Source organism: Phycicoccus sp. M110.8 (assembly GCF_032464895.1).
GTDB lineage: Bacteria > Actinomycetota > Actinomycetes > Actinomycetales > Dermatophilaceae > Pedococcus.
Map to the genome: position 1 here is coordinate 1,699,822 of NZ_JAWDIC010000001.1, position 57,671 is coordinate 1,757,492.

The 57,671-nt window shown below is 73.1% G+C and carries 49 protein-coding genes (2 of these 49 only partly in view); 21 read left to right on the forward strand and 28 right to left on the reverse strand.

The window, feature by feature from the left end; all coding sequences use genetic code 11:
* The 4 genes in view from RKE38_RS08110 to RKE38_RS08125 are tightly spaced (at most 30 nt apart) and all read left to right on the forward strand, a layout consistent with a single transcriptional unit that may run on beyond the window.
* Positions 1-934, forward strand: the 3' portion of a protein-coding gene (locus RKE38_RS08110; protein WP_316006933.1) for a four-carbon acid sugar kinase family protein. The gene continues 278 nt to the left of window position 1, outside the view; 934 of the gene's 1,212 nt are visible here — the last part of the coding sequence; its start codon lies beyond the left edge, outside the window; the stop codon is at positions 932-934.
* Positions 931-1,935, forward strand: a complete 1,005-nt coding sequence (pdxA, locus tag RKE38_RS08115) for a 4-hydroxythreonine-4-phosphate dehydrogenase PdxA (RefSeq protein WP_316006934.1) — start codon at positions 931-933, stop codon at positions 1,933-1,935. The genes RKE38_RS08110 and pdxA overlap by 4 nt, the downstream gene beginning before the upstream one ends.
* A 29-nt stretch (positions 1,936-1,964) precedes the next feature.
* Entirely contained in the window at positions 1,965-2,759 is a 795-nt protein-coding gene (locus tag RKE38_RS08120; RefSeq protein ID WP_316006935.1) for a DeoR/GlpR family DNA-binding transcription regulator, read from the forward strand.
* A gap of 30 nt (positions 2,760-2,789) precedes the next feature.
* The gene (locus tag RKE38_RS08125; RefSeq protein WP_410055436.1) at positions 2,790-4,187 is read left to right on the forward strand and encodes an MATE family efflux transporter; all 1,398 of its coding nucleotides are present in this window, start codon (positions 2,790-2,792) and stop codon (positions 4,185-4,187) included.
* 110 nt (positions 4,188-4,297) lie between these two features.
* Here the strand turns inward: RKE38_RS08125 and RKE38_RS08130 are convergent, their stop codons facing one another.
* The 8 genes from RKE38_RS08130 to RKE38_RS08165 all read right to left on the reverse strand — a co-directional run bounded on the left by RKE38_RS08130 (position 4,298) and on the right by RKE38_RS08165 (position 12,238).
* The gene (locus RKE38_RS08130; protein ID WP_316006936.1) at positions 4,298-5,824 is read right to left on the reverse strand and encodes a gamma-glutamyltransferase; all 1,527 of its coding nucleotides are present in this window, start codon (positions 5,822-5,824) and stop codon (positions 4,298-4,300) included.
* Between the two features lie 114 nt (positions 5,825-5,938).
* Positions 5,939-6,454: a nitroreductase family protein gene (locus RKE38_RS08135; RefSeq protein WP_316006937.1), complete on the reverse strand. Its 516-nt coding sequence runs from the start codon at positions 6,452-6,454 to the stop codon at positions 5,939-5,941.
* A gap of 175 nt (positions 6,455-6,629) precedes the next feature.
* Complete coding sequence (rplI, locus tag RKE38_RS08140; protein WP_316006938.1) at positions 6,630-7,076, reverse strand: 50S ribosomal protein L9; 447 nt, start codon at positions 7,074-7,076, stop codon at positions 6,630-6,632.
* A 25-nt stretch (positions 7,077-7,101) separates the two neighbouring features.
* On the reverse strand, positions 7,102-7,338 hold the full coding sequence (gene rpsR, locus RKE38_RS08145) for a 30S ribosomal protein S18 (protein ID WP_056884210.1): 237 nt from the start codon (positions 7,336-7,338) through the stop codon (positions 7,102-7,104).
* A 152-nt stretch (positions 7,339-7,490) separates the two neighbouring features.
* The gene (locus RKE38_RS08150) at positions 7,491-8,045 is read right to left on the reverse strand and encodes a single-stranded DNA-binding protein (protein WP_316006939.1); all 555 of its coding nucleotides are present in this window, start codon (positions 8,043-8,045) and stop codon (positions 7,491-7,493) included.
* A 72-nt stretch (positions 8,046-8,117) separates the two neighbouring features.
* Positions 8,118-8,405: a 30S ribosomal protein S6 gene (gene rpsF, locus RKE38_RS08155; protein ID WP_310152019.1), complete on the reverse strand. Its 288-nt coding sequence runs from the start codon at positions 8,403-8,405 to the stop codon at positions 8,118-8,120.
* 168 nt (positions 8,406-8,573) lie between these two features.
* A complete protein-coding gene (locus RKE38_RS08160) occupies positions 8,574-9,995 on the reverse strand; it encodes a glycosyltransferase 87 family protein (RefSeq protein WP_316006940.1) in 1,422 nt (473 codons plus the stop codon).
* Positions 9,992-12,238, reverse strand: a complete 2,247-nt coding sequence (locus tag RKE38_RS08165; RefSeq protein ID WP_316006941.1) for a transglycosylase domain-containing protein — start codon at positions 12,236-12,238, stop codon at positions 9,992-9,994. Before RKE38_RS08165 ends, RKE38_RS08160 begins: the two co-directional genes overlap by 4 nt.
* Positions 12,239-12,446: 208 nt before the next feature.
* Between RKE38_RS08165 and RKE38_RS08170 the strand changes: the two genes are divergently transcribed.
* Positions 12,447-13,067 (forward strand): PadR family transcriptional regulator, encoded by a 621-nt coding sequence (locus tag RKE38_RS08170; RefSeq protein WP_316006942.1) that lies wholly within the window; start codon positions 12,447-12,449, stop codon positions 13,065-13,067.
* Positions 13,068-13,071: 4 nt separating this feature from the next.
* Positions 13,072-14,163, forward strand: coding sequence for an inositol-3-phosphate synthase (locus RKE38_RS08175; RefSeq protein ID WP_316006943.1), 1,092 nt, complete (start codon positions 13,072-13,074; stop codon positions 14,161-14,163).
* Positions 14,164-14,331: 168 nt separating this feature from the next.
* On the opposite strand, the gene RKE38_RS08180 is transcribed toward RKE38_RS08175, so the two are convergent.
* Genes RKE38_RS08180 through RKE38_RS08190 form a run of 3 tightly spaced genes read right to left on the reverse strand, consistent with a single transcriptional unit; the run spans position 14,332 to position 19,338 of the window.
* Positions 14,332-16,818, reverse strand: coding sequence for a transglutaminaseTgpA domain-containing protein (locus tag RKE38_RS08180; protein ID WP_316006944.1), 2,487 nt, complete (start codon positions 16,816-16,818; stop codon positions 14,332-14,334).
* Complete coding sequence (locus RKE38_RS08185; RefSeq protein WP_316006945.1) at positions 16,815-18,368, reverse strand: DUF58 domain-containing protein; 1,554 nt, start codon at positions 18,366-18,368, stop codon at positions 16,815-16,817. Before RKE38_RS08185 ends, RKE38_RS08180 begins: the two co-directional genes overlap by 4 nt.
* 1 nt (position 18,369) lies before the next feature.
* Positions 18,370-19,338: an AAA family ATPase gene (locus RKE38_RS08190; RefSeq protein WP_316006946.1), complete on the reverse strand. Its 969-nt coding sequence runs from the start codon at positions 19,336-19,338 to the stop codon at positions 18,370-18,372.
* A 6-nt stretch (positions 19,339-19,344) separates the two neighbouring features.
* Here RKE38_RS08190 and RKE38_RS08195 point away from each other — a divergent pair, with 6 nt between their 5' ends.
* The gene (locus RKE38_RS08195; protein ID WP_316006947.1) at positions 19,345-19,509 is read left to right on the forward strand and encodes a hypothetical protein; all 165 of its coding nucleotides are present in this window, start codon (positions 19,345-19,347) and stop codon (positions 19,507-19,509) included.
* Here the strand turns inward: RKE38_RS08195 and RKE38_RS08200 are convergent.
* The 8 genes from RKE38_RS08200 to RKE38_RS08235 form a co-directional block, all read right to left on the reverse strand.
* Positions 19,499-25,834 carry an Ig-like domain-containing protein gene (locus RKE38_RS08200; RefSeq protein WP_316006948.1) on the reverse strand — a complete coding sequence of 2,112 codons (6,336 nt, stop codon included), beginning with the start codon at positions 25,832-25,834 and terminating at the stop codon, positions 19,499-19,501. The genes RKE38_RS08195 and RKE38_RS08200 overlap by 11 nt on opposite strands.
* A 2-nt stretch (positions 25,835-25,836) precedes the next feature.
* Positions 25,837-26,580: a hypothetical protein gene (locus tag RKE38_RS08205; RefSeq protein ID WP_316006949.1), complete on the reverse strand. Its 744-nt coding sequence runs from the start codon at positions 26,578-26,580 to the stop codon at positions 25,837-25,839.
* Complete coding sequence (locus RKE38_RS08210; protein ID WP_316006950.1) at positions 26,577-28,178, reverse strand: serine/threonine-protein kinase; 1,602 nt, start codon at positions 28,176-28,178, stop codon at positions 26,577-26,579. Before RKE38_RS08210 ends, RKE38_RS08205 begins: the two co-directional genes overlap by 4 nt.
* Positions 28,175-29,899 carry an FHA domain-containing protein gene (locus RKE38_RS08215; protein ID WP_316006951.1) on the reverse strand — a complete coding sequence of 575 codons (1,725 nt, stop codon included), beginning with the start codon at positions 29,897-29,899 and terminating at the stop codon, positions 28,175-28,177. The genes RKE38_RS08210 and RKE38_RS08215 overlap by 4 nt, the downstream gene beginning before the upstream one ends.
* Positions 29,896-30,714, reverse strand: a complete 819-nt coding sequence (locus tag RKE38_RS08220; protein WP_316006952.1) for a PP2C family protein-serine/threonine phosphatase — start codon at positions 30,712-30,714, stop codon at positions 29,896-29,898. The genes RKE38_RS08215 and RKE38_RS08220 overlap by 4 nt, the downstream gene beginning before the upstream one ends.
* The gene (locus tag RKE38_RS08225; protein ID WP_316006953.1) at positions 30,711-31,184 is read right to left on the reverse strand and encodes a hypothetical protein; all 474 of its coding nucleotides are present in this window, start codon (positions 31,182-31,184) and stop codon (positions 30,711-30,713) included. The genes RKE38_RS08220 and RKE38_RS08225 overlap by 4 nt, the downstream gene beginning before the upstream one ends.
* A 338-nt stretch (positions 31,185-31,522) precedes the next feature.
* The gene (locus RKE38_RS08230) at positions 31,523-32,284 is read right to left on the reverse strand and encodes a glycerophosphodiester phosphodiesterase (protein ID WP_316006954.1); all 762 of its coding nucleotides are present in this window, start codon (positions 32,282-32,284) and stop codon (positions 31,523-31,525) included.
* Complete coding sequence (locus RKE38_RS08235; protein WP_316006955.1) at positions 32,281-33,870, reverse strand: CCA tRNA nucleotidyltransferase; 1,590 nt, start codon at positions 33,868-33,870, stop codon at positions 32,281-32,283. The genes RKE38_RS08230 and RKE38_RS08235 overlap by 4 nt, the downstream gene beginning before the upstream one ends.
* Positions 33,871-33,935: 65 nt before the next feature.
* Here RKE38_RS08235 and RKE38_RS08240 point away from each other — a divergent pair, with 65 nt between their 5' ends.
* The 9 genes from RKE38_RS08240 (at position 33,936) to RKE38_RS08280 (ending at position 44,888) form a co-directional block, all read left to right on the forward strand.
* A complete protein-coding gene (locus RKE38_RS08240; RefSeq protein ID WP_316007616.1) occupies positions 33,936-34,391 on the forward strand; it encodes an NUDIX hydrolase in 456 nt (151 codons plus the stop codon).
* Positions 34,391-36,604: a DUF6049 family protein gene (locus RKE38_RS08245; protein WP_316006956.1), complete on the forward strand. Its 2,214-nt coding sequence runs from the start codon at positions 34,391-34,393 to the stop codon at positions 36,602-36,604. The genes RKE38_RS08240 and RKE38_RS08245 overlap by 1 nt, the downstream gene beginning before the upstream one ends.
* Positions 36,601-38,223, forward strand: a complete 1,623-nt coding sequence (gene murJ / locus RKE38_RS08250; RefSeq protein WP_316006957.1) for a murein biosynthesis integral membrane protein MurJ — start codon at positions 36,601-36,603, stop codon at positions 38,221-38,223. Before RKE38_RS08245 ends, murJ begins: the two co-directional genes overlap by 4 nt.
* Positions 38,224-38,277: 54 nt before the next feature.
* Positions 38,278-40,311: a hypothetical protein gene (locus tag RKE38_RS08255; protein ID WP_316006958.1), complete on the forward strand. Its 2,034-nt coding sequence runs from the start codon at positions 38,278-38,280 to the stop codon at positions 40,309-40,311.
* A 21-nt stretch (positions 40,312-40,332) separates the two neighbouring features.
* Positions 40,333-40,881 carry an RNA polymerase sigma factor SigM gene (gene sigM, locus RKE38_RS08260; RefSeq protein ID WP_316006959.1) on the forward strand — a complete coding sequence of 183 codons (549 nt, stop codon included), beginning with the start codon at positions 40,333-40,335 and terminating at the stop codon, positions 40,879-40,881.
* 124 nt (positions 40,882-41,005) lie between these two features.
* On the forward strand, positions 41,006-41,800 hold the full coding sequence (locus tag RKE38_RS08265) for a hypothetical protein (protein ID WP_316006960.1): 795 nt from the start codon (positions 41,006-41,008) through the stop codon (positions 41,798-41,800).
* A 159-nt stretch (positions 41,801-41,959) separates the two neighbouring features.
* Positions 41,960-42,997: a thioredoxin-disulfide reductase gene (gene trxB, locus RKE38_RS08270; RefSeq protein ID WP_316006961.1), complete on the forward strand. Its 1,038-nt coding sequence runs from the start codon at positions 41,960-41,962 to the stop codon at positions 42,995-42,997.
* A gap of 82 nt (positions 42,998-43,079) precedes the next feature.
* On the forward strand, positions 43,080-43,406 hold the full coding sequence (gene trxA / locus RKE38_RS08275; protein ID WP_310152078.1) for a thioredoxin: 327 nt from the start codon (positions 43,080-43,082) through the stop codon (positions 43,404-43,406).
* A gap of 306 nt (positions 43,407-43,712) precedes the next feature.
* Entirely contained in the window at positions 43,713-44,888 is a 1,176-nt protein-coding gene (locus RKE38_RS08280) for an N-acetylmuramoyl-L-alanine amidase (RefSeq protein WP_316006962.1), read from the forward strand.
* Positions 44,889-45,091: 203 nt separating this feature from the next.
* Here the strand turns inward: RKE38_RS08280 and RKE38_RS08285 are convergent, their stop codons facing one another.
* From RKE38_RS08285 to rpmH, 8 genes are all read right to left on the reverse strand, one after another.
* The gene (locus RKE38_RS08285; protein ID WP_316006963.1) at positions 45,092-46,246 is read right to left on the reverse strand and encodes a ParB/RepB/Spo0J family partition protein; all 1,155 of its coding nucleotides are present in this window, start codon (positions 46,244-46,246) and stop codon (positions 45,092-45,094) included.
* 14 nt (positions 46,247-46,260) lie between these two features.
* The gene (locus tag RKE38_RS08290; protein ID WP_316006964.1) at positions 46,261-47,289 is read right to left on the reverse strand and encodes a ParA family protein; all 1,029 of its coding nucleotides are present in this window, start codon (positions 47,287-47,289) and stop codon (positions 46,261-46,263) included.
* 380 nt (positions 47,290-47,669) lie between these two features.
* Entirely contained in the window at positions 47,670-48,296 is a 627-nt protein-coding gene (gene rsmG / locus RKE38_RS08295) for a 16S rRNA (guanine(527)-N(7))-methyltransferase RsmG (protein WP_316006965.1), read from the reverse strand.
* A gap of 255 nt (positions 48,297-48,551) precedes the next feature.
* Positions 48,552-49,193 (reverse strand): protein jag, encoded by a 642-nt coding sequence (locus tag RKE38_RS08300; protein ID WP_316006966.1) that lies wholly within the window; start codon positions 49,191-49,193, stop codon positions 48,552-48,554.
* Positions 49,194-49,203: 10 nt separating this feature from the next.
* Positions 49,204-50,262 carry a membrane protein insertase YidC gene (gene yidC / locus RKE38_RS08305; protein WP_316006967.1) on the reverse strand — a complete coding sequence of 353 codons (1,059 nt, stop codon included), beginning with the start codon at positions 50,260-50,262 and terminating at the stop codon, positions 49,204-49,206.
* A gap of 96 nt (positions 50,263-50,358) precedes the next feature.
* The gene (gene yidD, locus RKE38_RS08310) at positions 50,359-50,634 is read right to left on the reverse strand and encodes a membrane protein insertion efficiency factor YidD (RefSeq protein WP_316006968.1); all 276 of its coding nucleotides are present in this window, start codon (positions 50,632-50,634) and stop codon (positions 50,359-50,361) included.
* Complete coding sequence (gene rnpA, locus RKE38_RS08315; protein ID WP_316006969.1) at positions 50,631-50,999, reverse strand: ribonuclease P protein component; 369 nt, start codon at positions 50,997-50,999, stop codon at positions 50,631-50,633. The genes yidD and rnpA overlap by 4 nt, the downstream gene beginning before the upstream one ends.
* Positions 51,000-51,010: 11 nt before the next feature.
* Positions 51,011-51,148 (reverse strand): 50S ribosomal protein L34, encoded by a 138-nt coding sequence (rpmH, locus tag RKE38_RS08320; protein ID WP_106297453.1) that lies wholly within the window; start codon positions 51,146-51,148, stop codon positions 51,011-51,013.
* Between the two features lie 443 nt (positions 51,149-51,591).
* Between rpmH and dnaA the strand changes: the two genes are divergently transcribed.
* Positions 51,592-53,061 carry a chromosomal replication initiator protein DnaA gene (dnaA, locus tag RKE38_RS08325; RefSeq protein ID WP_316006970.1) on the forward strand — a complete coding sequence of 490 codons (1,470 nt, stop codon included), beginning with the start codon at positions 51,592-51,594 and terminating at the stop codon, positions 53,059-53,061.
* A 69-nt stretch (positions 53,062-53,130) separates the two neighbouring features.
* Here the strand turns inward: dnaA and RKE38_RS08330 are convergent, their stop codons facing one another.
* On the reverse strand, positions 53,131-53,637 hold the full coding sequence (locus tag RKE38_RS08330) for a nitroreductase/quinone reductase family protein (protein WP_316006971.1): 507 nt from the start codon (positions 53,635-53,637) through the stop codon (positions 53,131-53,133).
* Between the two features lie 124 nt (positions 53,638-53,761).
* On the opposite strand from RKE38_RS08330, the gene RKE38_RS08335 reads away from it, so the two are divergent.
* From RKE38_RS08335 to recF, 4 genes are all read left to right on the forward strand, one after another.
* Positions 53,762-54,478, forward strand: a complete 717-nt coding sequence (locus RKE38_RS08335; RefSeq protein ID WP_316006972.1) for a TetR/AcrR family transcriptional regulator — start codon at positions 53,762-53,764, stop codon at positions 54,476-54,478.
* 752 nt (positions 54,479-55,230) lie between these two features.
* Positions 55,231-56,364, forward strand: a complete 1,134-nt coding sequence (dnaN, locus tag RKE38_RS08340) for a DNA polymerase III subunit beta (protein WP_316007617.1) — start codon at positions 55,231-55,233, stop codon at positions 56,362-56,364.
* A gap of 154 nt (positions 56,365-56,518) precedes the next feature.
* Positions 56,519-57,613, forward strand: a complete 1,095-nt coding sequence (gnd, locus tag RKE38_RS08345) for a phosphogluconate dehydrogenase (NAD(+)-dependent, decarboxylating) (RefSeq protein ID WP_316006973.1) — start codon at positions 56,519-56,521, stop codon at positions 57,611-57,613.
* A gap of 35 nt (positions 57,614-57,648) precedes the next feature.
* Positions 57,649-57,671, forward strand: the 5' end (the start) of a protein-coding gene (gene recF / locus RKE38_RS08350) for a DNA replication/repair protein RecF (protein ID WP_316006974.1). The gene runs 1,177 nt beyond the window's last position; the window shows 23 of its 1,200 coding nt (coding positions 1-23); it begins with the start codon at positions 57,649-57,651; its stop codon lies off the right edge, out of view.

Sequence of the window (57,671 nt, forward strand, 5' to 3'; positions counted from 1 at the left end):
GCGCGCGGTCCGTGAGGCGCTCACCCCGCCCGGGTACCCGGCTCCCCCCGTGGTCATCTGTCCCGCGACCCCGACCGCAGGGCGCACCGTCGTCGGAGGTGTCGTGCACGTCGCCGGCCGCCCCCTGCACGAGACGGACCTCTGGCACGCCGAGCACCGGACTCCTCCGGGCAGGGCCGCCGAGGCGCTGCCCGGCCTGGACGTCCTGGCCGTGCCGCTGGACGTCGTGCGCGGTCCGCGCAGCCGGCTGGTCGCCGCCATGCTCGACGCGACCCGCACCGGCCGGACCTGCTTCTGCGACGCCGAGACGGATGCCGACCTCGACACGCTCGTGGCCGCGGCCGCGGAGCTCCCCGGCGCCGTGCTCGTCGGTGCGGGCGGCCTGGCCGCCGCCGCCGCCCGTGCCCTCCGCCCGGACGTGGAGGAGGGGGACGTATGCCGTGACGGTGCCGCACCCGCGTCCCGCGTCCTCGTCGTGGCCGGCTCCGCAGCACCGGGCCTCGCCCGCGAGGTCGCGGAGCTCGCGGCCGCCGGCGCCGACGTGGTGGAACCCACCGTCGCCGACCTGCTCGCCGGCACCGCCGTGCTGCCCGACCTCGGCGCCTCGGCGCCGGTCACCGTGGTCCGCCCGGCGGCCGCGCCCGTCGACCCGTCCGTCTCGACCCACCTGGTCGCCGCGCTGGCCGACGCCGTCGTGCCCGCAGTGCCGGCCACCGCCGCACTGGTCCTCACCGGCGGCGAGACGGCCCGCGCCGTCCTCGACCGGCTGGGCGTGCGCAGCCTGCGACCCGTCCGCGCGGACGCCGGCGCCGTCACCGCCCTGGCCGACGACGGCCGCACCGTCGTCACCCGCCCCGGAAGCTTCGGCCACGGCGCCGCCCTGGCCGACATCGTCACGACCCTCACCCACCGACCCCACCAGGAGCCGTCATGAGCACAACCCCCACCATCGCCGTCACCATGGGCGACGGCGCCGGCATCGGCCCCGAGATCGTGGTGCGCGCGCTGCTCGACCCGGAGGTCACCGGGGGTGCGCACTGCGTGGTGGTGGGTGACGCCCGGCGGCTGCGCACCGCGGCGGACATCGTCGGCCTGCAGGCCGACGTCGTCGCGGTCGACGGTGTCGCCGACGCCGAGTACACCCCCGGGCGCATCAACGTCATCGACCTCGGCCTGCTGCCCGAGGACCTGCCGTTCGGCCAGCTGTCGGCCGTCGCCGGCGACGCCGCCTACCACTACATCCGCGTGGCCAGCGAGCTCGCCATGTCCGGCGACGTCCAGGCCATCTGCACCGCGCCCCTCAACAAGGAGGCCCTGCACGCCGGTGGCCACGTCTTCCCCGGGCACACCGAGCTGCTGGCGAAGCTCACCGACACCCCCGAGGTGTCGATGATGCTGTCCACACCTCGCGTCAAGGTCATCCACGTGACCACCCACATCGGCCTCATCGACGCCGTGGCCAAGATCGAGCCGGGCCTCGTCGAGCGCACGATCCGTCGCGGTCACCGCGCCCTGGTCGACGCTGGCGTGAGCCACCCCCGCATCGGCGTCTGCGGCATCAACCCGCACGCCGGCGAGAACGGCCTGTTCGGCCACGGCGAGGAGGAGAGCAAGATCAACCCGGGCGTCGAGGCGTGCCGCGCCGACGGCATCGACGTCCACGGTGCCCTGCCCGCCGACACGCTGTTCTTCCTCGCGGGTCGCGGCGACTACGACCTCGTCGTCGCGATGTACCACGACCAGGGCCATGGCCCGGTGAAGGTGCTGGGGCTCGAGGCCGGCGTCAACGTCACGGTGGGGTTGCCCGTCATCCGCACCTCGGTCGACCACGGCACCGCCTTCGACATCGCGGGCAAGGGCATCGCGGACCACCGATCGATGGTCGAGGCCCTGCGGCTCGCCCGGGAGATGGCGCCCGAACCCGTCGCCTCGTGAGCGCCGCGTCGACTAGGGTGCGCCCAACCATGGACAGGCTTCGATCCGGACCCCGGCGCGACCGCATCGTGGAGATGGCCTCGTCGAACGGGCTGACCAGCGTCGAGGAGCTCTCGGCCACCTTCGGCGTCACCCCCTCCACGATCCGTCGCGACCTCGCCCTGCTCACGACGCAGGGCAAGCTGGCCCGCACCTACGGCGGTGCGCTCAGCCTCGAGCCGCACCCCGAGGCCTCCCTGCGCCAGCGGCTCGGGCAGGCCCACGCCGCCAAGCGCGCCATCGCGGCCTGGGCCGCCTCGCAGATCGTCCCGGGTGAGAGCGTGCTCCTGGACGGTGGGTCGACGACCGCGGCACTCGCCCAGGAGCTGACCGGGCTGCGCCACCTGTCGGTGTCGACCATCGGCCTGCCCGCGCTCGAGGTCCTCGTCGAGGCCGAACCCGCGGACCTCGAGATCGTGCTGCTCGGTGGCCGGCTGCGGCCGATGAGCCAGAGCTTCGTCGGGCCCGTCACCGAGCAGGCGCTCGAGCGGATGACCTTCGACCGGGCCTTCATGGGTGCCGACGGCGTCCGCGCCGACCGCGGCATCAACGAGAAGGACCTCGAGCAGACCCGGCTGAAGGAGCTCATGATGAGCCGCGCCGACCACGTCTACGTCCTCGCCGACGCCTCGAAGATCGGCCAGGCCCCGTTCCACGCCTGGGCCGTCATGCCGGCCCGCTGGACCCTGGTCACCGACTCCGGGGTCGACCCGGCCGCCCTCGAGCCGTTCCGCGCCAAGGGCATCGACGTCGAGGTGGCGCCCGACCTGCCGGGCACCGACTGACCGCCGCCCCCACGTCGGTACCGTGGCGCGGTGCGCACCGCAGGAGGGGACGTTCCGGAGCAGCCGGGCCCGGAGCAGGACGGCCCCGAGCAGGTCGGCTCGGGCCAGGCCGGCGACGTCCTGCGGCTGGCGGTCCCTGCCTTCCTCGCCCTCGTCGCCGAACCGCTCTTCCTGCTCGCCGACTCGGCGATCATCGGCCACCTCGGTACCGCCCAACTGGCCGGCCTCGGCGTCGCCAGCGCCACCCTCATCACCGCGGCGAACATCTTCGTCTTCCTCGCCTACGGCACCACCTCCATCGTGGCCCGGCAGGTCGGGGCGGGCAGCGAGCGCGGTGCCCTGACCGCAGGGGTGGACGGCACCTGGCTCGCGGTCGGGCTCGGGGCGCTGACCGCCGTCGCGGTGGGCCTGGCCGCCGAGCCGCTGTGCCGCCTCTTCGGGGCCTCGGACGCCGCCATCGACTACGCCGCGACCTACCTGCGGATCTCCGCGCTCGGCATCCCGGCCATGCTCGTCGCGCTCGCCGCGACCGGGGTCCTGCGCGGGCTGCAGGACACGCGCACCCCGCTCGTCGCCTCGGTCGTTGGTTTCACGTCGAACATCGCCCTCAACCTGCTCTTCGTCTACGGCTTCCACTGGGGCATCGCCGGCTCGGCCTGGGGCACCGTGATCGCCCAGACCGGCATGGCCGCCGGGCTCGCGGCCGTGCTCGTCGGCCACGCCCGCCGCGCCGGCGCGACCCTGCACCCCCACCCGGGGCGGGTCCTGCGGGCCGGGCTCACCGGCATACCGCTGCTCGTGCGGACCCTGGCGCTGCGGGCGATCCTCCTGCTCACCACGTGGGTCGCCGCCGGGCTCGGCGACGTGCCGCTCGCGTCGCACCAGGTCGCGACGACGGTGTGGAGCTTCCTGGCCTTCGCGCTCGACGCCCTCGCGATCGCCGCTCAGGCGCTCACCGGCAAGGCGCTCGGGGCCGGTGACGTGGTGGCTGCGCGCTCGGCCACGACCCTGATGCTGCGCTGGGGGGTCTGGGGCGGCGCCGTCCTGGGCCTGCTGCTGCTGGCGGTCCACCGCCTGCTGCCGGCGCTGTTCACCTCGGACCCGGCCGTCCGCTCGGCCCTCGCCGCGGCCCTGGTCGTCGTCGCCCTCGGCCAGCCGCTGGCCGGGTACGTCTTCGTGGTGGACGGCGTCCTCATCGGCGCCGGCGACGGCCGCTGGCTGGCGGGCGCGATGGCCGCGACGCTCGTGCTCTACGCGCCGCTGGCGGTGTGGGTCCACCTCGCCGGCGACGACCTGCTCGCCCACGGGGCGCCGTATGCCGTGACGGTGCTGTGGGTGGTGTTCACGGCGTTCATGGCGATCCGGGCCGCGTTCTTCTGGTGGCGGGTCCGCGGCGACGCCTGGGTCGTCACCGGCGCCTCCCGCTGAGGCTCCCTCCCGCAACCCCTCCGCGGCGACCTCTCGGCACTTGGGTGCCCAGACGGGCGGATTCCCGCCCGTCTGGGCACCCGATCCCGCAGCGGGGACAGGCGCGCAGGTCAGGCGGAGACGCGGGTGGCGGCCTCGCGGCGGGGGTCGCCGGCAGCGGCCAGGGTGCCGCCGGAGTCCCGCCACGCGGCACCGACCCCACCGAAGAACATCGAGCGCGGCCCGTGCGAGTACGCCGGGAGCCCGAGTGCCCCGATGGCGGCCACCAGCGCCTCGTCGTCCTCGTGGTCGACCTGCACGTCCCCGTCGAGCACCCGCACGTGCACCCGTGGGGCGTCGATCGCCTCCTGCACCGGGTCGCCGTGCAGGCAGTGCCGGGCCAGGACCTGCATCAGCGCCGTCGTGATCCGGTCGGCGCCGGGGCTGCCGACGGCGAGCACTGAGCCGTCGTGCGCCCGGGCCACCGAGGGCGCCATGTTCGAGGCGAGCCGGGTGCCGGGCTCGAGGGCGTGCAGGCCGAGCCGGTTGAGCTCGGGCTCGCCGAGGCAGTTGTTGAGCATCATCCCCGTGCCCGGCACGGTCGCCCCCGACCCGTACCCGCTCGAGGCCGTGATCGCGCACACCGTCCCGTCGCTGTCGGCCGCCGACACGTGCGCCGTCGACGAGGACGTGGGCAGGCCCGCGAGGCCGTGACGCTCGACCGCCTCGAGCAGCGCGTACCCGTCCTCCTCCAGGTCGGTCGACAGGTCGTGCACCCGGGTGCGGTAGGTCAGGACCCGCCGCTGCACCTCGACCACCCAGGCCCAGTCCCAGCCCTCGGCCGCTGCGAGCTCGCCCAGCATCACCGCGAGCATCGGGCCGCCCACCGACGGCGGCGGGTTCGTCGCGAGGTCCCAGTCGCCGAGCCGGATCCGCAGCGGGGTGCGCACCTGCGCCCGGTATGCCGTGAGGTCCGCGGCCGTGACCAGCCCGCCGCGCTCATGCATGTCGGCCGCGATCCGGGCGCCGAGGTCGCCGGTGTACAGGCTGCGCGCACCCTCGGCACCGATGTGCTCGAGGGTGGTCGCGAGGTCCGGGTTGCGGACGAGGTCGCCCGCCTGCACCGGGCTGCCGTCCGCCCGGCGCACGAGTGGCCGGGTGTGCGGGTCCCAGCCGAAGACGCTCTCCCCCGTCAGCGCGAGGTAGCTCGCGGCCGCCGCGCCCACGGCATACCCGTCCCGCGCAGCGGTGACGCCCGGGGCCAGGACCTCGCGCCACGGCGCGGTCCCGTGGCGGTCGTGGGCAACCCCCAGGGCCGCGAACGCGCCGGGGGTGGCGACGCTGCCGTGCCCGGCGTACAGGGTGAGCCCGCCGCCGTAGCTGGTGGTGACCTCGCGCAGTCCGGTCCCGAACCGTTCGCGCGGCAGGCCCCGGCCCGGCATCTCGACGTTGCCGTCGACCACCTCGGGTTCGCCGCCGGCAGGCCACACAGTGACGAACGCGCCGCCGAGCACCGACACGATCCCGGGCTCGGTCGTCATCGCCGCGACCATGGCCGCGATGGCTGCGTCCACCGCGTTCCCCCCGGCCGCGGCTGCCGCCATCCCCGCGTCGGCGGAGACCGGACCCGTCGCCGCCACCGCCACCCGCCTGCCCATGCGGACCATCCTGACCCGACCGGTCGGTCCGCGCCACGCCACGACCGCGGGACGGCACGGTCGGCACGGTCGGCAAGGGACGCGCGGGAGCTCAGGGCGTCGCCGCCCTGCCGGTCACCAGGTGCCGCGGTGCACGACCTCGTCGAAGGGTCGCCGGTCCAGCCGGGTGAGCACCGCGAGCGGCTTGTCCGCGGGGTAGCCGACCGACAGCACGTAGGCGAGGAACCGCCCGTCGGGGAAGCCGAGCACCGCCCGCGCCTGGCGCTGGTCCGTGGCCGCGGCGTGCCCCGTCCCGATGCCCAGGTCTGCCGCCGCGACGGTCATCGCGTCGGTGGCCTGGCCCAGGTCGTACTGGAGCAGCCCGGCCTGGCGCTCGTCCTCCGGCTGCGGGGCGACCAGCGCGATGGCGGCGGCCGCCCCCGCCACGTGGCCGGCGCCCTGCCAGACCTTGGCGAGCTCGGCCAGCTGCGCCCTGTCGGTCACGACCACGAAGTCCCACGGCTGCCAGTTGCCGGCCGAGGGCGCGCGCCTGCCCGCGTCGAGGATCCGGTCGAGCGCGTCATCGGGAACCGGCTGGCTGCTGAACCGCCTGACGTTGCGTCTCGCCCGCAGGGCGTCCCACGTCTCCATGGAGTCATGGTGCGCCCGGACGGCGGCAGACGAAAGGGCCCGACCCCCGTGAGGGGATCGGGCCCTTGTCGACCTGGTGTCGTCAGCCCTCGCTCAGCCGGCACTCACCCGGCTGACTCCTCGACCCTGCGGGCCTCCCTCGCCGGAGCTCGGTCGGGTCCTCGGGCCGTCGTCGTCAGCCCGCGACGACGTCGAGCTTGACCGTGGCCTGCACCTCGGGGTGCAGCCGGACGGTCGCCTGGTGCGAGCCCACCGACTTGATCGGGGTGGGGATCTCGATCCGGCGGCGGTCGAGCTCCGGGCCACCGGCAGCCTTGACGGCGTCGGCGACGTCGGCGGGCGAGACCGCACCGAACAGGCGGCCGGACTGGCCGGCGTGGGCGACGACCTTGACGGTGCCGTTCTCGAGGTTGCCCTTGATGGACTTGGCCTCCTCGAGGGTCTTCACCTCGCGGACCTCACGGCCCTTGGCGATGGCGTCGACCTGCTTCTGCCCGCCCTTGGTCCACGCGGTGGCCAGGCCACGGCGGAACAGGAAGTTGCGGGCGTAGCCGTCCTTGACGTCGACGACGTCACCGGCGGTGCCGAGGCTGCTCACCTCGTGCGTCAGGATGACCTTCATGTCAGTTCCTTCCTAGCGCCCGAGCTCAGCGGGACGAGCTGGAGTAGGGCAGCAGCGCCATCTCGCGGGCGTTCTTGACCGCGGTGGCGATGAGCCGCTGCTCCTGGACGGACACACCGGTCACCCGGCGAGCGCGGATCTTGCCGCGGTCGGAGATGAACTTGCGCAGCAGCGCAGTGTCCTTGTAGTCGATGTTCTCGACCTTCGCCGCCTTCAGCGGGTTGGCCTTCTTCTTGGGCTTGCGCACAACGGGCTTGGCCATCGTGGTGCTCTCCTTCGAGTTTCAGGATGAGCCCTGGTTCCCCAGGGATGGTGGTGGTGCTGTCTTGCTGGAGGTATGCCCCGTGCTCACCGCGAGCGGTGCGCCGCCGGCATACCGGGTGATCCGGACCGAGGGGTCAGGCGCCGGGTCGGTCAGAACGGGGGCTCGTCGTAGGACGGGGCCTGGCCCCATCCACCGCCCTGCTGGCCGCCACCCTGCTGCTGGCCGCCCTGGTTGCCACCGGAGGGACCGGTCGCCCAGGGGTCGTCCTGCTGCTGGCCGCCGCCGTAGCCGCCGCCCTGCTGGCCGCCACCGCCGAAGCCACCGCCGCCACCGCCGGAGCGCTGGGTCTTGTTGACCTTGGCCGTCGCGTACCGCAGCGAGGGGCCGACCTCGTCGACCTCCATCTCGATGACGGTGCGCTTCTCGCCCTCCTTGGTCTCGTACGAGCGAGACTTCAGGCGGCCGGTGACGATGACCCGGGTGCCACGCTGCAGCGACTCGGCGACGTTCTCCGCCGCGTCACGCCACACCGAGCAGCGCATGAACAGCGTCTCGCCGTCCTTCCACTCGTTGCTCTGCCGGTCGAACTGCCGCGGCGTCGAGGCCACGGTGAAGTTCGCGACGGCAGCGCCCGAGGGGGTGAAGCGCAGCTCGGGGTCGCCGGTGATGTTGCCGATGACGGTGATGACGGTGTCGCCAGCCATGGAGCGTGTCCCCTGTTCGTGTCAGGTGGTCCGGGTCGCGCGGTGCGGGACCTGGGTTCGGATCGGTGCTGCTCAGGCGCCGGGGCGCAGGAGCTTGGTGCGCATGACCGACTCGTTCAGGCCGAGCTGGCGGTCCAGCTCCTTGGCCGTGGCCGGCTCAGCGGTGAAGTTGACGACGGCGTAGATGCCCTCGGACTTCTTCTTGATGTCGTAGGCCAGGCGACGACGGCCCCAGACGTCGACGTTGTCGACGGTGCCCTTGTCCTTGGTCACGACGGTGAGGAACTTGTCGAGCGAGGGAGCGACCGTGCGGTCGTCCAGCTCGGGGTCGAGGATGACCATCAGTTCGTACTGACGCATGCTGGTAACCCGCCTCCTTTGGTCTGTGGCGGTCACGGTCCTTCCGTGACAGGAGGGTTGCAGTGCGATCCCCCGCCGGCTCGTGCCGTGGGGGAACCTGACAAGGGTACCGGCCCGCGACGACAACTCCGAATCGTTCTCCACAGGCCCGGCCGAGCCGGGCCCGCCTCAGGTGATCCGCACGAGCAGCCGGTCGGGTGCCCCCGCGAAGTCGCCGGCGAGCTCATCGTCGTCCTCCTCGTCGTCGACGTCGTCGACGGCCGCACTGGTGTCCTCACCGGGCGGGGCGTATGCCGTGGGCACGGGTTCACGTCGCGCCGGCACGGCCGCGTGGGTGCGCCAGACCCGGACGACCAGCCAGGCGACCCCGGCCACGCGGAGCAGCAGGAACACGGCATACCAGCCCGGCGGGAGGCCGCGGTTGGGCGTGGACAGTCCCGCGACGTACAGCCACACCATGGCGAAGTGCAGCGCCTCGGCGCCTGCCCACACCAGGTGGTCGCGCCAGCGCAGGCCGCACAGGGCGACCAGCGGCACCAGCCACAGCGACGCCTGGACCGGGAACGCCTTGCCGGTGAGCAGCACGAGGGCCACCAGCACCAGCGACACCTGCGCCAGCGTGGGGCGCGGGCCCGGGCGCAGGGCGAAGACGGTGCCCGCCAGCAGCGCGAGCACGCCGGTGGCGATCGAGAGCAGGGTGGCGAGGCCGGGGGGCAGCGGGTCCAGGCCGACCAGCTGCGGCAGCATCCACACCGAGCCGAGCCCGGGCGCGCTCTGCCACCACACGTCGATGCTGCGCAGGATCGCGCCGGGGTTGCCGAGCAGGAACGGGACCAGCACGACGGCGACGGCGACGACGGCCCCGAGCAGCGCGCGGCCCACCGCGGCGAACCGCCCGGTGCGGACGCCGAGCAGCAGCAGCGCGAGCAGGACGAGCAGCGGGTAGGTGCGGGCCGTGACGGCCAGGCCCAGCAGGACTCCCGCGGCCAGCGGTTGGCGTCGCGCCCACAGCCACAGCCCGGCGCTCACCAGCACCACCCCGAAGAGGTCGACCGACACCATCGCGGCGAGCAGCAGCACCGGGCTGAGGGCGACGTGCGCCGCCAGGGCCGCGTGCCGGGGGCGGGTGGCGGCCGTCAGCCAGACGATGCCGAGCGCGCAGGCCGTGGCCACGACCGCCCAGAGCAGGACGAACCAGCGGGTCTGGTCGAGGAACGCGCCGTCCGGGACCAGTCCGCCCAGCAGCGCGAGCAGGCTCCCGCTGAGCACCGGGTGGTCCGACGTGGTGCCCGATCCGGTGAGGTAGGAGCCGAGCCCGTCGTGCAGGCGGCCCAGCTGGTAGAGCGACGGCAGGTCGGAGAAGCAGCCGTGCCAGAACTGGTCCGACCCCGCCCAGCCCTTCTGGATGCAGTGCGACCGCTGGAGCACCGACAGCGCCATGGTGACCGCCGCCGCGACCAGCAGCGGCAGCACCGTGGCCGGCCACGACGCGGCCCGGGCGGACGCGTGCCGGCCGAGCGGGCCGCCCGCGAGGGCCAGCGCGTCGCCCGGCAGACCCTGGTCCTGCCGCTCCGGGGCCGCCGCCGTCACGGCGCCGCGGTGGTCTGCTGCGGTGTCGCCCCGCCCAGCGTCAGGGTCGTCGGTGGGGGCACCGTCACCGTCGGCTTGCCCGTGCCGTTCGTCTTGGTGGGCGTCGGCGTCGTGGTGGTCGTCGTCGGCGGGGTCGTGGTGGTCGTCGTCGTGGTGGTCGTGGTGGTCGTCGACGACGTGGTGGTGGGCGGCGGCGTGTAGACCTGGTCGTCGCCGAGGCCGGCGCGCTGCGGGAAGTCGATCACCTTCTGGCCCTTGAGCGCAGCGGTCATGAAGTCGGTCCAGATGCGCAGGGGCACCGTGTTGCCGGTGAGCTCCCCGCTCGTCCCCGGACCGAAGATCCCCGGCACGTTGTTCATCGACAGCTCCGTGCCGTTCTTGCCCGAGGAGTAGACGCCGACCGCGGTGGCCAGCTGGGGCGTGAACCCGTCGAACCAGGCGGCCTTGTTGTCGGTCGTGGTGCCGGTCTTGCCGGCGGCGGGACGGCCGAGGTTCTGGGCGTACGTGCCGGTGCCCTGCTTGACGACCTGCTCCATGGCGTCGGTCGCGTCGGCCGTCACGCTCTTGTCGAAGGCCGCCTTGCGGGCCGGCTTGGCCTTGTAGTTGAGGTCGCCGGGGCCGCCGGTGACGCTGCGGATGAAATAGGGACTGGTCCGCACACCCTGCGAGGCGATGGTGGCGTAGGCGTTCGCCATGTCGATGACCTTCACCGAGGAGGTGCCGAGCACGTTGGCGTAGTTGGTCCCGAGCCCCTTGCTCGGCAGGCCCGCGGCGACGGCGGCGTCCTTGGTCTTGTCCGGGCCGACCTTGATGTTGAGCTGGGCGTAGACCGTGTTGACCGAGTGGGCCGTCGCCGTGCGCAGGTCGATGTTCCCGAACTGCTCACCCGGGAAGGGCCCGAAGTTCCGGACCCCACCGCGCCGCAGGAAGTCGGTGGCCGCCGACTTGTCCGCGAACTCCGGGAAGTACTGCGGGCTGCGGCCGTCGAACCTGGTCTTGGTGGAGATCGGCTTGTCCTGGGACAGGGCCGCCAGCAGGGTGAAGGCCTTGAAGGTCGACCCCGCCTGCATCGTCGCGTCGGTCGCGGTGTTGAACTGCTCCTTGCGGTAGTCCGCGCCGCCGTACATCGCGACGACCGCGCCGTCGCCGGGCTTGATCGCCGTCAGCCCGACGCGCAGGCTCTCGGTCCCCTTGCCCTTCGGCATGCGGGCCTTGACCGCGTCGATGGCGGCCTTCTGGGCCCGGGCGTCGATGGTCGTGACGATCCGGAAGCCACCCCGGTCGATGTCCTGGTCGGTGAGCTTGAGCTTGGCCTTGAGCTCGTTCTTGACCAGGGCGGTGATGAAGCCGTTGGGCCCGGACTTGCTCTTGGCCGGCTCGTACTTCACCAGGCTCTTGGTCGGGAACTGGGCCTTGTCACGCTCGGCCTGGGTGATCCAGCCCTTGGTGACCATGCCGTCCATGACGTAGTTCCAGCGCGCCTCGGCGTTGGCCTTCTGCTTCTCCCCCAGGCCCGGGTCGAAGTAGGTCGGGCCCTTGACGACCGAGGCCAGCAGGGCGCCCTCGGAGACGGTCAGCTTGGAGACGTCCTTGCCGAAGTACGCCTTCGACGCGGTCTGGATGCCGTACGCACCGCGGCCGTAGTAGATCGTGTTGAGGTAGTTCTGCAGGATCGTGTCCTTGGACTCCTGCTTGGCGATCTTGATCGAGATGATGATCTCCTTCCCCTTGCGGGAAAGGGTCTGGTCCTGGGTGAGGAAGTAGTTCTTCACGTACTGCTGCGTGATCGTCGACCCCGACTGCACCTCGCCGCCGCGCAGCGTCGCCCAGGCACCGCGCAGGATGCCGGTCGGGCTGATGCCGGAGTTGCTGTAGAAGTCGCGGTCCTCCGCGGACAGGTGCGCCTCCTGGACGGGCTTGGGCACCTGGGACAGCTGGACGTCCTCGCGGTTGATCTCGCTGATCCGGTCGAGCTCGGTCTTGCCGTCGGCGAAGTAGATGATCGACGCCTGCCGGTCGGCGAGCTCGTTCGGCTGCGGCACCTTGACCATCGCGTAGGCGACGAAGAAGGCGATCACGCCGAGGAGGACGCCGGCCAGCGCCACGAGGCCGAGCCGCTTCGCCCAGACCTTCCCGCGGCCACCACGGCCGCGTTGGCCGGTGCTGCGTGGGCTGCTGGACTTCTCCCTGCGGGTGCGCGCCGCCTTGGCGCCGGCCCGCGTACTGGGACGTGAGGAGCTCATCTGACCTTCCCGATCGGCATACGTGCGTGGGGTCGCCCGGGGGCGACCCGGGTCAAGTATGGCCTGCTCTTCCTGTGAGGGCTCGCCCGGCGGAATCGCGCGCGGATATATCGCGCCGATATATCCAGTGCTACGCTTCCCGCCAACCGGTCACCGCGAGGTGGCCGCTGACCCCCCGTTCGTCCGCCGTCCCGTGGAAGGAGGCCCCGTGAGTCGCCGGTCCGAGCTGCTCGAGTTCGCCGTCCTGGGCCTGCTCCACGAGAGCCCGATGCACGGCTACGAGCTGCGCAAGCGGCTCAACGCGGCGCTCGGCGTCTTCCGGGCGCTGTCGTACGGGACGCTCTACCCCTGCCTGCGGGGGCTGCTCGACCGGGGCCTCATCACCGAGGTCGCCGACACCGCCGCGGCGGGGACGGTGGGGTCCAAGCGGGCCCGGATCGTCTACGAGCTCACCGCAGACGGCAAGGAGCACTTCCAGGACCTCGCCAAGGAGGCCGGGCCGACGGCGTGGGAAGACGACACGTTCGACGTCCACCTCGCGTTCTTCGCCCGCACCGAGGCCGAGGTCCGGCTGCGGATCCTGGAGGGCCGGCGCAGCCGGCTCGAGGAGCGGCTGGCGACCATCCGGTCGGCGTCCGCGAAGAACCGCGAGCGCCTCGACGCGTACACCACCGCGCTGCAGCAGCACGGTGAGGACGCCGCCGAGCGCGAGGTCCGCTGGCTCAACGAGCTCATCACCGCGGAGCGGAACATCCCCGCGTCCACCCCGCGGTCCACCCCGGCCGGCAGCCCCGCGGCCACCAACCCCATCACAGGAAACAAGGAGTAACCCCATGGGATCCGTGCGCGTCGCCATCGTCGGCGTCGGCAACTGTGCCAGCTCGCTGGTGCAGGGTGTCGAGTACTACAAGGACGCCGACCCGGCCGGCACCGTGCCTGGCCTCATGCACGTCCAGTTCGGTGAGTACCACGTCAAGGACGTCGAGTTCGTCGCCGCCTTCGACGTGGACGCCAAGAAGGTCGGCTTCGACCTGTCCGAGGCGATCAACAACTCCGAGAACAACACCATCAAGATCGCGGACGTCCCGCCGACCGGTGTCACCGTGCAGCGCGGCCACACCCTCGACGGCATCGGCAAGTACTACGCCATGACCATCGAGGAGTCCGACGCCGAGCCCGTGGACGTCGTCCAGGTGCTCAAGGACACCCAGGCCGACGTGCTCGTCTCCTACCTGCCGGTGGGCTCCGAGGACGCCGACAAGTTCTACGCCCAGTGCGCGATCGACGCGGGTGTCGCGTTCGTCAACGCGCTCCCGGTCTTCATCGCCTCCGACCCGGAGTGGGCGGCGAAGTTCGAGGCGGCCGGCGTGCCGATCATCGGCGACGACATCAAGAGCCAGGTCGGTGCCACCATCACCCACCGCGTCATGGCCAAGCTGTTCGAGGACCGCGGCGTCACGCTGGACCGCACCTACCAGCTCAACGTCGGCGGCAACATGGACTTCAAGAACATGCTCGAGCGCGAGCGCCTCGAGTCCAAGAAGGTCTCCAAGACCCAGGCCGTCACCTCCAACCTGACCGGCCCGCTGGCCGACAAGAAGGACGACCGCAACGTCCACATCGGCCCGTCGGACTACGTCGCGTGGCTCGACGACCGCAAGTGGGCGTACGTCCGCCTCGAGGGCCGCGCGTTCGGCGACGTGCCGCTGAACCTCGAGTACAAGCTCGAGGTCTGGGACTCCCCGAACTCGGCCGGCATCATCATCGACGCCATCCGTGCGGCGAAGATCGCCAAGGACCGCGGCATCGGCGGCGCGCTGCTCAGCGCCTCGTCCTACCTCATGAAGTCCCCGCCCGTGCAGCGCGAGGACACCGAGGGCCGCGCCAAGCTCGAGGCCTTCATCGCCGGCACCGAAGAGCGCTGACCGCGCTGCTCGGCTGAGCAGACCGCACACGCCGAAGGGCGCCTCCCGCACTGGTTGCGGGAGGCGCTCTCGCGTATGCCGGGTGCCCACCCCTCCCCGACTTCGGGCCACTGGACCCCCGACCAGACGGCCCGGACCGGGGTCGGGTGGCCCGAAGTGCGAAAGGGGTCAGGCGGGCTGGGGCTCGCGGTCGGTCGTACGCGCCGCCTCACCCGGGCCCGCCGGTCCGGGAGGTGCCCCCTTGGCCGTGCGCGCCGGACGGGCCGGGCCCTTGCTGAACAGGGGGCGCAGGTCGACGTCGGAGCGCAGGCGGCGCCAGAAGTCGGCGTTCGCGCGCAGGTCCGAGCGCGCCTCGTTCGTGGCCGCCCAGTACGCCGCGGCGTCGGCGTCCGAGGGCACGCCCGGTCCGAAGACGAGCGAGTTGGCCGACACCGCGAGCGGTCGCGTGTCGACCGGCCCGGAGATCGCCGCCGCCTGCTCCAGCCGGGTGGCCCGCCGGGGCGGGTGGTGGCCGTAGGAGCGCGCGCTGGCGACGAGGTCGCTCCACGCCCAGGCGACCCGGGCCGGTGTGGGACCGCGGGTCGCGTGCCGGCGTCGGCGCCACGCCTTGAGCCCGCGGACCAGCCAGTAGAGCACCGTGAGCACGAGCAGCGGCAGCAGCACGTAGAGCACGAGCACCCGCAGCCACCACGGCCAGGACGAGGGGTCGAGCAGCTTCTTCGGCGGCTTCTTGAGGTTGGTGGCGTTCTGCGCCTGGTCCGGCCCCTGCAGCACGCTCGGCGGGTTGCTGCCCGGCGGCGGCGGCACGAGCGCGCCGACCTTGCGGTCCTGGACCTTGGTCTGCAGCTCCTTGGGCTTGCGGTCGCGGTCGGGCAGGAAGTTGTCCTGCAGCACCGGCACCCACGTCCCGGTGGCGTCGCGGACCTCGACCCAGGCGTGCACGTCCTTGCCCTGCACCTGCCCGGAGGCCGGAACGATCGCGCCCATGACGACCCGGGTCGGGATGCCGAGGCGGTTCCCGACGAGGGCGAGGGTCGCGGCGTACTGCTCGTCGTCGCCGGCGAGCTGCGGGATGGAGGTGAACCGCGAGAGCCGGCCGATGCTGTGGCCCGGCAGGTAGAACCGCTCGACCGAGTTCTCCGTGCCGCCGTCGGTGTAGGCGCCCTCGGACTGCATCACCCGCGCGACGGAGCGGAACTGCGCCCAGGGGTCGGGCTCCTCACCGGTCCAGGCGTCGAGCTTGGCGTCGAGGAACGAGGTGTCGGTGCCCTCGGTGAGCGAGCCGGTCGAGGTCGACAGCGACTGCGGCATCCTCGCGACCGTCTGCGGGACGAGCGCGGTGAACGTGTAGGTGTCGCCCGCCTCGAGCCGGGCCGGGACCAGCGCGGTGTTGGTGTCGACGTTGAGCCACAGCTGGGAGGCCAGCGCGTCCTGCCGGGCGCCGGTGAACCGGAAGCCCGTCACGGTGCCGGCGGTCGGGAGCCACACGTCGCTGTACCCGCCGTCGGGCACGGTGACCGTCACCGTCGTGGGGCGGCCGGGGCCCTGCGCCGCGACGGTGCGGCCCACCTGCTGGAACGACGCCCCCGGCACCACCGACCCGCTGTTGGCCCGGCTCGCCGCGCCCCAGACGGAGCCGTCGTAGGAGTCGAGGGTGGCGAACCGCAGCGGGGTGCCGGCGGGCAGGCCGCGCACGTCGAGCACGGGCGTGTTGTAGAGGTCCGCCTTGTTGGGCTCGGTGTACTTGCGGAAGCCGGCCAGCGGGCTCGCGAACGCGGCGATGTCGATCGGCGGCGTCACGTGCGCTCGGGCCACCAGCCGGGGGTTGGCGTCGCCACCGGGCAGGTGCGGCCCGACGACGAGGCCGGCGACCGCCGCCAGGGCGACCAGGCCGGTGCCCACCCCGAGCCGCGTGGTGCGGCCGGCACCGTTCTGCAGCGGCGCGCGAGTGCGCGCGGAGCGCTCGACCATCCAGCCGATCGCCACGACGGCGAACCCGACACCCTGCACGGCGAGCGCCGCCGGCTCGAGGGTCCCGAGCACGATGACCAGGCCGAGCACGGCCAGCGGTGCCAGCACCACGGCATACGGCGAGCGCAGGCGGCGCGCGACGGCGTAGGTGACGGCCCCGCCGACCAGGCCCACGGCCCAGGGCAGCGCGTGCAGCTCGGCGGTCGCGTCGACGGGCGGCAGGAGCGTGACGAGCCGCTTCCAGCCGTGGACCGCCGTCTGCGCCAGGTCGGCGAACGTCCGCAGGCTCGGCACGACCCCACCGACGAGGTCGCCCCGGACGGCGAACGGGCCCCCGAGCAGGAAGTACGCCACGACGACCGCTGCCAGCGTGACGGCGGCGGGCAGCCGCAGGGCGGCGGTGACGTGCGCGAGGAGCAGCCCCACCACGAGTCCGCCGGCCGCGGCCAGCACCCAGGCGTACCCGGCGAAGTCGGTGCGGAAGCCCAGCAGGGCCAGGCCCACGAGGACGACGGTGAAGGCGGCGTCGACGAGCGCGTACCGGCCGGGCACCAGCCCGCGCCCCTCGGCGTCGGCGCGTGCCCGGGCGCGGGTGACCGTCCACGACCGGGCACGGGTCAGCCCCGGCGCCGTGCGGTCGCGGTGCGGGCCGGTGGGACCGCTGGGGTATGCCGTGTCGCTCACGTGAGTGCCCCGCTCGCGAGGACGGCGCGCAGGTCCTGGATGCGCCGGATGTTGAGGCGGACGACCCCGCCGATGTGCCGGACGCCGGTCTCCTGCATGGCGTCGATGGTCAGGACCACCTTGGTGACCTCCAGCTCGAACCGGTCGAGGGCGCGCTGGGCCTCGATGAACGGGCGGCGGGGGCCGGTCACGAGCACGGCGATGGAGGTGTCGGGCGCGAGGGCCAGGGCCTCGCCGCACTGGGCGTAGAGGTCGGAGCTGCCCAGGGTGACGCGCGCGAACGCGTCGAGGGTGAGGGAGGCGGTGGTCCGGGAGACCTTCTCGGCCCGGCAGACGACCGTCGTGTCCTTGTCGTCGAGGATCGAGCGGCGGGCGAGCGAGGCGGCGGCGGAGATGGCGGTCTCGACCTCGTCCTCGCCACCCTCGTAGTGCTCCGGGTCGGCGTCGACGACGAGGCACAGGTGCGAGCGCCGCGTGTCGAGGAACTGCCGGACGAGCAGCCGGCCCGCCTTGGCCGAGGAGCGCCAGTGGATGTAGCGCCGGTCGTCACCGGGCTGGTACTCGCGCAGGGCGTGGAAGGCCAGGTCCGACATCGACAGGTCCTGGGTGGTCTCGCCCTCGAGGTCGCGGAGCAGGCCGGCCCCGAGCGACTCCAGCGACACGGTCCGCGGGTGGACGTACAGGTCGGTGACGTCGGTCCACTGCTCGGTGCGGCGCACGAGCCCGAGCGGGTCGCCCTGGACGGTCGAGGCAGGACCCACCGGGATGACCCCACGGCGGTGGGTGGGCACGACGAAGAGCTCCTCGTGCTCCTTGCCGGCGGCCAGGGTGGGCAGGGTGAACCGGGCGGCGGAGACGCCGACCGGCAGCTCGACGACGACGGGCAGCATCGGGCGCTTGCTGGCGTTCGCGACGGTCACCCGCCCGGTCGCCGGCTCCCCGACGCTCACCCGCACGGGCTCGAGCTCGGTGGTGATCCGCACCCGGGTGCGACCGAGCGCGAGCAGCAGACAGGCCAGCCACAGGACGAGGCAGGCGGCGGCGAGCATCAGGAGCTCGGTCCAGCCGGTGCGCACGCCGACGACCCAGCCGACGACACCGAGGGCGAGCACGGCCCACCCGAGGGCCGCGACCCAGCGCGCCGTGTCGAGCACCGGGCTCCAGGCGCCACGGGTGCGGTCGCGCACGTCCGCCGCCCGCGTACCCACCTGGGCGCTGACCCGGTCCAGCCTCGCGCGGGCGGCCGGCGGGAGCACCACACCGGCCGTTCCGCCCGCCCTGCCGGTCGTGCCGAACGACGGCAGCGACACCGAGGGGCGCGGGATGGACCGCAGCGAGGGCACACGCCGCGCGCCCGAGGGCGCGGCACCGGCACCAGCACCGGCACCGCGCGCAGCCCTGCGAGGGGCACCGCCACCGCGGGCAGCCTTGCGGGCGGCACCGGCACCGCGCGCACCCGAGCGGGCGCGCAGCTCGGCACGGCTGACCGTCCGCTCCTCCGGAGCGGGGTCGGGCGGGGGTCCGGGAGCCGGACCGGTGGACTGGGACATGTCAGGCGACGCGCTCGACCGGCGGCTCGACCTCGCCGAGGACCTGGGTGATGACCTGATCCACGGTGACGTTCGCGAACTGCGCCTCGGCCGTCAGCAGCAGGCGGTGGCACAGCACCGGCTGGGCGAGGGCCTTGATGTCGTCGGGGATGACGTGCGTGCGACCCTGGCTGGCCGCCCACGTCTTGGCACAGCGGATGAAGGCGAGGCAGCCGCGGACCGAGAGGCCGAGCTTGACCGACACGTGCCGCCGGGAGGCCTCGGCGATCTGCGAGACGTAGGCGAGGATCGCGGGGTCGACGTGGATCTCGTCGGCGAGCGCGGCCATGTCGGTGACGACGCTGCTGGTGACCACGGCGGACAGCGACCCGGCGCGGTCACGCACCTTGGCGTCGCGCAGGACGGCGACGGTGGCCTCGACGTCGGGGTAGCCCAGGCTCGTCTTCATGAGGAACCGGTCGAGCTGCGCCTCGGGCAGCCGGTAGGTGCCGGCCTGCTCGATCGGGTTCTGGGTGGCGATGACCATGAACGGCCTGCCGGCCTCGTGCCGCACGCCGTCGACGGTGACGTGGGCCTCCTCCATGACCTCGAGCAGGGCCGACTGCGTCTTCGGCGAGGCGCGGTTGATCTCGTCGGCCAGCACGATGTTGGCGAAGATCGGGCCCGGGTGGAAGTCGAACGTCTGCCTGCTCGGGTCATAGATCGTCACGCCCGTGACGTCGCTCGGCAGCAGGTCGGGCGTGAACTGGATCCGGTTGTTGGTGCCCTGCACGGTGCTCGCGAGCGCCCGGGCCAGCTGCGTCTTGCCGGTGCCCGGGAAGTCCTCGAGCAGGATGTGCCCCTCGGACAGCATGCAGGTCACCGCGAGCCGGATGACGTGCTCCTTGCCGAGCACCGCCTTCTCGACGTTGCCCACCATCTGGCGGAAGGCCTGCTCGAACCACTGGGCCTGGTCCTGGGTGACGGTCATCGCTGCGTGTCTTCCTTCGGGGTCGTGGTGCGAGGGTTCGTGGTGCGAGGGGTCGTGCTGCGGGAGTTCGTGGCGGTCCCCGGGTTCGTGGCGGTGCCCGGGTTCGGGGCGGTGCGCGGGTGCGGGGCGGTGCGCGGGTGCGGGGCGGTGCGCGGGTGGATCACCATGTGATGCTGTCCCTCACTCCGCCCGTGCACGAGGCGGTGACGGTATGGCCTGAGTAGCCGTAGAAGTTGTTGCTCTCCTTGTAGTTGTTCGGCCCGAGCGTGAGGTCGTACCAGCCGCTGACCGACTGCCCGTCGGCGGTGAAGGAGCACGTCACGCGGGTGCCGCCGGGGTAGTTGGCGGTGCGCACCGCGATCCACCGGCAGGCCGAGGACGTGCAGGACCCGTTGCCGGTGTTGCACGAGCGCTGGCTGCAGGTCTGTCCCTTGAGGACCGTGACGCTCGGTTTCACCGGCGCCGCCTCGGCCTGCTGCGTCATGGTCAGCGCGTTGTCCGACCAGCCGGCCGCCGAGTATGCGAAGACCTTCACCGTCCAGCTCTGGGAGTAGTTGCCCGTGAAGGAGATCGACGTCTTCGCCGAGCCGTAGACCGTGCCGTTGATCTTGACCTGGGTGATCGCCCGCCCGTTGGTCGGCAGCGACCAGGAGAAGTTCACCGTCTTGCCCGAGGCCGAGTGCCGGCCGTTGTTCGGCGTCGGCGTCGGCCCGTACGGGCGGATGGTCACGGCGGTGGACCAGGGTCCGGCCCGGCCGGCGGTGTTGATGCCGCGGACCTTGAGCCCGTAGCCGGAGGCACTGACCGGGAGGTTCGCGTTCGTGGTGAGGTCGGGGGTACGGGCCCCCTCGGGGCACGCGCAGGAGACGATCCCGCTCTTGCCGCCGGCCGACCACTCGACTGCCTTGTAGCCGTTGGCGTTGGACTCGTTCAGCACGACGCTGAACTGCGCCTTGTAGTTCGGCGAGTCCGTCCTGGCCTTGAGCCCGGTCGGCGTCGTCGGGAACCCGGTGGGCTTGATCGTCGACACGTTCGCCTTGGCCGACTCGTTGGAGGCGCCGTTGGTGGCCGTGACGACGTAGCCGTAGGTCTCGCCCGAGTAGCTCACCCCGTCGTCGCGGAAGAACGTCGTCCCGGGTGAGGTCGTCCCCCGCTTGGTCCACGCGCCCGTGCCGGTGCGCCGGTAGACGGTGTAGCCCACCAGCGTCGGGCCGTTCGGGGCCACGGGGTTCCAGTTCACGTCGACCGAGCTGCTGGTGGCGCCCTGGGCGGGGGCCGGCGTCGTGAGGGTCGGGGCACCGACGGCCTGCGGCGTGCCGGCCGACTGCAGGTCGGCGGAGGGGCCGTAGGGGCCGGCGCCGAGCCGGTTCACCGCGCGCACCGAGACCCGCTGCACGTGGTCGTTGACGAGCCCGGCGATGCGGGCCTGCGTGCCCGGGGCCGTGACGCTGGTGCGCTTGGCCGAGCCGGTGGTCGTGTCGACCACCTGCACCTGGTAGCTGCTGACCGGGCTGCCCTTGCGGGGCGGCTCGGTCCAGCCGACCACGAGGTAGCCGTCGCCGCGGGACACCATGTGCACGCCCGTGACCGGGTTGGGCAGGGTGTCGGGCTCGACCGGGGCGGACGGGCCCGCCTTGGGTCCCTCGCCGACGCCGTTCGTGGCGCTGACCGAGAACGTGTACTGCTGCCCGTCGGTGAGGCCGGGGACGGTGCACGGTGACGCCGAGCACTGCTGGGGGCCCGGGGCGCCAGGACCCGTGGTGTAGACGGTGTAGGAGGTGATCGGCGACCCGCCGTCGAACGTCGGCGGGGTCCAGGACACGCGGGCCGTGCCGCCGTTGACCCGGTCGGCGGTCGCCGACACGCCGCCCGGCGCGAGCGGCCGGCCTAGCACGCTGATGGTCCCGCGGCCCACGGCGTTGCGGCCCGGACCGTCGGAGACCGACACCTCGACGACGCCCTTGCCCGAGGAGTCGGGCCCGGCAGTCACCGTGACCGAGCAGCCGGACGCGCTGGCCGTGAGCTGCTTGCCGCTGACGATGCGCGCGGCCCCGACGGTGCAGGACGGCTTGTCCAGCGGGGAGTCGAGGTAGCCGTGCAGGTCGACCGTCTGGGACGAGCCGGCCTTGAGCCCGTCGACCGCGAACGGCCGCACCCGCGGCGGTGGCGCCGTCTGCAGGGGGTTGCCCTGCTGGTCGACCGCGGCCTTGGCCGGGTCGGTGTCGAGCCCGAGGACGGTGACCCGGATGTAGGACGGCGAGCCGTTCTCGGGCTGCACCCGCACCCGGCCGCCGACGCTGCTCGGGGCGTCACGCCCGGCGCGCAGGACGACCTCCCGGCCGCCCGTGCCCGCCTGCTCCAGGTCGACGCCCTTGGACTCGGGGTCCCAGCCGGCCTGGTACTTCACCTGGTCCGCGGTGAGGCCCGGCGGCAGCCAGGCGTGGCACAGGGTCGGGATGTCGAGGGAGCGGGGTCGGCCGGCCGCGGTGAGGCTCACCGAGAAGTCCGGGCAGGTCAGCAGCGGCACCTTCGGCCCAATCTGGACCGGGATCGAGACGTATGCCGTGCGGGCGTCGGTCTGCTGCGCGTTCTCCTTGTCGGTCACCTCGAGCAGCACCGCGCCCGGGCCGACGTACCCGTTGGACGACGTCAGGGTCAGGGTGTTGCGGCCGTCGTTCTCCACCGCGAGGTTCCCGGCCGGGGACGCGCTGAGGGTGTCGGGGGTGGTGAGCGACACGACCCGCGCCCGCGGTGACTTCACGTAGTCGCCGATCGCGACCGTCTTGGTGGAGTCCTTGCCCATCTCGATGAGCGAGCCGTCGGCGACGAACGGTGCGCCGTTGCTGCCGGTCGGCACGTAGATCAGGGCCATCGCGGTCTCGCCGTCGGCGTCCTCGATGACGTAGGGGACGGTGTGCGGGTGGTCCAGGACGCGCACCCGGACCTTGTTGCCCTCGACGACCCCCTCGGGGGACAGGGTGCGCACGATCCGCAGCTCGCTGTGGTCGCCGTCGACGTCGCGGTCGTTGGCGAGTGCGTCGACCAGGGTGGTCTGCTCGTCCGCCTTGGGCTTGGCGACGTCGTCCACCGCCACCGGGCGGTTCTTCCAGCCCTTGACCGGGACGACCGCGATCGTCGACCGGGACGGGTCGAAGACGCCATTGTCGATGCCGTACGTCAGCCGGCGCGGGCCGTCCGCCACCGGCGGGACGGTCGTGCGGAAGGTGCTCGCCCCGGCGTCGATGCGCCACTTCGCCAGCTCGCCGGCGGGGTTGAGGTCCTTGTACGTCAGGTCGACGACGTCGCCGCGGGCGATGAGGTCGTTCTCGGTCGGGTCGATGGTGACGGTCTTGCCGGGGGCGGCACGGACCTCGTCCTCGACGGCGACGGGGGGCTGGGGGTCACCCGGCTGGACGACCCCGATCCGCACGAAGCCGGTGCTCTCCGCGCCGTAGCGGTCGGCGACGCGGTAGTGCAGCACCTCGGTGCCCGCCGCCCGCGGGTACGCCTCGTACTTGATCGTGGAGGCGCCGAACCCCGTGACCCGGCCCAGCGACAGCTCGACCGGCCCGCCGTCCTCGCCCTCGATGCCCTGCACCGTGACGCTGTCGCCGTCGGGGTCGACCCCGGACGTGGGCACGGTGATCGTCAGCGGCTCGCCGGCGACGACGCTGGCGGAGAAGCTGCGCGCGGTCGGCGCCTGGTTGGGGCTCGTCGGACCGGGCGGGGGCTTGACGGTGACGGTGACACGGGCCGACTGCTCCTTGCTCTTGTCGCCGATCGGGTACGCGCCGTACTCGATGGTGACGACCTTCTCCGCCGCGATCGGCTTGGTCGTGTCGGGCACGTAGCGCAGCACGTTCCCGGACGCGAACGCGTCCTGCGCCTCCCCGCCGAGGACCTTCACCGAGTCGGGGTCGAGCACGAGCGGGACGCCCTCGGCCATCGAGTCGTTGTCGAGGACCGGCACGGTCACGGTGTCCCCGTAACGCACGACCGCGGTGTCGTCCTGCACGATCGGCAGGGCGCTGTCGTCGGCCGGCCGCTGGGTCACGGTGAGCTCACCGGTGGAGAACTTGCGCCCGTCGCTGACGACGTAGCGCACCGTGCCGGTGCGGGGTGCGCTGCCGGTGTACGGCTCGAGCGCCTCGACCCGCACCCAGCGCCCCTGGTAGATCGACGGGCGCAGCCAGTCGCTGTCGGCGTCGGTGGAGACGCTGCGGGTCACCAGCACGTCGGCCCGCGGCGAGTAGTCGTTGGCGAGGACGTCGGCCATGACCGGCGTCTGCTCGCGCACGGTGGCCGAGTCCCCGTTGGCCACGGGCGGGGCGTCCGGGTCGGGGTTCTCGATGAGGTCGACGCGGATCCGGCCGGGCGCGACCCCCTGCCCCACCTGCGCGGCATACGTCAGCTGGTAGGTCCCCTTGGCGGAGCCGGTGATGGTCACGACACCGGTGTCGAGCTCGGTCTGCACGGTGAGCGAGCCCTGCGAGCGCACCTCGGTGGCCAGGCGCATCCGGGCGTCCGGCTCCTGCGGGTCGGCGCCGGCGATGTCGTTGCCGAGGGGCTCGATCTGCAGCGGCTTGCCGACCACGCCGCGCACGACGTCCGGCTGGGTGCCGGGGGCGCGGAACTTGGAGTCCTTGCCGAGCACGTTGAGCGTCACCTTGGCCTTGGTGCGGGCACCGTGGTCGTCCTCGACGGTGTAGTCGACCGCCTCGGACCCCGCCTTCTGGCCGGCGCGCACGACGAGCCGGCCGAGGCCGTCGACGAGGCTGCCGGAGTCGGTGGGGGCCACCGAGACCGGGTCGCACTCGGGGTCACGCCAGTCGCCGAGGACCTGCAGCGGCAGGCGCCCGCCCGCCACGACGGGGTATGCCGTGGTGGCGATCTTGGCCTGCCCGTCACGCAGCGTGGGGGGCGAGTTGACCGAGTCGTCGACCACGGTGACCGAGACGGTGGCCTGGGCGTGCGGCGCCGAGGTGCCGTTGTTGACCTTGTAGGAGAGGGAGAACGAGCGCGCCTGCGGCCTGGCCGGGACGGTGATGTCGATGCTCTGCCCGTCGCCGGCGACCGTCGTGACGACGCCGGGGACGTTGGGCGTCGTCACCTCGTCGGGCGCGATGGCCAGGATCGAGCCCGCGCTGTCGGTGTCGTTGTCGAGGACGTGCAGCTTGGAGGTGCGCCCCGCCCGGACCTTGTAGGTGTCCGGCTCCGCCTTGGGCGGCTGCGGGGTGCTCGTGTCGTCGACGACGTTCTTGTCCTTGTTCTTGGAGTTGTCGTCGGTCTGGCTCGGGGGGACGACCGAGTCCCAGTTGTCGACCTTGAGCGGCTTGGAGTCCAGGTCCCAGGCATCGCCGGTGTCGAGGTCGTTGAGCACCACGAGGCCGTGGTTGGTGCGCAGGGCCATGCCGTCGCGCAGCGGCACGTCGCCGGGCCGGGTCAGGGTGCCGGCCGAGGTCGCGTCGTCCTGGCCGCAGTTCACGCCGTAGTACGCCTCGGCCGTCCGGGCCCACGCGCCGTGGACGCACGACCCGAGCCGCAGGGGCCGGCTGACCATCGGCGACTCGGCCGCGCCGGTGGCGTTGGGCAGGCGGATACCGCCCTGGTCGGGCTGCCCGCCGAGGCCGATGACCCGCACCTCGGTGGCCGTCTCGAGCGCGACCGAATCCGAGGCCGGACCCGCCTGCTGGAGCGCGGCGTAGGCCAGCGACCCGGTGCGCCGGACGCCGCCGGCCACGGGCGCGTCGAGACCCTGCGCGAACAGCTGGTCGTCCACCGGGTCGTACACGACCCAGCGGGTGCCGACCGCGGTGATGTCCACGGCACTGGCCCGCAGCTTGATCCGCGAGGTGACCGGCTTGCCGAAGGAGTCGCCGGCCGCGGGGATCGTCACGACGGTGCCGGTGGCCGCGGAGACGGCGTGCACGCCGCCGGTGACGTCGACGGTCACGGCGGCGACGGCACCGACCTTGGCGACCGGGTCGGCGGTCGTCGACAGGTCGAGCCCCTGCAGCGGCCCCGAGGTGCCGACGCGCTGGGCCCAGACCTTGCCCGACGTCGGGTCGACCATGGCGACGGTGCCGCCGCGCAGGTCGACGGTCGGGGGGACGTACTCGTTCGCGACCCGCTTGGTGCGGGCCGGGTAGGTGACGGCCGCCGAGGAGTCGAGGCGGCCGGTCTGGGGGTCGATGGGCAGGAGCTGGTTCGTCGCGAGGCTGGCACCGAGGACGGCGGACCCGTCCTGCAGCACGTCCAGGCCCGAGCCGGGCGTGACGTTGGCCTGCACGCCCGCGTCGAACTGCTTGGCGGCCTTGTTCATCCGCGCGAACTGGGCGTGGTTGGTCGCCGAGACCCACACCCCGCCGTCGTTGAGGTCGGCCTCGTGGACCGTCTCGCCCTTGGACTGCACCGCGAAGAAGGTCAGGCTGGCAGCAGCCAGCGCGACCACGACCCCCGACGCGATGCCCGCCCTCCGGTGGAACACCGGGCTCATGACTACTTCCCCCCAGGTCCTTCACTGTCGATCGCGTCGAGGAGCACGAGGTCCGCCTCCGTCACCAGACGGGTCGACAGCGCGTGCTCGACCAGCCTGGACTTCCTGTTGCTCGCGAGCTTCCCCGGGCCCCCGTGCAGTCCACGAGTACCAGCATCCGCGAGCTTTTGACACACATTGTCCAGTTTTCGGTTGAACTTCGTGACCTTCCACCCCAGCCGCGCCGCCGCGTCCGCGGACGACGGGATCTGGCCGGGCCCGGCATACGACCGGCGCAGGAGCGGCTCCGCCAGGGCCACGATCAGCAGCTTCTGGTCGGGGGTGAAGGTCACCCGCCCCACCGTGGTCTCGCCGGTCGCGGCGTCCTCCTCGAGCGCCTCGGTGCCCGTCGAGGTGAAGGCCGGGCTCCCCACGACGACGTCGAAGTCGTAGGTCGTCGGGCCGGCCGTGAACCACACGGTGAACCGCTCGAGCGCCAGCGGGATCCGCGCGCCGGGGTTGAGCCACGCCTGGAACAGGCCCTTCTTGTCGGCGACCGTCGCGGTCAGGGTCGTGCCGACGTTGCTCAGCCACCACAGGCCGCCGTCGTGCACGACCTGCAGGAAGCTGCGGTGCAGGAACGGGTTGTCGTCGATCTCGACGTCGCCGGTGCGCCCGATGGTCAGCGGCGTGCCGGGGACCGCGACGAACTCCTCGCCGCAGAACTCGACCGTCACCGTGCCCGCGTCCACCGCTGCCGCGCTCACTTCGCCACCGCGCAGACCGGTGTCGAGTAGTCCGAGGCCGCGCCGTTGCGGTTGGTCCTGACCTGGGCACACACCTGGGTTCCCGCCTTCGCTGAGATGGTCGTCGTCGCCGTGTCGAGGGGTCCGCGGTCCTGGGCCTGGGCCAGGGCGGAGGTGTCCGCGCCGGAGCGGACGAAGAACCGGTCCTGCTTCTGGGGCGCGAGGTAGGTCCAGGTCAGCCGCACGCCCTTGGCCACCCCGGTCGCCTCCACGCGGGGGGCGTCGGGCACGTCGAGGGCCACGTCCCCGGTCTGGCTCGCCGCCGTGGTCGGCGAGTCGGTCGCCGTGTCGTCGCCGCCGCGACCCCCGAAGAGGAACGAGAAGAGGGCGACGAGGGCGACCGCGCCCACGGCGAGCGCCGCGAACGTGACCGCCGGGTTCCGCGCGGGCGCCGGGGCCGGCGCCTCGGGCGTGGCCACGGTGCTCGTGCCGAGCCGGTCGCGGCTCACCGTGCCCTCCGGGACGTCGCCGGGCACCGGCCTGCGCTCGTATGCCGCGTGGGTGCCGGGAGCGGTCGAGACCCCCTGCGCGCCGGTGACTGCGTGCGTGCCACCGACCGAGCGGGGCGGGCGCGGCGGGACGACGGGCGCCTGGCCCTGCACCGCCTGGGGGGCGCGGACCCGGGTGCGGTCGCCGTCGCCGCCCTCGGTGCCACCGGTCTGGTCGGCGAGGGTGGTCTGGCCCTGCTCGTCGAGGACGACGATGGCCGATCGGGCGAACCGCTGCTCCTGCTCGATCTCCTGCAGGGCGCGCGCGAAGGCCAGCGCCGACTGCGGCCGGGCGTCGGGGTCCTTGGCCATCGCCTGGGCCAGCAACCGCTCGAGCGAGACCGGCACGTCGGCACGCCCGGTCGCGGGCACGGGGCTGGTACGGATGCGAGGCATGAGCCCGTAGGCCGAGTTGTCACCGCCCGGGATCTCGAACGGCGAGCGCCCGACGAGCAGCTGCCAGAGGGTGGCGGCGAGCGAGTACACGTCGGAGCGGACGTCGCCGCTCGACTGGCCGAACAGGACCTCCGGCGGGGCCCACGGCACGCTGACGCCCACGTCGTCGTCATCGTCCTCGGCGGCGCCGTGGCCGAGCTGGCCGGCGATGCCGAAGTCGGTCAGGCCCGGCGCGCCGTACTGGCTGACCAGCACGTTCGCCGGCTTGATGTCGCGGTGGGTGATGCCCGCCCGGTGCGCCGTCTCCACCGCGCTGGCCAGCTGGATGCCGGTGCGCAGCACCTCCTCGACCGACAGCCGCTCGCTGCGCGAGCGCATCGCGAGGTTCGGCGGCGGGTAGTACTTCATGACGAGGTAGGGACGGCCGTCGGTCGAGGTGCCGGAGCGGAACACCTGGACGATGTAGGGGTGGTCGGCGAGCTGGGCCATGGTGTCGGCCTCGTCGCGGAACTGGCGGCGGATCGCGTCGGTGATGCCCTCGCCCTTGAGCACCTTCACCGCGACCCGCATCCGGGGAGCCTGCTGCTCGTAGAGGTACACGTCGGCATACCCACCCGAGCCGATGCGCTCGCGGTAGACCAGGCCCTCGAGCTCGGGCGGTGCGGCAGTGCTCACGGGCGCACCTCGTAGGTGAAGGTGACCTCGTCGGCCATGCCGACCACGGTGCCGGGTTCGATGACCTGGCTGTCGCTGGGGCGCAGCCGCACCGGCTGCTGCCCGGGCAGGGTGACGGTGGTGCCGTTGGTCGACCCGAGGTCGCGGACCAGGACGTGCCACCCCTCGAGGACGACCTCGACGTGGTTGCGCGAGATGTCGTTCTCGGCGCTGACGACCCGCACGAGGTGCGGCCGGTCGGCCGCGGGCAGGTCGGCGTTGAGCTTCGGGGCCCGGCCGAGGAGCACCCCGCGGTCGAGGGTGACGACGTCGCCGCCGGAGAGGCGGATCGTCCCCAGCGGGGGTCGCGGGGTCTGGAACGGCTGCTGCGGCGGGATCTCGCGGTCGCACACGCGGCAGGTGACGGCGTGCGGCGGGCTGGGGTGGCCGGCCGGGCACAGCACGGCCAGCACGATGGGGCCGCGCGGGATCGACCCGGTGGCGGTCACGGGCAGGCTGGCCCGGTCGACCGTGGCCTCCTCGGGCTCGACCGGTGCGGGAGCGGGGGCCGGCTGCTGCGGCGGCGCGTACGGCAGGGGTGCCGACGGCACCGGCGGCGCCGCTGGGGTGGGCGGCGCCGGACTGGCCGGCGCCGAGGTCGGCGCGGCCGGACGGTCGGGCTCGACCGGGATGACCGGCCTGGTGGGCGGCGCCGACGCAGGGGGGACCGGCCCCGGCACCGGGTCGGACGCCGACGGCAGGGGCGGCAGTGCGCCCCATCCGGCGGGCGCGGAAGGGTGCTGCCCGGCGGGACGCTCTCGCTCCGGCGTGGACGACTGAGGCGCCGGTGGCTGGGGCGCTGCTGGCTGGGTTGAAGGCGGGGGCGTCGCTGCTTGGCTTGAAGGCGCGGCGTCGGTCGCGGGCGGCTGCTCCGTCGACCGGTCGGCCGGCGGCACGTTGCTGCCCCCGCGGCGCCACGGGACCGAGTCGATCAGGCCGCTGCCCCGGCCCTCCTCCCGGGCAGGTGCGGGCGAAGTCGACGGGCGCCCCTGCTGGGTGTGCTGCGGAGGCGGCAAGGTGTGGGCCGAGGAGTCGTCGAGGCCGCCGGCCTCCTCCATCGGCGCCCGGCCGATGGGCGGCTCGGAGAGCGAGCCGGTGTCGTGGTTGCCCAGGAAGGGCGGCGTGCCGGTCGAGCCGGGTGCGCCGAACAGGTAGTCGTAGCCCGGCACGTCCTGCACCTCGGGCTGGTCGCGGCCGGGCGCCTGCTGCTCGCGCGGCGGGCCCCCACGGCGCAGCCGGGCCGGCAGCTGCCAGCCCTTGACCGCACCCGGGCGGTCGAGCTCGCCGTCCGGCAGCCCCTCGGGCTCCGGTTCGGGGAGCGGCTCGCCGGAGTGCAGCACCACCTCCGTGGCGCCGGCCGGGGCGTCCTCGTCGGTCCACGGTCCCCGACCCGCGCGGACCTCCACGTCGCCATCGGGGCCGGACACCACGGCATACGCGGTGCCACGGGCGACCACGCGCACGGGGTCGCCGTCGAGGACGGCCACGAAGTCCGGCGCCCGGCGCAGGCCCTCGGCCGACAGGGCGTCGAGGACGTCGTCGAGGTCGCCGGTGTGGACCGCCTCGGCGACCCGCTTGACCACGTCGTCGGACTCCACACCGCGCACGAGGGCGGACACGGCGCCAGCCGAGATGGCGGACCATCCCGGCTGGTCGGGGGCGGAGAACCGGACCTCGCTCATGCGGGGAACCCCGTCACCTCGCTGCGGGGAGCCGTGTCGGCGTCCGGGTCGTCGTCGCTGTCGGCCCGGCCGTCGAGGGCGACGACCACGACCGTGACGTTGTCGCGACCGCCGGCGTCGACCGCGGCGCGGACCAGCGCTTCGGCGGCGTCCTGGGGGTCCTCGTGCGTGGACAGCAGGTGGGAGATCTGGGCGTCGGACAGCTCGCCGTTCAGGCCGTCGGAGCAGACGAGGAAGCGCTCGCCCGGCTGCGGCGGGAACACCCAGAGGTCGACCGCCGGCATGGTGTCGGAGCCCAGCGAGCGGGTCACGACGTTGCGCAGGGGGTGCCGGGCGGCCTCGGCCTCGGTGATGAGGCCGGCGTCGACGAGCTCGCGCACCTCGGAGTGGTCGACGGTCACCGGCTCCATCCGGCCGTTCGCCAGCCGGTAGACGCGGGAGTCGCCCACGTTGAAGACGGCCCAGTGGCTCGACCCGCCCTGGGACACGATCGCCAGGCCCGCGGCGGTGGTGCCCATGCCGGTCTGGGCGGGGTGGCGGGCGACCGAGCGCAGGATGCGGTCGTTGGCCTCGGTGAGCGCGCGCACCACGTCGTCGCGCACGACGACCGCTCGCGAGGTCACCTCCTGCACGGTCTCGACGGCGATCCGGCTGGCGACCTCGCCCGCGGCGTGCCCGCCCATGCCGTCGGCGACGAGGTACAGGCCGCCCGTGGCGAGGTGGCAGTCCTCGTTGTGGTCGCGGACGCGGCCGACGTCGGTGGCCGCGCCGACGCGCAGCGTCAGCCCGTGCACCGTCGTCGGGGCGGCGCTCACCGGGTCACCCGGACGGTCTGCATGAGCTCCTGCACCGTGGCGTACTCGGACTCCACCTCGGGCCCGCCCACCGACCCCGTCACCTGGATGAGGTCGACGACCTGGCCGCGGCGCGCCCCCGCGAACAGGTGCGCCTGCACGACGTCCCCCACCTTCTCGTCGGTCCACGACACGTTGACGCCCACGAAGGGCACGTCGGCGATCTCGACCTCGAACGGGTCGTCCATCTCGCCGTCGGGCCGCTCCTGCACGAACGCCTTGAGCTCGGCCAGGGCCCGCCCGATGGTGAACTCGGCCGACCTGGTGAACCCGCGGACGACCAGGTTGGGCGCGAACGCGCCGCCCTTCTCGCCCCGCCGCGCGGCGAGCAGGGTGCCCGGGACGCGCACCGGCGACCAGCCGTCGGGGATGTCGACGGTGACCGAGGGCGGGCCGGGGAACTGCTCGCTCGGGTACTTCAGGGTGGGCATCGGGACCTTTCGGGGGGCCAGGCGGCAGCCGTCGCCGCACCGGCAAAGGCTAGGTGGCGTGGGGAGCCCTGCCGATGGGGAGGACTCCCCATCGCCGGCACCCCGCCGCGTCACCCCGCCGGCACAGACGTGGGCAAGGTTCCCACACCGGACGCGACACCGAAACCTCGCCCATTTCGGACCTGCCCGGACGCCCTCGCACCCGCGCGCTCACCCTCACCGCACCCGCTGCCCGGAGGTCTGCGCACAGACGAGCGTGCGAGTGCGCAGGGAGCGGATCCGTGCGCAGTGGGACGGAGGTGTGTGCGCAGACGCGCGTGCCCGGGGCGTATGCCGGGTCAGTCGGCGAGGTCGGCGAGCTGGGGCAGGGTGCGGGGCACGTCGTCGACGACCACCGCGTCGACCCCCGCCTCGAGCAGGGCGCGCGCCTCGGGCAGCTTCGGGCACCACGCCACCACCTCGAGGCCGGCCTCGTGCGCCAGCCCGACGGCATACTCCGGCGACCGGAAGGCGGGCGCGCGGTCCACCGGGTTGGGGCCGAACGAGGACCAGTGCGCGGCGACTGCCTCCACACCGAGGTGGGCCGCGGCGGGCAGCGCCTTGCGCAACGGGAAGCCGACCCAGGTGAGGAACGAGCGCGGCACGTCCGGCGCGAGCTCGCCGAGGATGAGCAGGGCCGAGGGGTCGAAGGACGACACGAGCAGCGGCCGGTGCAGTGCCGCAGCGGTGGCGACGGGCGCGAGCGCGGCGGCGGTGGTGCGGCCCCGGCGGCGGACGGCGTCCTCCATCGAGGTCTTGAGGTCGAGGTTGACGCCGACGTCCGCGGGCAGGGCGTCGAGCACCTCCTCGAGGGTCACCGCCCCGAGCTCGCGAGCGCGGGTGAGGGACAGGTCGGCGACGAACTCGGCGTCACCCACGGTCGGGTAGTGGCCGACGACGAGCTGGTCGTCGGCCGTGCGCCGCACGTCGAACTCGACCCAGCGCAGCCCGCAGCGCGCCGCCGCGACGATCGACCCGACCGAGTTCTCGACCAGGCCGTCGACCTCGTCGCGCCCCAGGCCGCGGTGGCCCAGGACCGTCGGCCTCCCGAAGACGCTCACCGTCCGGTCACTCCCCCCGCCGGGTCGGTCTGCCCGTCGGGCTCGCCGCCGGTCCCGGGCTCGCCGCCGCTCTCGCGCGGGGTTCCGGTCTCCGCGCCGGACTCCGGCTGCTGCGCCCACCAGGACCGCAGCTCGCCCTCGACCGCCTCACGTCCGATGACCCCGCGGTCCAGCCGGACCTCGAGCAGGTGCTTGTACGCGCGCCCCAGGACCGGGCCGGGGCGGATGCCCAGCACCTGCCCGATCTCGTTGCCGTCGAGCTCGGGGCGCACGGCCGCGAGCTCCTCCTGCTCCTGCAGCCGCTCGATCCGCCGCTCGAGCTCGTCGTACGTCGTCGACAGCCGCTGGGCCTTGCGGGCGTTGCGGGTCGTGGAGTCCGAGCGGGTCAGCCGGTGCAGCCGGGGCAGCAGCGGGCCCGCGTCGGTGACATAGCGGCGCACGGCCGAGTCGGTCCACTGCCCCTCGCCGTACCCGTGGAACCGCAGGTGCAGCTCGGTCAGCCGCGCGACGGCCTTGACCGTGTCCTTGTCGAACCGCAGCGCCTTGAGCCGCTTGGCCGCCAGCTTGGCGCCGACCACCTCGTGGTGGTGGAACGAGACGCCCCCACCGGACTCGAACCGCCGGGTCGCGGGCTTGCCGATGTCGTGGAGGAGCGCGGCGAGCCGCAGCACGAGGTCGGGGCCGGGCACCGACTCGGGCGGGCCGTCGGCCGGGCCCTCGAGCGCGATCGCCTGGTCCAGCACGGTCAGCGAGTGCTCGTAGACGTCCTTGTGCCGGTGGTGCTCGTCGATCTCGAGCCGCAGCGCGGGCACCTCGGGCAGCACGTGGTCGGCGAGCCCGGTGTCGACGAGCAGCCGCAGGCCGCCACGCGGGCGGGGGGCGAGGAGCAGCTTGGACAGCTCGTCGCGCACCCGCTCGGCCGAGACGATCCCGATCGAGCCGGCCATCTCGGTCATGGCCGCCCGCACCTCCGGCGCCACGTCGAACCCCAGCTGGGCCACGAACCGGCACGCGCGCATCATCCTCAGCGGGTCGTCGCCGAACGACACCTCCGGCGCCCCGGGGGTGCGCAGGCGACGGGCGGCGAGGTCGGCCAGCCCGGCATACGGGTCGACGAACTCCATGTCCGGCAGCCGCAGCGCCATGGCGTTGACGGTGAAGTCGCGCCGCACCAGGTCGTCGGAGAGGTTGTCGCCGAAGGCGACGACGGGCTTGCGGGTGAGGCCGTCGTAGGCGTCGGCACGGTAGGTCGTGACCTCGACGGTGGTGTCCCCGCGCCGGGCGCCGATGGTGCCGAACTCGCGCCCCACGTCCCAGTGCGCGTCGGCCCACGGCCGCAGGACCGCCAGGGTCTGGTCCGGTGAGGCACTCGTCGTGAAGTCGAGGTCGGGGCTGGTCCGCCCGAGGAAGGCGTCCCGGACGGGGCCGCCGACGAGGGCCAGCTCGTGCCCCGCCGCGGCGAACCGCTCGCCCAGCTCGGTCAGGAGCGGGACGACGGGCGCGAGGTGAGCGGTGGCGCGGCGCAGCAGCTCCAGCTGCGGCGCGGACCCGGCCGCGTGCGGCTCGCGGGGATCGGCGGAGGACACGGGGACCAAGCCTAGGCGCTCGTTAGAGTGACGGGGTGACCTCCCCCGCGCCCGAACCGGACCGCATGGCCCGCAGGCTGCCCGCGGTGGAGGAGCGCTCGGCCGGGGGGATCGTCGTCGACGTCGTGGACGGCGTCGCCCGGATCGCGGTCATCGCCCGCCGCAACCGGGCCGGTCGGATCGAGTGGTGCCTGCCCAAGGGCCACCGCGAGGACGGCGAGACGCTCATCGAGGCCGCGGCCCGCGAGGTGGCCGAGGAGACCGGCATCGAGGGGCGCGTGCTCACCGAGCTCGGCACCATCGACTACTGGTTCGCGACCGGCGAGCGCCGGGTCCACAAGTTCGTCCACCACTACCTGCTCGAGGCCACCGGCGGCGACCTCACCATCGAGAACGACCCCGACCACGAGGCCGTGGACGTCGCCTGGCTGCCGCTGCACGAGGCGCACGAGCACCTCACCTTCCCCAACGAGCGACGCATCGCCCGGCAGGCCTGGGCCCGCCTCTCCGGGGACGGCTGATGGTCGGCGGTCCCCGGCGCCGCGCGCTCGGCGCGGCGGCCCTGGTGCTGTCCGCCGTGCCCCTCCTGCTCGGCGCCGGTGCGCCGGCCGGGTATGCCGCGGGTGCGCCGGCTGAGCTGGCGACCTCCCCCGCCGCGGCCGCCGACCCCGCGGTGGCGGCCGATCCCGCGGTGGCGGCCGATCCCGCGCTGGCGGCCGACCCCGCGGTGGCGGCCGACCCGGGCGTCCCCGCGAGCGCCCCCGCCGCCGGCGCCGGGGGCACCGAGCTGACCCTGACGTCGGTGAGCCCCGCGGTCGTGCAGTCCGGCCAGGACCTCGTGGTCACCGGCTCGCTGCGCAACGGGACCGGCACGCCCCTCGCCAAGCCGACCGTGCGGGTGGTCCTGGGCGACACGCCGGTCGAGCGGTCCCGCGAGCGCGTGCAGGAGTGGGCGGGCGCCACCGGTCCGGCCCGCGGCGCCGTGGTGGGCCAGACGCGCCTGGGCGGGACTCTGGCGCCGGGAGCCAGCGGGGGCTTCCGGGTGGTGGTGACGAAGCTCGCGTCCCGCGCCACCGGGTCCACCTACGGAGCCCTGCCGATCAGCGTCGAGAGCGGCGGGACGAGCGTGCGGACCTTCGCCGGGTACCAGCGGGTCAAGCAGTACCAGCCGCTGTCGGTCGCGTGGGCCGTCCCGCTGACCCTGGACCCCGACCCCGACCTGTTCTCCGCCGAGGGCCAGCCCCGCGAGGACGCCTGGCAGCGGGCGCTCGGTGACGGCTCGCGGCTCAGCCGCGTCCTCGACGCCACCCAGGACACCACCGTCACCTGGGCCGTCGACCCGACGCTGACGCCGAGCCTGCTCCAGGGCCAGCACGACGTCGCCACGGGTGCGTCCGCGGCCGGCGAGCGGGCGCTGCGATCGGCCACCGAGGGCCGCATCACCAGCGGCGCCCAGCGGCACACCCCCTGGGTCCTGCCCGACACCGACGCCGACCTCGCCGCCGTGGTGGGCACCCCCGCCGGCGACTCGCTGATGCGCGGCTACGTCGGGCGCTCGACGCCGGTGGCCCAGGCCCTCGAGGGTCGCTCGGACGTGGCGTGGCCGGCGGACGGCGCGTACACGACCAGCCGCGAGACCGCCCTGCGCCGGGTCTTCCGGGTCCCGGCCCTCGCCGGCCAGGTCATCTCCTCCTCCGTGCTCGCGGCCACCACCACGACCAGCACCCCCGTGGCCGCGCAGCGCTCGCTGACCGGCCTGCCGCTGCTCGCCTACGACGACGAGCTCAGCAGCCTCCTCGCCCGCACCCGGTCGCCGCAGGAGGGGGTGCTCAGCGCCCAGCAGTTCGTCGCCGACACCGCCGCGCTGCTCAACGAGCTGCCCGGGACCGAGGGCCGGACGCTGTTCGTCGTGGCACCGCGCTCCTGGGGCCCCGACCCGGCCGCGGCCCGCGCCTTCTTCACGACCGCCGCCGCCATCCCCTGGCTCGTCCCCACCACGACCGACGCCGAGCTCGCACGGGCCCGGCGGGCCACGCCCTCCCCGGCCGCCCCGGTGACGCGGCCCACCACTCCGCTCCAGGGTGGCCGACCCGTGCTGACCGCGGGGCGGGTGGCCGAGCTGGAGAGCACCGTCCGCACGGTGCAGGGGGTGGCGACCATCCGCGACGACGGCGACCAGTTCGGCCGCACGTGGACCCGGGCGGCCGAGCAGCTCGCCTCGACCCGCTGGCGGGCAGCCCCGACCGCCTGGAACACCCTCGAGGGCCGGGTCGACCAGGCCGCCGCGCAGACCACGTCGGCCGTCAAGGTGCTCGCCGGCACCATCAACTTCCTCGCCGAGTCCGGGCGCCTGCAGATCACCGTCACCAACGACCTCACCGTTCCGGTGGAGAACGTGCGGCTGGCGGTCGAGGCCTCCAACCCGCGCCTGCGCATCGACAGCCAGCCGCCGATCCTGCGCATCGGGCCCCGCAGCCGGGCGACCGTCAGCGTCGGCGTCACCGCCCTGGCCGCAGGACCGGTCCCCCTGCGCACCACCCTGACGACGCCCGACGGCACCGTCATCGGGCAGGGGGCCGACGTGCAGGTCCGCGTCACCCCCACGGGAGACTGGGTCTACTGGGCCCTCGGCGGGCTCGCAGGGCTGATCCTGCTCGCCGGGCTCGTGCGCACCTTCCGCCGCCGTCCCCGCCGACGCCTGACCGCCCCCACCACCCTCGAGGTTCCCCGATGACCCAGTCCAGCCTGGCCCGCTCGTCCGCCGTGATGGCCGGCGGCACCGTGGTCTCGCGCGCGCTCGGCTTCGTCCGGGCGTCCATGCTGGCCGCGGTGATCGGGGCGACCGGCCTGGCGGCCGACGCCTTCGACGTCGCCAACACCCTGCCGAACCTGTTCTACCTCCTGCTCGCCGGTGGCGTGCTCAACGCCGTGCTGGTCCCGCAGATCACCAAGGCCGCCACCCACGACGACGGCGGCCACGAGTTCGTCAACCGCCTGCTCACGATCTCGATCGCGATCATCGCCGCCGGCACGGTCCTCGTCACTGCCGCTGCGCCGCTGCTCGTCCGGGCCTTCGCCGACTTCTCGGACCCGCGGGCGGTCGAGCTGGCCACCGCGTTCGCGTTCCTGTGCCTGCCCCAGATGTTCTTCTACGGGCTCTACACGGTCCTCGGCCAGGTCCTCAACGCGCGAGCCCAGTTCGGCGCCTACATGTGGGCGCCCGCGCTGGCCAACGTCGTGATGATCGCCGGTCTGCTCGTCCTGCTGACCGGCTTCCCGACGCAGGTCGGACCGGGGTCGTGGACGCCTGCGATGGTCTGGATCCTCAGCGGGACGACGACCCTGGGCATCGTCGCCCAGGCCCTCGTCCTCATCGTCCCGCTGCGCCGCGGGGGCTTCCGGTTCACCCCCGTCTGGGGCTTCCGCGGCACCGGGCTGGGATCGGCCTCGCGGGTGGCGCTGTGGACGTTCGCGGCGCTCGCGGTCAGCCAGCTCGGGTTCGTCGTCACCTCGCGGGTGCTGACCCGCGCGACCCAGGTCCTCGCCCACGACAACCAGGTCGGGGCCGGCAAGGCGGCCTACAGCAACGCCTTCCTGCTCTTCATGCTCCCGCACTCCCTGATCACCCTGTCGCTGGTGACCGCGCTCTTCACCCGGATGTCCACGGCAGCGAGTGCCGGACGGACCGCGGAGGTCGTGGCCGACCTCGGTCGAGGGGTGCGGATGCCGGCGGTGCTGCTGCTGCCGGGCATGGTCTTCGCGGTGCTCTTCGGGCAACCTGCCGTCCGGGTCCTGTTCCCCGGCAACTCCGTGGCCGAGACCCAGGCCATCGCCCACGTCATGATCGCGATGATCGTGGGGATCCTGCCCTTCGGCTGGCTCTACCTCGTCCAGCGGGTCTACTACGCCTACGAGGACGCGCGGACGCCGTTCCTGCTGCAGCTCGTCGTCACGGCGATCGCCACCGCGGTCAACCTCTTCGCCTTCACCGTCGACGCGCGCCAGGCCGGCGTGGTCGTCGGCGTCGGCCAGACCCTGAGCAACCTGGTCGCGGCGGGGCTCGGGTTCGCCCTCCTGCGCCGCCGCCTGGGGCCCCTCGCCCTGCGGTCGGCGGTGCGGCTGTACGCCCGCCTGGCCGTCGCCGCCCTCGTCGCCGGCGCGGTCGCCTGGCCGCTCGACCGCCTCCTCGCCACCCGGCTCCCCGACACGCACCTCGCCGCGCTGGTCGAGGTCGTGGTCGGCGGTGGTGTCTTCCTCGCCGTCGCCCTGGGCCTGGCCCACGTCATGCGGGTCGAGGAGGTCGGGCAGCTGCTCGAACCGGTGCTCCGGCGCCTGCGCCGGCGGCCGTCCTGACCTGCGCGCCCTTAGGATGAGGGACCACCGCACGAGGAGACCGAGGGAGGCAGCGTGCACGGGGTAGGCCCATCGACGGTGCTCGGCGGCCGGTACGCCGTGCAGCGGCGCCTGGAGCAGACGGCCCGCGGCGAGCGCTGGTCGGCCCACGACACCACCCTCGACCGCGACGTCGTCGTGGTCTGCTTCGCCGAGTACGAGTCGCACGCCGACGCGACCCTCGATGCCGCCCGCCGTGCTGCCGGCATCGACAACGCGCGCCTCGTCCGCGTGCTCGACGTGGGCCGCTCCGACGGGATCGCCTTCTTCGTCGAGGAGCTGCTCCGCGACGCGCACACCCTCACCCAGCTGCTCGAGCAGGGCGGCCTGCCCGCCGAGGAGGCGCGCCGGATCGCCGGCGAGGCCGCGACCGGGCTCGAGGCGGCCCGCGGCAGGGGCCTGCACCACCTCCGGCTCACGCCGAACGCCGTGCTCCGTGGACCCGACGGCACCGTCAAGGTGCGCGGGCTGGCCACCGCGGCCGCCATGGCCGAGGTCGAGGACGTCGAGCCCGACACCGCCGCCCGGACCGATGCCGTGGGCATCGTGGCCATCACGTATGCCGCGCTGACCAGCCGCTGGCCGCTGCCGGGCACGGTGGCGGGGCTGGAGGCCGCGCCGCACGTGATCAGCGGGGTGCCGGCACCGTCGGAGATCGCGGCCGGCGTCCCCGGGGACCTCGACGCCCTGTGCCGGCTCACCCTGAACGAGGACCAGGGACCGCTCACGCCGGGAGACTTCGCCAGCCAGATCGCCCCGTGGGCCACGTCCCAGGTGGCCGGGATCGCGGCGTCGGCCCGGGACGACGACTCGAGCCCGACCGTCGCCCTGCCGCTGGCCGACCTGCCCTGGGCGACCGAGGCCTCGGGACAGCAGTCCGCTGCTGCGACGGCGGGCGCCGCCGGCGCCGACCCGCATGCGACCCAGGTCCTGCCGGCACCGGCCGGCGCTGGGCTCCCGTCCGTCCCCTCGGCTACCGACATGCACCCCGCCACGCCGGTCGACCACGCGGCCACCCCCACGGCGCCGCTGCGCTTCGAGCCGGCCCCGACCGCACCGGGCACGACAGAAGCCGGCACCACGTCGGGCGACACCGCCGAGGGTGCCCCGGCGCGCGCGGCCGCTGCGGCGGCGGGAGCGGCGGCAGCCGCCGGAGCCGTCGGGTCCGCGTTGGGGACGGCCGGCCAGGCAGCCGGACACGCGGCGACCGACGCCGCCCACAAGGTCGGCAGCTTCGCTCGTGCCGCGGCCGACAAGGCTGCGGAGCGCCGGGCCCAGCGCCAGGCCGCGCAGGAACGGGCCGAGCAGCGCCGGATCAGCCTCGACGACGCCCTGGTCGAGACCGGCGAGCCCCTGGACCCGCCCCTGCCACTCCTGCCGCAGGAGCTGTCCGCGCCGCCCACCCGCGACCAGTCCAAGCTGGTGCTCGCCATCATCGCCGGCTTCCTCGTCGTGGTCACCGCCCTGGCCGTCTGGGGCGTCACCCGGATCGGCGACAACACCGACCTCGGTCTGGGCAGCGGACCGACACCGCGGGGCACCGTGACCGTGACCGCCCCCACGACCACGGTCACCCCCGGCCAGAGCCCGAGCAGCGGCGACACGCAGGCCGGCGGCGCGGCATACCCGATCCTCGGCGCCACCGGCTACGACCCGGAGGGCGACAACGCCGAGCGCAACGGCGAGGCGCCGCGCGTCTACGACGGGAAGACGAACACCTTCTGGAGCTCTGAGGGCTACGCCAGCGCCAACCTCGGCGGGCTCAAGAAGGGGGTCGGCGTGCGCCTCGACCTCGGACAGGTGCGCTCGGTGCACTCCGTGCGGATCGTGCTCCCCGACGCCGCCGACGTCACGGTCTCCGTCGGGCCGGACCGCAACCGCGACACCGCCACCGAGATCGGGAGCACGTCGGGCAAGTCCGGCACGATCACCCTCACCAAGGACGGCGCCCCCGCCAAGGGCCAGTACGTCTTCGTGTGGTTCACCAAGCTCTCGCAGGTCTCCGACGGCCGGTACCGGGCGACGCTCGCCGAGGTCACCGTCCGCTGACGCGGGCGGCACGGCACGCGCATGGGGGACACCTCGCTGCGGGAGCGTGACGACCGGGAGCTGATGCGCGCCCACGTCGACGGCGACCCCGACGCGTTCGGGGAGCTGTTCCGGCGCCACCGCGACCGCATGTGGGCGGTGGCCCTGCGCACCACGGGCAACCGCGAGCTGGCCGCCGACTGCGTGCAGGACGCCTTCATCTCGGCCTTCCGGCGGGCCGACTCCTACCGCGGCGACGCGGCCGTCACGACCTGGCTGCACCGCATCGTCGTCAACGCGTGCCTGGACCGCCTTCGGCGGGACAAGCCCACCAGCGAGCTGCCCGAGCGTGAGCTCGCCGACCGGCACGACGGCCACGCCTCCGTCGAGACCCGGCTCGACGTGCGCGAGGCGCTCGACCAACTGCCCGAGGGGCAGCGGCTCGCGCTCGTGCTCGTCGACATGCACGGGCTGTCGGTGGTGGAGGCCGCCGCGGTCCTCGGCGTCGCGGAGGGCACGGTCAAGTCGCGCTGCAGCCGTGGCCGGGAGGCGATGGCCCGGTTGCTGCGGGAACCTTCGGGGCAGTCGTGACGTCCTACCCATGTCGCCACCGCAGCGCGGTCGCCCCTGGCCCGGGTGGTCCCCCGGCTCCCGCGCCGGCATCGTGCGGCGACACCCGCAGCCCGTACCCGTTCCCGATCCGGAGGTCGTCGTGGTGAGCACCCCGCCCGTGCCCCCGGACCCCGACGACGTCGACGAGGACCCCACGGGCATCCGTGCCCTGCTCGGTTCGCTCCCCGACCCCGGCCCCATGCCCGACGACCTCGTCGCCCGGATCCAGGCCTCGCTGACGGCCGAGCAGGCGGCCCGCGGGCCGCACGGCAGTGGCGGCACCGGTGGCGCGACCGTGGTCCCCCTCGCCCCCCGGCGCCGCTGGGGTTGGAAGCAGCTGGGCGTGGCCGCGGCCGCCGTGGCAGCGGTGGCCGTCGGCATCCCCGCGCTGGCGGGTGGGGGCCTCGGCGGCGTGACTGCCCTGCTGGCCGGCGAGTCCTCCTCGGGCGCGGCTGCGAGCAGCGCAGAGGCCCCGGCCACGGCGTCCCCGGTGCTGACGCCACCGTCCGACGGGGCGACGAGCCCGGGCATCGCCGTCGGTGAGCGTGCGCCCGGCGCGACCGGCCCGGTGACTCTCGTGGGCACGGGCACGGCATACACCGCGGCCGCGCTGGTCCAGCAGGTTCGCGCCAGCCGCGAGAACGGCACGTCGCCGGGCAAGGGCGCCCCGACCCGCACTGCGGGCCCCGCGGAGAGCCAGGAGGGTCTGCGTGCCTGCCTGACCACCCTCGGCGTGGAGGCGTGGATGCCGGTGTGGGCCGACGTCGCGACCTACGAGGGACGCGACGCCGTCGTCGCCGTGGTGAGCAGCGACACCGGCCAGCAGGTGTATGCCGTGGGGCCGGAGTGCGACCGCACCCATCCGGCGCGCCTGACGGGCCCCCTGCCGCTCCCCTGAGCACCGAGGCGCGCCACCGGCCGACCGGCTCCCGCGCACCCGGCGCGCCGCAGGCCTCCGGGGCGGTTCGTGGAACACAAAGGCCCTACGATCGGTTGACGTACTCGACACCGCATGTAGCGGTGCTCCCACTTCTCGACCACAAGGGGCTGTAGCCGCGTGAGCACCACCGCACCTGCCGACGTTCGTAGTCTGATCATCATCGGGTCCGGCCCGGCGGGGTACACGGCAGCCGTCTACGCCGCGCGGGCGAACCTGCGCCCCGTGCTCTTCGAGGGCGCGGTCACCGCCGGCGGCGCGCTCATGAACACGACCGAGGTGGAGAACTTCCCCGGTTTCCGCGACGGCATCATGGGCCCGGAGCTCATGGAGAACATGCGGGCCCAGGCCGAGCGGTTCGGCGCCGAGATCATCACCGACGACGTCGAGTCCGTCTCGCTCGAGGGCGACGTCAAGGTCGTCACCGACGCCGAGGGCACCACCTGGCGGGCGCACGCGGTGATCCTCGCGATGGGTTCGGCCTACCGCGAGCTCGGGCTGCCCGACGAGAAGCGGCTCTCCGGCCACGGCGTCTCGTGGTGTGCCACCTGTGACGGGTTCTTCTTCCGCGACCAGGACATCGCGGTCGTCGGCGGCGGCGACTCGGCCGTCGAGGAGGCGACCTTCCTGACCAAGTTCGCCCGGTCGGTGACGATCGTGCACCGTCGCGACGAGCTGCGGGCCAGCAAGATCATGGCCCAGCGCGCCCTGGACAACCCGAAGATCAGGTTCGCCTGGAACTCCGAGGTGGCCGAGATCCACGGTGACGCCAAGCTCACCGGCGTCACCCTGCGCGACACCGTCACCGGCGAGACCCGGGAGCTCCCGGTCACGGGTCTGTTCGTGGCGATCGGGCACGACCCCCGCAACGAGCTGCTCACCGGCACCAGCGACACCGAGAAGGTCGGCCTGGACGACGAGGGGTACGTGCTCGTCGAGGGCCGCACGACCCGCACGAACCTCACCGGCGTCTTCGCCGCCGGCGACCTGGTCGACCACACCTACCGCCAGGCGATCACCGCGGCGGGCTCGGGCTGCGCGGCGGCACTGGACGCCGAGAAGTTCCTCGCCGAGCACCACGAGGCGGGCGCCCCGTCGCAGTCCGAGGCGCTCATCGAGCAGGAGAACCCCGAGCACAGCCCCGTCGGCGTCCGCTGACCCCACGCTGTCACCGCGGCCTGCGACGCTGGCCGTGATCCTTCCCGAACCCCCTAGAAGCACCACCGAAAGGAGCCCCCGAGTGGGAGCCATCAAGGACACCACGGACGCCACCTTCGAGGCGGACGTCCTCAAGAACGACAAGCCGGTCCTGGTGGACTTCTGGGCGCCCTGGTGCGGTCCGTGCCGCGCCGTCGCCCCGATCCTCGAGGAGCTGGCCGAGCAGCACAAGGACAAGATCGAGGTCGTCAAGCTCAACACCGACGAGAACGTCCAGGTGAGCAGCCGCTACGGCATCACCGGCATCCCGACGCTCAACGTCTACGTGGGTGGCGAGGTCGTCAAGACCCTCGTCGGCGCCCTCCCCAAGCCCAAGCTGGTCCGCGAGCTCGCCGACTACCTGGGCTGACCCCCGTCGCGGCACCTCCGGGTGCCGCCGGCGCCGGTGCACGACGACGTATGCCGGCCGCGTCCCTCCCGGGACCGGCCGGCATCGTCGTCCCCGGGGCGTCGTCGCCCGTGGGTCCGGGCCGCGGTTGAGGTTGGTGCGCGGCGCCCACCTGACCTAGGCTCGGACGTCACCACCATCCCGGTGGTCCGTCGCCATGCGCCCCTGACCTGCACAGACGCGGTCGAGGCACTCCGCCGGGTCCTCGCCACCACAGCGTGGGAACCCGCCCCATCCACCCGTCCCGACCCGCCGCACGGAGGTCTCGTGTCCGACAGCAAGCAGGGCCTGCTGGGCCTCGGCAGCTCCGGCCCCGCCGTCGCCGACGTCCGGGCCCGGCTCTCCGCCCTCTCCCCCGCCCACCTGCCCGAGGGCGTGGCACCTGCCGGCCCCGGCGGCGACGAGGTGTTCGACGAGGGCCTGCAGCGCGCGGTCCGCGCCTTCCAGCAGCACAAGGGGCTCATCGTCGACGGCGTCGTGGGCGTCGAGACCTTCTCGGCGCTCGACGGCGCGCGGTGGAACCTCGGTGACCGCCTCCTCGTGCACACCCCCGGCCACCTGATGCGTGGCGACGACGTCACCGCCCTGCAGGAGCGGCTCAACACCCTCGGCTTCTCCGCCGGCCGGGTGGACGGTCGCTTCGGTCCCGACACCGAGCGTGCCGTGCGGGCGTTCCAGCGCGCCTACGGGCTGCCCGACGACGGGTCCGTCGGTCCCGCGACCCTGCGCGCGTTCCAGGACCTGCGCCGTTCGGTGTCGGGTGGCTCGGCCACCGTGCTGCGCGAGCGCGAGCGGGTCCGCCGGTCGGGCCACAACCTCAGCGGGCGCACGGTCGTCCTCGACCCGGGCCACGGCGGCCCGAGCACGGGTGCCACCGGCAACGGCCTGGTCGAGTCCGAGATCGTCATGGACCTCGCCCGGCGCATCGAGGGTCGACTCACCGCCATCGGTGTCTCCGTGGTCTTCACCCGCACCGAGCACACCGACCCGAGCGAGGAGGAGCGCGCCGCGATCGCCAACGCGGCCGGCGCCGACGTGGTGCTGTCGCTGCACTGCGACTCCCACGAGGCGCGGGACGCCAGCGGCGTGGCCACGTTCTTCTTCGGCCGCGACCGCAAGACCGCCTGGTCGGCCGTCGGCGAGCAGCTGGCCGACCTCGTCCTGCGCGAGGTCGTCGCGCGCACCGGGCTGCCCAACTGCCGCTCGCACGGTCGCTCGTGGACCCTTTTGACCCACACGACGATGCCGGCGGTCCGCGTGGAGGCGGGCTACCTCTCGCACCCAGACGACGCCCGACGGCTGGCGGACACGGCCTTCCGCGACGTGCTCGCCGAGGCGGTCCTGGTCAGCCTGCAGCGCCTGTACCTCGGTGACGACGACACCGCGACCACCGGCGTCCTGCGCCTCGGCGACCTGCGCGCCTACCTGGCCGCCCACGGCTGACCGGTCTCCCGCGAACAGCGATCCCCGTCGCACGACTAAGCCCGAATTCCCTTGCCTGACAAGGGGATTCGGGCTTTGTCGTAGTGCTGCTGGGGGCTGAGCCTCCGTGCGGACGAGCGCCGAGCGGCGGTCAACCCAGGGAGTTGGACCGGGGTCGGCTCCGGGGGTGGACCGGGTGGTCGGCCCCCGGTTCAGCCGCGGGGTCAGCCGCGGGGGTCCACGCCGAGCAGGTCGACGATCCGGTTGAGGTCCTCCACCGACGCGAACTCCACGGTCAGCTTGCCCTTGCGCTGACCGAGGGCGATGGCGACACGGGTGTCGAACCGGTCGGAGAGCCGGGCGGCCAGGTCGTCCAGCTGGGGGTGGCGGCTGCCGGCGCGGGGTCGCCGCGGCTTGGCCTTCTCGCCCAGGTCCGCGCCGAGCGCGACGATCTCCTCGACGCTGCGCACGCTCAGGCCCTCGGCCACGATCCGCTGGGCCAGGCGCTCCATCGCGCCGCCGTCCTCGAGGGACAGCAGTGCCCGGGCGTGACCTGCGGACAGGACGCCGGCCGCGACCCGGCGGGCCACCATCGGCGGCAGCTTCAGCAGGCGCAGGGTGTTGGAGATCTGCGGGCGCGACCGGCCGATCCGGCCGGCGAGCTCGTCGTGGGTGCAGCCGAAGTCCTCGAGCAGCTGGCTGTAGGCGGCCGCCTCCTCCAGCGGGTTGAGCTGGCTGCGGTGCAGGTTCTCCAGCAACGCGTCGCGCAGGAGGTCGTCGTCCTCGGTCTCCTTGACGATCGCGGGGACCGTCTCCTTGCCGGCCTCGCGGGAGGCACGCCAGCGACGCTCACCCATGATGAGCTCGTACCGCACGCCCTCGGGGACGTCACCGTCCCGGCCGGCCGAAACGGGCCGGACGACCACGGGCTGGAGCACGCCGATCTCGCGGATCGAGTGGACGAGCTCGGCCATGTCGTCCTCGTCGAAGACCGAGCGCGGCTGGCGAGGGTTGGGCCGGATCTCGTCGAGCGGGATCTCGCCGTAGGAGGCCCCCGGCACCGGCGCCAGGCCTGTGTCCGCGGGTTCCTGCGCTTCCATCGGCACGCCGTCCTGCTGCTCGGCAGCCTCCGCCTGCGCGGAGCTGGGCGTGGCCCCACCGACGGGGCCGGAGGTGCCGTCCTGCTGCCCCCCGGAGGTCGCGGCGGCTCCGTCCGTGGTGGCGTCCGCCGCACCCAGCTCGGCGGCCGCGTCACCGTCGGTGGTGGCGGGCCGCTGGTCGGGGAAGAACACGTCGACCGGACGGCTGGTCGCGTTCGCGGGAGCGTTGGGGATCAGGGCACCCAGGCCTCGGCCGAGCGCACGGCGCTTCTCACTCATCGGCTGGTTCTCTCTCAGTTCTGCGCGCGAGCGCTGGTGGTCGGGGTGGCGCCACGGTCGGCGAGCTCGGCTGCCGCCCCGAGGTAGGACAGGGCGCCGCTGGAGTTGGGGTCGTACGTCATGACGGTCTGCCCGTGGCTCGGCGCCTCGGAGATCCGGACGCTGCGCGGGACGGTGTTGCGCAGCACCTGGTCCGGGAAGTGAGCCCGCACCTCCTCGGCGACCTGCGCCGACAGCCGGGTCCGGCCGTCGTACATCGTCAGGAGGATCGTCGACACGTGCAGGGTCGGATTGAGGTGGCTGCGGATCAGCTCGATGTTCTTGAGGAGCTGGGACAGGCCCTCGAGCGCGTAGTACTCGCACTGGATGGGGATGAAGACCTCATGGGCTGCGACGAACGCGTTGACCGTGAGGAGCCCGAGGCTCGGCGGGCAGTCGATGAGCACGTAGTCCGGCACCGCCTCCCCTGCGGCGGTCGTGTGATCCAGGTAGGCGGTGATCGCCTTCTGCAGACGGGTCTCCCGAGCGACCAGCGAGACGAGCTCGATCTCCGCGCCTGCCAGGTCGATGGTGGCCGGTGCGCACCACAGCCCCGGGATGTCCGGGCACTCCTGCACCACCTCGGCGATGGGGGTTCCCTCCACCAGCACGTCGTAGATGCTGATGACCTCGGAGTGGTGCTCGATCCCCAGCGCGGTGCTTGCGTTGCCCTGCGGGTCGATGTCGATGACGAGCACCGTCAGGCCGGCCTGGGCGAGGGCGGCCGCGATGTTCACGGTGGTCGTGGTCTTGCCCACGCCGCCCTTCTGGTTCGCGACGGTGAGCACGCGGGTCGCGGCCGGCTTGGGAAAGACGCGCCCGGTCAGCGCGATGCGCTTGCGCGCATCCTCGGCGACAGCGAGGGCGAGAGGGGTGTCCGCGTCAACGCGGGGCAGGGACGACGCCAACTCGTCACGCTCGTCTGTTTCACGTGAAACGGACACCGCTGCCAGCGCGTGCGCGGCCGCCTCGGCGTCGCCGACGACAGGGGTGGCGGGGACCATGGTTCCTGCGGCGACCTCACCGCCTGCGTTGTCGGCTTCGGAGAGTGTGTCCGCGGGAGGGGTTGGGGCGGGAGCGGAAGCGTCCGTTTCACGTGAAACAGAGTCCTCGCCCGGCGCGCCCTCTGCGCCGGCCGCGCCGTCCAGCCCGGGCCACCCCAAGGCACCCGTCGGGTGGCCCGCCAGCGAGGGCCAGCCCAACCCACGGTCGAGGTGTCGTACCGCCGTGCTCACTCTGTCTCCTTGCTGGCCATGGACATCATCCAACCCTATGGGGCCGACGCCGGTCCGCGCGGGAGGCAGGTCCGTCCGCCACCCTCCCGCCGCCTGGTGTCGGGTGCAGCCCGTCATCACGTCGCGTCCCTCCGGTGCGCTGTTCACGCTCACCCGGATCGGCGCCGGGACCGTCGTCGTTCCTTCGCCGCCCCGGAGGAGGCGCGTGGGGTCACCGTGACCCGGACCACGAGCGTGGGCGGGTCGACCAGCCCCGAGCCGTAGGTCTCGATGCACGCCTCGGTCATGCCGAGCCGTCGAAGGACCGGCTCCTGGGCCGCGAGCTCGTCAGCGGCCGACGACCCCTTGAGGGCGACGAGCTGACCACCCGGGACGAGGAGGGGGAAGGTCCACCGCGCGAGCTTGTCGATCCGGGCCACGGCCCGGGCGGTGGCATACGGCACCTGCAGCTGGCCGTGGAGCTCCTCGGCCCGCGCGCGGAGGACGGTGACGTCGTCGAGTGCGAGCTCCTCGACAGTGTGCTCGAGCCATGTCGTGCGCCGCAGGAGTGGCTCGACGAGGTGCAGCGTGAGGTCCGGACGGGCGATGGCCAGTGCCAGACCGGGCAGCCCCGCGCCCGAGCCGACGTCGGCGATGGCGGCTCCCTGAGGGAACGCGTCGTGCACGACGGCGCAGTTGAGGATGTGGCGCTCCCAGAGGATAGGGACTTCACGCGGACCGATGAGTCCGTGCGAGACCCCGGTGTCCGCGAGGATCTCGGCGAACCTGGTTGCCACTCCGAGACGCTCGCCGAACACGGCCGCGGCGGCCGGGGGTGGTTCGGGGGCGGGCTGGGACTCGGCAGCCGGCTGGGACTCGGTAGCCGGCTGGGATCCGGTTGCCGGCTGGGATCCGGGTTCAGCGAGGGCTCCGGTGGAGCGGGTGGGGTCGGGGTCAGACGCGACGGGCGCGGCACCGGGGGTTCCGGTACCGCGCCCGTCGTCGGCGCCGTCGTGGCGAGTCGTCATGCGCGCTGTTTCACGTGAAACGGATCAGGACGCGGCCGGGCGCACCACGACGTGACGCCGCGGCTCCACCCCGTCGGACTCCGAGACCAGACCGGCGGCCAGGACCTCGTCGTGGACGACCTTGCGCTCGAACGCGCTCATGGGGTCGAGGGCCACCGAGGCGTTGCTGCGCTTCACCTCGGCGATGGCCTCCTGCGCGACCGCGACCAGGGCGGCGCGGCGCTCGGCCCGGTGGCCGGCCACGTCGAGCATGAGGCGGCTGCGCTCACCGGTGGCCGACTGGACGGCGAGCCGGGTGAGCTCCTGCAGGGCGTCGAGCACCTTGCCGTCCTGGCCGACGAGGCGGCGCGGCACCCGACCGTCCTCGGAGTCGACGATGGAGACCGACGCACGGTCCCCGTCGATGTCGACGTCGATGTCCCCGTCGAGGTCGGCGATGTCGAGCAGGGTCTCGAGGAAGTCGGCAGCGACCTCCCCCTCGCGCTCGAGGTCGGCGCGCCCGCGCGAGCGCGCCGGGGCGACGGCCCCCTCGGCATCCACAGCGGACTCCTCGGCAGCGGCCTCCGGTGCAGTCGCCTCGGTGTCCGCCTGCGGCGTGGTGGGGGCGTCGTCAGGGGAACCGGCGACGGTCGTCGTCGCCTCGGTCACGGTGTCGTGCTCGCTCATGGTGTCGCTCTCAGTTGTCGGTGTGGGGCTTGTTCTCGGCGACCGCCGAGCTGCTCGCGCCCGAGGACGGGGTCTTGGCCGGGCTCTTGCCCTGCGCGCCGTTGGGGCCCTTGGCCGCCGGCGCCTTCTTCTTCTTCTTACGGCTGGGCTGCTGGCGCTGGCCGGAGACCGGCTTGGCCTCCTCGGCCGAGCCCTGGTCCAGGCCCTTGACGGTGAACTCCTCGTGCACCTTCCCGCGCTTGGCCTTGCGCTCACGCAGCGCCTGCTCCGCGGGGGAGCCGGGGGCCGGCATGCGACGGATCACGTAGAACTGCTGGCACATCGACCACACGTTGGTGGTGAGCCAGTAGAGCAGGACACCGATGGGGAAGTTGACGCCGGAGATCGCGAAGAACAGCGGCATCACGTAGAGCAGGACCTTCTGCTGCCGCGCGAACGGGTTGTCCAGCGCGGACGCCGGCATGTTCTTGCGCATGAGCTGGTGCTGCGTGGTGAACGTCGACAGCGACATCAGCACGATGAGGACGACGGTCACGACCTTGACGGTCACCGTGTCCGAGCCCATGAACTTGTCGGAGAGCTGGGCGCCGAAGAGGGTCGACTGCTCGGCCTGGCGGGCGAGGTCGCGCGTGATCGGGCCGATGGTGTCCTTGGTGCCGGCGGCCATGCCCTGCAGGCCGTTGAGCACCCGGAAGAGGCCGAAGAAGAATGGCGACTGCAGCAGGATCGGCAGGCACGAGCTGAACGGGTTGGTCCCGGTCCGCTTGTACAGGTCCATGGTCTCCTGCGTCATGGCCTGACGGGAGTCCGGGTCGTTCTTGCCCTTGTACTTGGCCTGGATCTTCTGCATCTCGGGCTGGATGAGCTGCATCCGCCGCGAGGCGTGGATCTGCTTGACGAACAGCGGGATCATCGCCGCCCGCATCACGACCACGAGGCCGATGATCGACATGACCCAGGCGAAGCCGGATGCCGGCGGGATCCCGATGGCGGTGAACAGGCTGTGCCAGCCGTACAGGATCCAGGCGACGATCCACTCGAACGGGTAGACCAGGGAGCTGAAACTCATCGTGTCCTCAATCTGGTGATGGTCCCGTTGGGGTCCCACCGGTGGTCCGGTCCCCGGCGGTGCGCCGCAGGACCGGCAGGTCTGGTGTCTTCGGCCCTAGTGGGCGTGGGACGGGGTGGCCGGCCGCTTCTCCGGCACGTGGTCCACCCCGCCGGGGGTCCACGGATGGCACCTGAGCAACCTCTTCAGCGCCAGCCAGGTTCCCGTGAACGGGCCGAACCGCCGGATCGCGGTGAGGGCGTATGCCGAGCAGGAGGGGTAGTAGCGGCAGGTCGGGGGCCGCATCGGGGAGATGACCTGCTGGTACACCACGATGAGGCCGATGAGCGGGGCCGCGGCCACCTTCTGCAGGGTCCTGCCGACGTCGCTCATGCCCGTGCACCACCCAACCGACCGAGGACACGTCCCAGCAGACGGTCCAGCTCTGCACCCAGGGCAGACGAATCCGCCTGTGCCGCAACAGGATTCGCGCGGACGACCACGTCGGTACCCGCGGGGACGTCCCGGATCCGGGCCGCCATCAGTGCCCGCAGCCGGCGCTTGGTCCGGTTGCGGACGACGGCCGTGCCCACGGCCTTGGAGACAACAAAACCGACCCGCGGCGGTTGTCCCGCACGCGCGTCGGTCTGGTTGGCGTGGACCACGATCAGCGTGGAGCCGGCCCGGGCTCCCCTGGGGCCCCGGAGCGCTGCGGCGAAGTCCGAGCTCGCACGGAGCCGGTGCCCCGCCGGCAGCATCGGGGTCTGCCTCAGGCGGAGAGCTCGGAGCGACCCTTGCGACGACGGGCCGACAGGATGGCGCGGCCCGCACGGGTGCGCATCCGCAGGCGGAAGCCGTGGGTCTTGGCCCGGCGGCGGTTGTTCGGCTGGAAAGTACGCTTGCTCACGAGGTTCTCCGTTGCTGGTCAGGCCCGGCGGGCCTGATGAGTCGGGGTGGGCGCCTGGCCGGCCGCAATCGGAAACCCGCCACGACGGACCGGCGGTACGACCACCGGGAACGGGCGTCACGGGCATGCGAAAACGGCCGACAGGCCTGCTCCACGGTACGCGAGCGCGCCGCACAGGGTCAAACCAGCACGGCTCCGCCTGACAGGGCTGCCCATTACCAGCACGAATCGTCCCTTTCCGGCCCGACACGCCGGACAGCGGGGCACGAGGCCGTGCTCAGGACGCCCATTTTCGCGGATCCGGTTGCTCCGCGGTCTCGCGACTTGTTACGGTCCCCCCTTGTCCCGCGTTCCCCACAGGTTGTGGACAAACATGTGGACAAGGCACCATGACCCTGCGACAAGGGCAGCACCGCACAGACGTCGAAAGGGATGTGGACCTCGTGAGCCAAGCCGATCTGGACTATGCACAGATCTGGCAGAACACGATCACGACCCTGGACGCCGACGGGCTCCCCGTCCGTGAGCGCGCGTTCCTGAGCCTCGGCCGCCTCGCCGGCCTGCTCGACGGCACCGCCGTGGTCAAGGTCCCCAACGACTACACCAAGGACGTCCTCGAGCAGCGCATCCGCGAGGCCGTCACCCGGGCCCTGTCCGACCAGCTCGGCGCCCCCGTCCACCTGGCCGTGACCGTGGACCCCGCGCTGGACACGGTCACCGAGGACACCGTCGGCACCGGTCCGGGTCCCGCCGCGGCATACGACGGCCACTCCAACCAGCCGCAGCCGGCGCCGCCCCTCACCCCGCCGGTGAGCGTGCCGATCCCGGCGGCGGAGCCCCAACGCCTACCCCGCGCCGAGGTGGTGGCCACGGACGAGTCCGCGACGCGGCTCAACCCGAAGTACACCTTCGACACCTTCGTCATCGGGGCGAGCAACCGGTTCGCCCACGCGGCGGCGGTCGCGGTCGCGGAGGCGCCGGCCAAGGCGTACAACCCGCTGTTCGTCTACGGCGAGTCCGGGCTGGGCAAGACCCACCTGCTGCACGCGATCGGCCACTACGCGCGCAACCTCTACCCGCACGTCAAGGTGCGCTACGTGAACTCCGAGGAGTTCACCAACGACTTCATCAACAGCATCCGCGACGACAAGGCCGCCAACTTCCAGAAGCGGTACCGCGACGTCGACGTCCTGCTCATCGACGACATCCAGTTCCTGCAGGGCAAGGTGCAGACGCAGGAGGAGTTCTTCCACACCTTCAACACGCTGCACAACGCGAACAAGCAGGTGGTCATCACCAGCGACCTGCCGCCGAAGCTGCTCAGCGGCTTCGAGGAGCGGATGCGCAGCCGGTTCGAGTGGGGGCTGCTCACCGACGTCCAGCCGCCCGACCTCGAGACCCGCATCGCGATCCTGCGCAAGAAGGCCATCCAGGAGCGGATGAGCGCACCCGACGAGGTGCTCGAGTTCATCGCGAGCCGCATCTCGACGAACATCCGCGAGCTCGAGGGTGCCCTCATCCGGGTGACGGCGTTCGCCAGCCTGAACCGGCAGAGCGTCGACATGGGCCTGGCCGAGATCGTGCTGCGCGACCTCATCCCCACCGAGCAGGGCAGCCAGATCACGAGCGCGACGATCATGGCCCAGACCGCGGCCTACTTCGGGCTCACCATCGAGGACCTGTGCGGCACGTCCCGCTCCCGGGTCCTGGTGACGGCCAGGCAGATCGCGATGTACCTGTGCCGCGAGCTCACCGACCTGTCCCTGCCGAAGATTGGCCAGCAGTTCGGCGGCCGCGACCACACCACCGTCATGCACGCGGACAAGAAGATCCGCCAGCTCATGGCCGAGCGCCGGGCGATCTACAACCAGGTCACCGAGCTCACCAACCGGATCAAGCAGCAGTCCCGCTGACCGTCGCCGCCCGGCGCGGCCGGTCGGGCGACGCCGGGTCGGGCGACGCCGGGAGCCGGTGGGGCCGGGTCAGGCGACCGCGGTGTGCCGGGGGGCCGGCTCGATCTCGAAGACGGGGAAGCCGGGCGCCGCCGCGAGCAGCTGCTCGTCACTGGAGTCCTTGTCGAGGTCCTCGAAGAACTGGCCGACCTCCCACGCCCACCGGCGCAGGTACTCCCGCATCACCGGCAGCTTCTCGTGGTCCGGCACCTCGGTGGCGGTGAAGGCCTCGGCCCGCCGGCCCAGCCGCAGCTCGCCCGCCCCCACCACGCGCAGGTTGCGCACCCACTGGGTGTGCCCGCGCGGGGCCAGCAGGTAGCGCCGGCCGTCGACGACCAAGGGGTTCACCGGGGTCGTGCGCCACTGCCCGCTCGTGCGACCGCAGACGGCCAGGATCCGCGAGCCGGCGAGGGAGACGCCGCGGGCGGTGAGCCAGGCGACGGTCCCGTTCGTCAGGCGCAGCGTCCGCCGGGCGCCTGCGGTCGTGGGCATGACGTACCGCTCGCTGGTGCGGGGTTGGGGAGTCTTGCCGGTCATGGTTTAAGCCTTCCGTGAGCACTGCTCTCTGTTTGGTCCCATGGAACTCCCGACCGCCCCGCCATGTCAAGAGCACTGCTCACAAAAGTGAGCAGTGCTCCCAAGACTGTGGCAGGATCGCCGTATGCCGACCGGTGGAGGAGTGCGCGCGCGGCACCGCGCGGCGGTGGAGGCGGACATCGTCGAGATCGGGCGTCGGCACCTCGCCCGCGACGGGGCCGCCGCCCTGTCCCTGCGCGCCATCGCCCGCGACCTCGGCATGGTGTCCTCGGCGCTGTACCGGTACGTCGCCAACCGCGACGACCTGCTCACCCTGCTCATCGTCGCCTCCTACACCTCGCTCGCCGACGAGGTCGAGCGGGCGCACGACGCGGTCGACGCCGACGACCTCGCGGGCAGGTGGCGGGCGATCGCAGGCGCGATGCGGCACTGGGCGCTCGCCAGGCCGCACGAGTACGCGCTCCTGTACGGGTCGCCGGTGCCGGACTACGCCGCGCCCGCGGAGCGCACCACGGAGCCGGGCACCCGCGTGCTGGCCCTCGTGCTCCACCTGCTCGACGACGCCGTCCGGTCCGGCCGGCTGGCGACCACCCGCGCGGACCTGTCCACGGCAGCAGGTGCGCGCGCCAGCGCCGAGCGGATGCTGACCGACTCCTTCTTCGCGGGCAGCAGCATCGACGCACAGGCGCTCCTGGCCGCCATGGCCGCGTGGTCGATGGTCATGGGGACACTCAGCGCCGAGGTCTTCGAGCAGCTCGGGCCGCAGACCGTGGCCGATCCGCAGTCCTGGTTCGACCACATGGTGGGCGTCGCGGGACGTCTCGTTCTCGCCGACGACTGACCGTGCACGGCTGGGGTCCCGGTGGCGCAGACACGGTCCACGGGCCGGGACCGGGCACCGTCCACGGGCTGTCCACCGTTCTCCACAACGTTGTCCACACCTGTGTCCACTCGTTCACCCCACGGCAACCTGCGCCGCGGCGTCGCCCGAACGGTGCTCAGCGCCGTCCCGGCATCCTCGTCCCGCAGCACGAAGGCCGACAGAACCGGACGAACCACCCGTGGTCCACACCTGTGGACAACTCTGTGGGTATGTGGGTGGGCCCACGGCCATCGTCCGAACGGACAGCCTTTCCCCCAGACCTGTGGACAACCGGTGGACAACCCGTGCACGGCACGCGGTGCGCTGGGGACCGGAGGCATGCGGGGTGTGGAGGCCCTGTGGGCGGCGATCGGTCGTCCACACCCGGGGCCAGCTCGTCCGCGGACCGGTCCACGCGGCATACACAGGGACAACGGGCCGCTGACCTGCGACGACGCGATTCGTCCACAGTTCCCACACCCCCTACAACGATGATGAGATCCCTCAACTCAGCAATCCCGCCCCGAGTACCAACCCGGCCCGACCCGCTCCGCCAACCGAACGACGAATGACAAGAACTGCGTGACAGCCGATTCCACCGATCCGGGTTGGCCGCACCGCGAGCGCCCACTAGGGTCGGTGCGAATTCCATCGGTGGCACCCCTGCTCGTCGATGGGCACATCCGAGCAGTGGGTCCGTGCGGTGGCCGGGCGTGAAGGGCGGTACAGCGGTGAAGTTCCGGGTCGAACGTGAGGTCCTCGCCGACGCCGTGACCTGGGTGGCCCGCGGCCTGCCGGCCCGACCTCCTGTCCCGGTGCTGGCCGGTGTCCTCATCGAGGCGAACGACGAGGGGTCGCTGACCCTGTCCGCGTTCGACTACGAGGTCTCCGCGAAGGTCACCGTCCCCGCCGACGTCAGCGAGGCCGGCACCGTCCTCGTGCTCGGCCGCCTGCTGGCCGACATCTCCCGCAACCTGCCGGCCAAGCCGGTCGACGTCACCACCGACGGCAGCAAGGTGTCGGTGACCTGCGGGTCCAGCCGGTTCAGCCTCATGCAGATGCCGGCCGACGACTACCCGACGCTGCCGACCGCCCCCGAGGCCAGCGGCACCATCGCCGGCGACGTCTTCACCAAGGCGGTCGCCCAGGTCTCGGTCGCGGCCGACCGCGGTGACACCCTCCCGATCCTCACCGGCGTGCGGGTCGAGATCGACGGCTCCAAGGTCACACTGCTCGCCACCGACCGGTACCGGCTGGCCATGCGCGAGCTCACCTGGAACCCCAACAGCACCGATGCGACGCACCTCGCGCTCGTCCCGGCCCGCACCCTCTCCGAGACCGCCAAGGCCCTCGGTGCCTCCGGCTCGATCGAGATCGCGCTCGGCTCCTCGGCAGGCGGCGACGGGCTCGTCGGGTTCGAGGCCGGCCAGCGCCGCACCACGACCCGCCTGCTCGACGGCGAGTACCCCAAGGTCACCTCGATCTTCCCGACCAGCGTCGACAGCGAGGCCGTGGTCTCGACCGGCGAGCTCGTCGAGGCGGTCAAGCGCGTCGCGCTCGTCGCCGAGCGCAACACTCCCGTGCGGCTGCGGTTCACCGACGGCCAGGTCGCCATCGAGGCCGGCACGGGTGACGACGCCCAGGCGTCCGAGGCGGTCGAGGCGACCCTCACCGGCCCCGAGCTCGAGATCGCGTTCAACCCCCAGTTCCTCCTCGACGGCCTGGGCGCCGTGGGGACGCCGTTCACGCGGCTGTCGTTCACCCAGCCCTCGCGCCCGGCCGTGCTGTCCGGCCAGGAGGAGCAGGACGGCGAGGCCGACACCTCCTACCGGTACGTCCTCATGCCGGTCCGCTTCGCCAGCTGACCCGTCGCGCTCCGGGCTCAGGACCCTCCTCGCTTCGCGGGGCGAGCACCCCCGGGCGTAGCCTGAGCCACGCCCCACCGGGCCTGCGGGTGTGCCTGGTGGCCGGCTCCGCGGCGTACCCGCTCCCCCTGCACAGCACGGAAAGGCTCCTCACATGCAGCTCGGTCTGATCGGTCTCGGCAAGATGGGCGGCAACATGCGCGAGCGGCTGCGCCGCGCAGGGCACGAGGTGATCGGGTTCGACTTCAACCCCGACATCTCCGACGTGAAGTCGCTCGCCGCGCTGGTCAAGGCCCTCGACGCCCCGCGCGTGGTCTGGGTGATGGTGCCGTCGGGCGACCCCACCCGCCAGACCGTGGCCAAGCTCGGCGACCTGCTCGAGAAGGGCGACCTGGTCATCGACGGCGGCAACAGCCGGTTCACCGACGACTTCGAGAACGAGAAGCTGCTCAAGGCCAAGGGCATCGGCTACGTGGACTGCGGCGTCTCCGGAGGCATCTGGGGCCTGGAGAACGGCTACGGCCTCATGGTCGGCGGCTCCGCGGCCAACGTGAAGAAGGCCATGCCGCTGTTCGACGCGCTGCGGCCCGAGGGCCCCCGCGAGGAGGGCTTCGTCCACGCGGGCAAGGTCGGTGCCGGGCACTACACGAAGATGGTCCACAACGGGATCGAGTACGGCCTGATGGCCGCCTACGCCGAGGGCTACGAGCTGCTCGAGGCCAAGGACATCGTCACCGACGTCCCGGGTGCCTTCAAGGCGTGGACCCGTGGCACGGTCGTCCGGTCCTGGCTGCTCGACCTGCTCGTCGACGCCCTCGAGAAGAACCCGCACCTGGAGGACGTCTCGGGCTACACCGTCGACTCCGGCGAGGGCCGCTGGACCGTCGAGGAGGCGATCGCCAACTCGGTGCCCATGCCGGTCATCTCGGCGTCGCTGTTCTCGCGGTTCGCCTCCCGCCAGCAGGAGTCCCCGACGATGCAGGCCGTCGCGGCGCTGCGCGGTGGGTTCGGTGGCCACCAGGTCATGACCGTCGCCGAGGGCGAGAAGCTGCGCGCCGAGGGTGCCCCCAAGCACGAGAAGGAGGCCCAGGCCAAGGTCGCGCCGAAGGAGAAGCCGACCAGGAGCGCCGCGAAGGCCGCCGCCAAGGGTCGCAAGGCCGCCTCGGCGGGACCCTCCTCGGGCACCGGGTCCACCGGTGGGTCGGGCGCGACCTCGGGCTCGGGGTCGACCCGCAAGCGCGGGCAGTGACCGCCGAACCCGCTGCGGGCTGATCGGCGGGGTCCGTGCACGTCCGTCACCTGTCCGT

Excerpts from the sequence above, each read along its gene's own strand:
- yidC (WP_316006967.1), bottom strand. The coding sequence starts at position 50,262 with ATGAGTTTCAGCTCCCTGGTCTACCCGTTCGAGTGGATCGTCGCCTGG.
- RKE38_RS08185 (WP_316006945.1), bottom strand. The coding sequence starts at position 18,368 with ATGTCCCAGTCCACCGGTCCGGCTCCCGGACCCCCGCCCGACCCCGCT.
- RKE38_RS08215 (WP_316006951.1), bottom strand. The coding sequence starts at position 29,899 with ATGAGCGAGGTCCGGTTCTCCGCCCCCGACCAGCCGGGATGGTCCGCC.
- RKE38_RS08130 (WP_316006936.1), bottom strand. The coding sequence starts at position 5,824 with ATGGGCAGGCGGGTGGCGGTGGCGGCGACGGGTCCGGTCTCCGCCGAC.
- RKE38_RS08290 (WP_316006964.1), bottom strand. The coding sequence starts at position 47,289 with ATGGTCCCCGCCACCCCTGTCGTCGGCGACGCCGAGGCGGCCGCGCAC.
- RKE38_RS08165 (WP_316006941.1), bottom strand. The coding sequence starts at position 12,238 with ATGAGCTCCTCACGTCCCAGTACGCGGGCCGGCGCCAAGGCGGCGCGC.
- RKE38_RS08330 (WP_316006971.1), bottom strand. The coding sequence starts at position 53,637 with ATGACCGGCAAGACTCCCCAACCCCGCACCAGCGAGCGGTACGTCATG.
- RKE38_RS08240 (WP_316007616.1), top strand. The coding sequence starts at position 33,936 with ATGGCCCGCAGGCTGCCCGCGGTGGAGGAGCGCTCGGCCGGGGGGATC.
- yidD (WP_316006968.1), bottom strand. The coding sequence starts at position 50,634 with ATGAGCGACGTCGGCAGGACCCTGCAGAAGGTGGCCGCGGCCCCGCTC.
- RKE38_RS08300 (WP_316006966.1), bottom strand. The coding sequence starts at position 49,193 with ATGAGCGAGCACGACACCGTGACCGAGGCGACGACGACCGTCGCCGGT.
- RKE38_RS08335 (WP_316006972.1), top strand. The coding sequence starts at position 53,762 with ATGCCGACCGGTGGAGGAGTGCGCGCGCGGCACCGCGCGGCGGTGGAG.
- murJ (WP_316006957.1), top strand. The coding sequence starts at position 36,601 with ATGACCCAGTCCAGCCTGGCCCGCTCGTCCGCCGTGATGGCCGGCGGC.
- RKE38_RS08120 (WP_316006935.1), top strand. The coding sequence starts at position 1,965 with ATGGACAGGCTTCGATCCGGACCCCGGCGCGACCGCATCGTGGAGATG.
- rpsF (WP_310152019.1), bottom strand. The coding sequence starts at position 8,405 with ATGCGTCAGTACGAACTGATGGTCATCCTCGACCCCGAGCTGGACGAC.
- rnpA (WP_316006969.1), bottom strand. The coding sequence starts at position 50,999 with ATGCTGCCGGCGGGGCACCGGCTCCGTGCGAGCTCGGACTTCGCCGCA.
- RKE38_RS08190 (WP_316006946.1), bottom strand. The coding sequence starts at position 19,338 with ATGACCGTCACCCAGGACCAGGCCCAGTGGTTCGAGCAGGCCTTCCGC.
- RKE38_RS08200 (WP_316006948.1), bottom strand. The coding sequence starts at position 25,834 with ATGAGCCCGGTGTTCCACCGGAGGGCGGGCATCGCGTCGGGGGTCGTG.
- RKE38_RS08225 (WP_316006953.1), bottom strand. The coding sequence starts at position 31,184 with ATGCCCACCCTGAAGTACCCGAGCGAGCAGTTCCCCGGCCCGCCCTCG.
- rpsR (WP_056884210.1), bottom strand. The coding sequence starts at position 7,338 with ATGGCCAAGCCCGTTGTGCGCAAGCCCAAGAAGAAGGCCAACCCGCTG.
- RKE38_RS08135 (WP_316006937.1), bottom strand. The coding sequence starts at position 6,454 with ATGGAGACGTGGGACGCCCTGCGGGCGAGACGCAACGTCAGGCGGTTC.
- rplI (WP_316006938.1), bottom strand. The coding sequence starts at position 7,076 with ATGAAGGTCATCCTGACGCACGAGGTGAGCAGCCTCGGCACCGCCGGT.
- RKE38_RS08245 (WP_316006956.1), top strand. The coding sequence starts at position 34,391 with ATGGTCGGCGGTCCCCGGCGCCGCGCGCTCGGCGCGGCGGCCCTGGTG.
- RKE38_RS08175 (WP_316006943.1), top strand. The coding sequence starts at position 13,072 with ATGGGATCCGTGCGCGTCGCCATCGTCGGCGTCGGCAACTGTGCCAGC.
- RKE38_RS08285 (WP_316006963.1), bottom strand. The coding sequence starts at position 46,246 with ATGAGTGAGAAGCGCCGTGCGCTCGGCCGAGGCCTGGGTGCCCTGATC.
- RKE38_RS08150 (WP_316006939.1), bottom strand. The coding sequence starts at position 8,045 with ATGGCTGGCGACACCGTCATCACCGTCATCGGCAACATCACCGGCGAC.
- pdxA (WP_316006934.1), top strand. The coding sequence starts at position 931 with ATGAGCACAACCCCCACCATCGCCGTCACCATGGGCGACGGCGCCGGC.
- gnd (WP_316006973.1), top strand. The coding sequence starts at position 56,519 with ATGCAGCTCGGTCTGATCGGTCTCGGCAAGATGGGCGGCAACATGCGC.
- sigM (WP_316006959.1), top strand. The coding sequence starts at position 40,333 with ATGGGGGACACCTCGCTGCGGGAGCGTGACGACCGGGAGCTGATGCGC.